This is a genomic window from Paenibacillus sp. FSL R5-0486 (assembly GCF_037975155.1).
Lineage (GTDB): Bacteria > Bacillota > Bacilli > Paenibacillales > Paenibacillaceae > Paenibacillus > Paenibacillus amylolyticus.
Window position 1 is genome coordinate 6,805,227 of record NZ_CP150237.1, and the last position, 57,671, is coordinate 6,862,897.

Genomic DNA, 57,671 nt, shown 5'->3' on the forward strand with positions numbered 1-57,671 from the left:
TAACCCTTTAGACAAGAACGTAGAGGGCAGAAATAACCTGAAGAAGCGGAGCTAAAAGCTTTCTGCAAGAAAGCTGCATCGTAAGCATACGCTATCACCAGAATTTCACCTTTTAAAAGTAAATCGAAAACTCGGGGGATAACAGCGATCGGAAGGTTGTTCTGTCATCGAAGTGGCAAGGATAAAAACTCTTTAGTTCAAATCTTATAGATCAAAGCATCACAATGATCATAATCGCAATTCCCATAAAGGAGGCTAACCAATGGACAAAAAGGCAGCAAAGATACTGCTGAGCACCTTCTGGGGAGGTGGTGGCTGGAAAACAACCTCTCCACCCTTCTCTGGAGATGAATTTGAATATGCCAAAAGCAAAGGTGTCATGTTCGATCCACTCACGATCACGCATGACGAGATTGTCCAGCGTCTGTACGACATGCATCAGGAGGACTCGTTTAAGGAACGGGTGATTTCGGCATTTCTACATAGTCTGTCCACCAAAAAAGCCTATCTACACAGCGCATTATCCAGCTGGGCTTTAACATCGAACATGCCTTTACACACCTATGCAGAGCGCCCTGCCCTTCACCCTAACACCAGTGCCTGTGGGGATTGTAATTTCCTGCGTTTGCAGTCAGACAAAGAATATACCAACGTCGACTTAAACGTCCTTAATTTTGAACGGATTAAGTGGGGCGGCGTTCGTCATGGCTGGCTTATCTATTGCCTAATGGATTTGGAATTACTGCTTCAGGACAACGATGCGAACTATGAAGTAACTCCTGAAGACCAAGCCATCCTGGTCAACCTGCTTGAAGCAGCTCAGACGGAAGACCCCAAAGACAGTGCTCGCTCACTTGAGAAGAAGTGGAAGGATCTCTTCCCTTCCAGCAAACAGGAGCGAGATGCCCTGCTGGAAATCTGGGCGGCAGCCGGCATACTGGCTCCTGGAGATAAACCGAGAAAACGCAAAGGTGGTTCCAGTGATTTTGTCTTTGCAGCAACCTGGCAAGGTGATGATGGATATCATACAGAAGCCGTAAAACATTATTTCGGCTCCTATCTTCCTCACATGCAATAAAACCTGAACTTTTGCTCACCTTTGCGTACGTCTGGTTACAATAATGACATCGACAGATTTCCTGTTTAACTCGTATAATAAGGGGAAATTGGTAGATGGGAGTGAAACAAGCGAGTTTATGGTATACATACTGGCTTTTATAGTGTCTTTTGCTGTCGTGGTTCTGCTTATTCCACCGCTTGGTCGATTGGCTCACCGGCTCGATTTTGTGGACAAGCCTCGGGAAGATGTGGAGCGTAAGCTACACAGGCAACCTATCCCGCTCACGGCGAGTTACGCGATATTTACTGGATTTTTCCTGACATACATTGCTCTGACGAAAGAAATCACATGGGAAACAGCGGCTCTGGTCGCTGGTGGTATGCTTCTGCTAACGATTGGTACCGTCGACGACTGGTACAAAACAAAAGGCAAAGATTTTCCTGCCCTGCCCAAAATGCTCGTACAAGTCTCTGCGGCAGTACTCGTATTTGCTTCTGGCATTGCGTTCACCGGATTTGTGAATCCCTTCAACGCGGAATATGTCATGCTTCCGATCTGGCTGCAATTCATTCTCACGATCCTGTGGATCTTCGGGGTGACAACAGTCATCAACTTCTCGGACGGCATGGACGGACTGGCTGGCGGGTTATCGGCCATCTCGGCAATTACCCTGTTCATCGTGGCGCTTGCCAAAGGTCAAAGTGATTCCGCACTCATGTCGATCATTCTAGTCGGTGTAACGATTGGTTATCTGAAGTACAACAAAGCTCCTGCCAAAGTGTTCATGGGTGATGCAGGCGCTACGTTCCTTGGCTTCATTCTGGCGGTTATCGCTCTGGATGGTGCATTCAAACAAGCAACCATGTTGTCCATCTTCATTCCGATTCTGGCGCTGGGTGTACCGATCTTCGACAACATCTTTGTCGTTATCAAACGTTTCATTCAAGGTAAAGCGATCTATCAGGCCGATGCAAGTCAAGCTCATTATCGGTTGCTGCGTGCCGGATTGAATCAAAATCAGGTGGTGGGTGTGCTGTATCTAGTCAGCACATGTCTGTGTCTATCCTCCATTATTCTGATGTTAGTGGAGTTATAAAACCAAAATAACAATGAAAATAATAGAAGCCACCTTCATTGCGTTGAGGGTGGCTTTCTTATGATGTTTTTTGGATCGCTTGCCTTTTTTTCTTTTCAGTTAAAGCGGAGTGATTCTAACTTACGATTTAACAGCCCCTGCCATAGCACCTCCAACAATGAAACGTTGCAAAGCAACGTACAGGACAACCAGTGGCAAGGTAACAATCAGAATGCCACACGCGAGCAGCGGCCAGTTGTTCATGTACTGTCCATAAAATGTAAAGAGCCCTTTGGTTACCGGCTGATAATTCGGATCAGATAAATAAATGGTCGGCCCGATAATATCGTTCCATACACCAATCGCGGTAAGAATAATACCTGTTGCCAGGATTGGTTTCATTAACGGAACAAGGATGGTGAACAGATACCTTGTATACCCGCACCCGTCCATGGCAGAGGCCTCATCCAGTTCACGCGATATTGATTTGATATAACCCACAAACATGAGAAAGGCAATGCCCGTACCTGTCGTCTTCAATAAGATGTAACCGATTTGGGTGTTGTAAAGACCCAGATTATTGATCAGGGAAAACTGCGGAATGAGCGGGTTGGGAAGGTACATGGAAATTAGAAAGAAAATATAAATGAGTGTGCTGAATTTAACATATCTGCGTGCGAGCGGGAATGCAGCAAATATAGATAAAATCAACGTCAGCAGGGTGGACATCCCTGTATAGAGCACACTGTTCCACATATACTGAGAGAAGTTCCCTTTGTTCCATGCTTCGGAAAAGTTCTCAAGCCGGATCCCTTCAGTAAGAGCTACAGGATCGAGCAGATACTCTGTCTGTGTCTTCATGGATACATTGAACAGATAGAATAGAGGGAAAACGTACAACGCAAGCATGAGCAGAACGATAACGTAGCTGACCATTCTGGACGTTTGGCTCTGTTTCATTACGCTTCCACCTCTCTTCTGCGAAGGTAAAATAAAGCGACCATCGATATGGTAAATACAAAGAGGAACTGAATCATCGCCACAGCAGAAGCCAAACCGTAATCAGCCGTTCCTGTGCCAAATGCCGTAGCATAAACATCAAACGCAAGCGTCGTTGTATTGAACTTGCCGCCTGTAAGTACATAGATAATATCAAAGGTTTGCAATGCCCCTATGATAGACAAGAGCATGTTAACCGTGAATGCAGGAGCAATCATGGGGAATGTAATGTTCGTAAATGCTTTCCATCCCGAAGCACCATCCATGTAACCCGCCTCATACAGATCGCTCGGAATAGACTGCAGACCTGCAAGAAAAATCGTCATGGAGTAACCCATGTACATCCAGATTTGAACAAAAATAATCAATTCGAAGGCAATATTATAATCGCCAAAAAAGTTGGAACTGGTACCCAAGAAATTCAGAAAGGACTGGGCTGGTCCGCCCAGCGGATTTGCAACGAGTTGCCAAATGAGTCCAGACACAGTAACCCCCAGCACCACTGGCAAAAAGAATACCGCACGATATAATTTATCGCCTCTAAGCTTTTTATTGATCAAAATCGCTATAAACAAACCCACTGCATTTTGTACGATCACAACAGCAAACGCAAAGTATAAGGATCGCCCAATAGCATCCATTCGGTCTCCAGCATTGGATGCACCAAAAAATGTTTTATAGTTTTCAAAGCCGATAAAGCTCCATTCCTGGCCCCGAACACCAGTAGCATCTGTAAACGAAAACAGTATCGTCACAAGTGATGGACCGAAGCCAAACACGACATAAAGTAACAACGGAATGCTCAAATACAGATAAGGAATAAGTCTTGCCTTACCTTTCCCAAACGGATACATCGTCCTCACACCTTTCATGGGGTAAAACTAAGACATAAGAAAACCGGAATAACAGCCTTGTCTGGCCTGAAGGCTCAGACCCGAGCGCTATTCCGGCGCATGCGGCCAACTTGTGCCATGAATATGAATGATTATGAATTACTTTGGAGCAGCAGCATCCCAGTCCGCTTGGGATTTACCTGCAAGCTCTTCCGGTGTTGCAATCGGTCCGGCTGGCTTGAGCATCTCTGCGTGAACGCTGGCCTCCGAAATGTACTGTCCTACATTCTGACGGTTAATGAACAACTGATCCCAAGATAGTTTAAAGTCCTCCAGGTAAGGCTGAATGCCTTGGATAAACTCACTTGTCATCTCCACATCAGGCTGTGTAGGCAGGAAGCCGGCTGCATTCACAAATTCCGTGTAGTTCTCTTTCTCCGATAACATATCAAGCCATTTCATTGCGTAATCCTTGTTCGGTGAGTTATCCACCACCATCCAGGTCATATCGTATTTACCCGCCAGATTTTTGTTCTTGGCTGCATCATTGCTACCTGGAATTGGGAAATATCCAAACTTCAGATCAGGGTTGGCCGTTTGAATTGTTGTTGCATCCCAAGTGCCGTCAGCAATCATAGCCACCTTGCCTGTAGCGAACAAACTGGGCAATGTTCCGTAGTCAATACCCATGAAACCAGGCATTGCATTGTTCATCAGATCCTGAGATTTCTGCAAGACTTCAAGTTGAACCGGATCAGTCAGCTTGGTTTCACCAGTCCATAGACCTTTGATATAAGCAAGCTGATCTTCATGAATAGAGGCCTGAAGCCCTTGCACCGCAAGACCTATTGGCCATACATCTTTACCCGCCAGACCCAGCGCTTCGACACCATTGTCTTTGAACACTTTGATAACATGTTGCAATTCATCCCAGGTTGTAGGGATTTCCAGATTATATTTTGCGAAGAGTTCCTTATTGTAGAACAGTCCTGTGAATGCCACCTTGCCCATGTTTACACCGTACACCTTATCGTTATACGTCATTGCGTTCTGTACATCCGCTTCATTGTAGTTTTTGATAAAAGATTGATCAGACAGATCACTGATTAACCCGGCATCGATCCATTGCTTCCACATCGGATCAGCAGCACCACTGGACCATTCCTGCGGAGCGCCTACAAAGCTTGATTTGAGTGGAATGATATCTACGTCCCCATTACTTCCGGCGTTCATCCGTGTTTGCATCAACTGATCGTATGTCGCGTCTGCCGGAACCGTAGTATATTCCACCTTTACGTCCGGATATTTCGCTTCAAATTTCGTATTAAACTCTTTGATGTAGTTGTTAATATTCTCTTGCTGCCAGTGAATGATCTTCAAGGTAACTTTTTTGCTGCTGTCTGTAGCCTGAGTTCCTTCTGATTCCGAAGAGCTGCTACTACAAGCGGCGAGCACACATAATAAAGCGGTTACAAGTACAATGGCTAAAGTCATTTTCTTCATTTTCGTTGTCCCCCATATTTTTGAATTAAATCTACGAAATCAGTTTCGTTAATTCCACCCTTATTATGACTTCAGATCTTTATTTTGTAAATAGTCATTTTGTTTTTTTGATTTCTATACTCCAACCCGCTTGATAAAAGCTTTATTTATTGCTGTATACGTTGAAATCAAGGTAACCTTTACGATAGTCACGAAAGTTACGAAACACAGCACATGACATAATTTCATTTACAGCCCCAGATAGCCCGGTATTCCTTTAAATGGACTAAAAATCTGTAAAACAATTAAGATTACGAGCTATAATTAGTCTTTATTTTCGCAACAAACCTCCTTGATCAATTCAAACCTATGGATGCATATCATTTCAAGTGTGAAACCCTCTCTCTGCTGTTGACTCTCCGGTCTATGTAGCATAGAATACTTGCAAGAAAGCGAAAAAACCGATACAGCCCCAGTTTACGAAACCAGTTTAGGAATCCGAGGGATGTTTATGAATATCAAAACGATAGCGAGTTTAGCCGGCGTATCTGTAGCCACGGTGTCCAAGATTATCAATAACTATCCAGATATTAGCGAGGAAACGCGCCAGCGTGTGCTTAAAATTATGGAAGAGACAGGCTATCGTCCATCTTCTTCAGCCAAAACACTGGCAACCAAAAAATCCAGCCTCGTTGGCGTTGTGTTTGCAGGGAAGCTGAACGTGGATTTCAGCCACCCTTTCTTCGTACAGGTTATCAATGCGTTTAAGAAACAAATTGGCTTGCTTGGATACGATCTACTCTTCTTCTCGAATGAGAAGTTTCTGGATCAAGGTGAGGACTACTTGGCGAGATCCAAGTATTTTCAAGTGGATGGCTGTATTATTATTGCGGGGGATGAGGTCGAGAGCAGCATATTCGACCTGGATGCCAGCCCGATTCCTTGTATCGGAATAGATATCGAGCTAACAGGACAAAGCTCCTGTTACATCATGTCCGATAACGATAAGATCTCAACCAAAGTTGTAGAACAATTTTATATGAACGGTTATCGAGATGTTGGTTTTATCGGGCTGGAGCGCGCCTCTCTTGTGATGCAACAGAGAGAGATGGCTTTCAAACGTTCACTAAATCAGTTTAGTCTTGATGAAAAGTCCGAGTGGGTTGTATACAGCAAAGATTATGCCGCAGCGGATGGATACGAAGCGGCCAAGAAAATGCTCGCCTGCAAGACTCTGCCACGTGCCGTGTTTGCAGCCACAGATCTACTTGCCTTTGGAGCTATTCGCGCCTTTAAGGAAGTGGGGTTACGCATTCCAGAAGATATAGCTGTGGCAGGTTGTGACGACATCGAAGCCTGCCGTTATACCGATCCACCGCTAACAACCGTCAAGCAGGATACCGACAAAATCGGACGCCTTGCCGCCATGATTCTGTTTGATCTGATGAACAAACAAATGGATAATCGTTGCATTAAAGTAGAGCCGGAACTGGTTGTGCGTCAATCCTGTGGCACAGCCATGCTGCTGGCACAGGAAATCTGAGCGTTAAGTCCTTGGGACTGGCTGCTGCAGATCAATTCACATCATAGACATAGCGATTTTTCATAAAACTCCACATCAAGAAACGAAAAGGGGATGTCCCATAAGTCATGAATATGACAGGGGACATCCCTTGTTTGTGTTATTTTGTTTTAATGAACCTGAGACACGCTATTCGCTTCCATTTGCCGAGAAAGTTCCTGCTATCTGGAAGCGGCAGTAGGTAGCTTGCCCTCTACTGTCTGCAAGTCAGACCACCCCGGCCGATCAAGTTCGATTAGACGGCGGTATCGCTCTTCCCCAGCCAGCAATTGTTCGTGAGAACCTTGCATGGCAATCTTTCCATTTTCCATAAAAATAAGTTCGTCCATCTGTTCCGCACCAATCAGGTGATGGGTGACCCAGATCATCGTTTTGCCTTGCAAGTTGTCCAGGATGGTGCGCATCAACTCTCGTTCCGTCACCGGATCAAGCCCTACGGTTGGTTCATCCAATATAATAACAGGTGTCTCCCGAAGCAGTACCCGGGCCAGAGCGATCCGTTGCCTTTCCCCACCGGAGAAACGCAGGCCCGTCTCCAGCATTGGCGTATCATATCCCTGCGGCAAAGATTCAATTAGACCGGATAACCCTACTTGGGCGGCCACCTGACGAATCTCCTCATCCGTTGCATGTGGACGACCAATCCGCAAATTATTGGCTACCGTGGTGTCGAACAGGTGAGGACTCTGATTCAGCACTGCGATGACATCAGTGACACTCTCACCCAAGGTCTGCACAGGCATATTATTGATCAGAACTTTCCCCGCAGACGGAAGTAATGCCCCCTGAATCAGCTTCAACAAGGTTGATTTGCCGCCGCCGCTTCGTCCAAGAATAGCTAATCGTTTGCCTTGTGGCAGATGAAGGGATACGTCCTGTACGGCGCAGGAATCATCCGCTGCATAACGATAACTTACGCGATTAATCTCGATGTCTGCTCTGAGTTTGGGTGGAATGCGAAGACGAATTCGTCTGTCCGGGATAACATTCGCAGCTGGCAAGGACTCCGATGTCTGTCCGGCCATCACGTTGCCGTTTTTTACTACAGAGATCGATTCGCCCGTTCCACCCGCATCACCAACTCCATTCTGCAACGGAAGATAATCTTTCCCTTCGAGCTGCTTCAAGCGATCCAGTGATTCTCGGTACTGTGGAAGATGCTCCACCGCATCCCCTACAGGCAGAAGTGTTTCCGTGAGCGGGAATAACACCAATACAAAAGCAGCAATCATCACGGCAGGCAATTGCCCGATAGAAGCGACATTTCCGGCCCATAACGTAACCGATACCACCAGCAGGCCAATGACAGACTGAGCCATCAGATCACGCCAGCGTGTCCAGCGCCGCAACTTGCGACGAATCGCGTCGACCTGTTCCTCCGCTTCTTCCTGCTGCTGAACAAATTCCGCCGCTCGTCCACTTGCAAGCCAATCTCCCAGTCCAAGTACACCGTCGGTCAGACGGGTATACAACCTGCTGTTTTCCTTTTTCAGCCGTACACGCCATTTCCACGTCACTTTCAGGGAGATCGCAGGTAACACGGCAACGAGAAATAACATATACAAGCCCATCCACACCGCAAATCCCAGATCAACACTGCCAAAGGCAATCACAGCCCCACCGTACATCACAAGCGCGGTAACGGCGGGGAAGACTGTACGCAGATAAATATCCTGCAGCCGCTCCACATCATCGGCGAGTGCTCCAAGCACATCTCCGGTCTGCATACGAGAGCGCAGGAACAGAGCCTGTGGCTCCAGAATGCGATATAATTTCACCCGTTGATCGGCCAACACCCGCAGTACGGCATCATGTCCTGCCAATCGCTCGATATATCGAAACACGGCGCGGAATATCCCAAATGCACGTACACCAACAATGGGTACATACACCATCAAAATATTTTCAGGACGCAGCGCAGACTTGGAGATCAGAAATCCGGAGGTGAACAGCAGCAGTACCGCACACAGTGCAGCGCATGTACCCAGCGCAATAACTGCGATGAATCTCCAGCGGTACTGTGCCACATACGGAGCAATCCAGCTATTTTTTTCTTTTCCGTTACGGACGGTCTCCATATGCTCATATCCGGACTTCATTTTATATCGCCTCCATCTGGGCCTGAATCATCTGATAATATACACCTTGTCTTGCCAGCAATTCCTGATGTGTTCCCGTCTCTGCCACTGTGCCGCCATCCATGACAATAATCCGATCCATATGCGGCATCCAATGCAGACGATGGGTAGCCAAAAATACAAGTTTCCCTTCAAATAGCGGCAGCATCGTCTGTTTCAGTTCATACTCTGTCTCTACATCCAGATGAGCTGTCGGTTCATCAAGCAGCAGGATGTTTCGTTTACTAAGCAAGGCCCTTGCCAGCGCCACGCGTTGCTCCTGCCCACCACTGAGCTGTCTGCCACCAGCCCCAATGAGCTCATGCAGCCCACCGGATAGTGAAGACAGTAGCTTAGTTAATCCAGCTGCGCTAATGGCCTTCGCCACTTCCACATCCGATGCCTCCGGCATATAGAAACGAACGTTATCGGCCAGGCTTCCACTAAAGATATACGGATGCTGCGGGATAGCTGCCGTCTGTCTTCGCCAGGATTCAAGCATATCCTGTGTCACAGGCTGTCCGTTGGCTAATACTTGGCCTGAAGTAGGAAGCTGAAATCCAGCCAATACGTCAATCAACGTGGACTTTCCTGCTCCGCTGGCACCAATAATACCGATTTTGCCAAGACCCGTGATCTGAAATGTGACATCCTTTAGCGAATAAGGACCTTCATCATCATGCCGTACCTGTACATCCGTTAGTGCCAATCTGCTATTCTCATTCCAAGAGAACACCGAGGAAGAGGAAGAAACAAGCTCAGGAGTAGTAGAAACAGAAACAGAAGCAGAAGCAGGATCAGGAGCGAAATGCCCCGCAGCCATTTTATCATTCAACACGACACGTATGGTCGAAGTGCCTGCTTTCCTTTTACCCGAAGATAACGATGATGCAGATCCCGTCCCATCCTCTACCATGTCCGCATGCGCAACAACGTTTGCATAAGCTTCTTTCTGTTTCCGTTCAGCAGCTTTCCCCCGTTCAATCACCTGATTAATGGCCGCTCCGGCTTCCTTACCGTCCAATGTGGCATGATAATCAGCGCCGAGCATACGTACAGGCAGGAAATATTCAGGTGCCAAGATCAGTACCGTCAGCGCAGGGCCAAGTAGCATATGCCCTTCCGTCAGACGTAATCCCAGACCAACTGCTACGGAAGCAACGGACAACATCGTAAAGAAATCGAGTGCAAACGAAGAAAGAAAAGCCATGCGCAGCGTAGACATCGTTGCTTTCCGATACCGCTGACTGACCCGCAAAATGGACCCTTCGTGTGTTTTGCTCTGTCCCAATGTTTTTAGCGTCTCCAACCCACGCATGGTATCAACAAAATGGTTAGCGAGTGCTTTGTAGGATCTGAATTGTCCGTCTATCTTACGCTGGGTTGCGAGGCCAATCAGAATCATGAACACGATCAGAATCGGTAGTGTCAGCATCAGAATAACCCCGGACATCAGATCCAGCTTGAATACATACAGCAAAATGACGATAGGTGTGAATCCTATGCCCAGCATGCGAGGAATGAATAGTTCGAGATACGTCTTGTATTGAGCTGTTCCCTCACGTGCCAGTGTGACCAGATGGCCTGTTCCCTCCGTCTTCGCATAACGCGGTCCAAGTCTGAACCACTGCTCCACCATCTGTCTGCGCAGATCAGTCCCTGTCTTCTCCGCATATCGTGAAGTCACGAGTTGTAACCAAAAGGATAGGGCGTAGCGGGCGGCAAAAGCAGCCAGGAACAGCAGCAGTACAGGATACTGCTCCGTTACGGATGAACCTTCAAACAATGCCGTGATGGCCTGTGCCAGCCATTTGGCTTGCATAATGGTCGTCATCGCCTGTAGCATCACCAGCGCTGATGCCAGCGCGAGTACAGGCCGGATGCCCGGCAGCTTCAGCAGCCCCCGTCCCATATCAGTACTCCAGGTGGTGCTGCTCGTTCAGACGTTTGCGGAAGATATAATAACTCCAGATCTGATAACCGAGAACAAACGGCAGCAATGTGCAAGCTACAATGGTCATTACTTTCAATGAATAAGCGCCGGATGCGGCGTTGTATACAGTCAGGTCATATGCCGCCCCAAAGGAACTCACCATCACTCTTGGGAAAAGTCCGATAAATACCGAGGCAAAGGCAATTGCAATCACTGCCCCTGTCATACCAAAAGCCCAGCCTTCACGCTTCTGACGAACAAAGTATGCCGCAAGTGCAAGCGAAACTGCGCCAAGTACAACCATGATCCAAAGAGCCCAGCCGCGTACGGCGAACACATCGGTCATGAAATACGTCATTAACGCGTAAACAGCGAGTAGTGCAGCCAGCGGCAGCATCAACTTTTGCGCTGTCTTCAAGGCACGCTCTCTGAGATCACCTACTGTCCGTAGTGAGGCAAACAGCAATCCATGCACCAGACATAACAGGGTTACGCTCAAGCCACCAATCACGGTGTACGGATTAACAATATCGAGGAATCCTGCACGCAATTGCATCTCCCCATCAATGGGCAGACCTTTCATCAACGTGGCAAAGACCACTCCGAACAGGAAAGGCAAGAGCGCGCTGGAGACCACAATGATGATGTCCCACGTTTTTCGCCAGCGCTGCTGTTTCATTTTACTGCGGAATTCGAAGGCAACACCGCGGCCAATCAAGGCGAGTAACACCACCACAAGTGGCAGGTAAAAACCACTGAACAACGTGGCATACCAGTGCGGGAAGGCAGCAAACATTGCTCCCCCCGCCGTAATCAGCCATACTTCATTACCATCCCAGAACGGACCGATTGAGTTAATCAGGGTCCGACGTTCACGATCTGTTTTGGCAATAATGCCTGTAGACATCCCCACACCAAAATCAAAACCTTCCAAAAAGAAGAAACCAACAAACAATACGGCAATCAGCAGAAACCACAACTCACTTAGTGACAACGGAATAACCTCCATCCACGCCGAACGGATCGGCCGATTCATCGTGATCTTCTGGCTTCTCGACCGCAAACGGTCCTGCTTTGATCTCACGTACGAACAGGTATACCATCACGATTCCGAGAACCGTATACGCAGCGGTAAAAGCGATGGTCGAGAACAGGATCATTCCTGCGGATACGTTCGGCGAGACCCCGGCTTCGGTTGTCATATAGCCAAATACTGTCCATGGCTGTCTTCCAACCTCGGTCATAATCCAACCTGACGTATTGGCGATAAACGGCAGGGAGATGGCGAACACCATCAGACGCATAAACCACTTTCCAGCGACCTCTAGCTTCTTACGCATGGCTAGGAATGTACCGTATAGCGCCAATGCAATCATTAAACCACCCGCTGCGATCATAATGCGGAAACTCCAGAATGTTGTCCGTACCGGCGGGATGTAGTCCCCCGGTCCATACGTCTGTTCATACTCAGCTTGAAGCTCCTTCATACCTTTGACACTACCGGAGAACTTGCTGTAGGACAGATAACTGAGCAATCCAGGGATTTTGATCTCACCCGTACTCTCCTGTTTATCCGGGTCAATAAAAGCGACCACCGTCCATGGCGCCGGATCTTCTGTCGTTGTCCATGTGCCCTCACTGGCTGCCATCTTCATCGGCTGTGTCTCCACCAGATATTGCGCCTGGAAGTGACCCGAGAATGCGACGCCGAATGAAGAAACAAGAGCGATAATGATCGCAATATTAAACGATTTGCGGAAGATCTCCACATCCTGCTTTTTCATCAATTTGTAGGCACTGATCCCGGTTACGACGAAGGCCCCTGTCATCAATGCCCCAAAGACTGTATGTGGGAACTCAACGAGAAGCTGACCATTTGTGATGAGTGCAAAAAAATCATTCATCTCGGCTCGGCCGTTGTTAATCTCAAACCCAACAGGATGTTGCATAAATGAATTGGCTGCCAGAATCCACAGCGCGGACAGGAATGTGCCGACAAACACCAGCCAGATGCAGGCCAGATGCACTTTTTTGGACAAACGATCCCATCCAAATATCCACAATCCAATAAATGTAGACTCCATAAAAAACGCCAGTAGCGCTTCAATAGCCAGTGGCGCACCGAATACGTCCCCGACAAATCGGGAGTACTCGGACCAGTTCATACCAAACTGGAACTCTTGCAAAATACCTGTGACTACCCCGACGGCAAAGTTAATCAGGAACAGCTTGCCCCAGAACTTGGCCATCGTTTTGTAGATCTCCTTACCCTTAACAACGTACAACGTCTCCATGATTGCAACCAACAGTACAAGACCGATGGATAGCGGGACAAAAAAGAAATGGAAAATCGTTGTAAGTGCATATTGGATACGCGATAACATAATCGGATCCATACCGTTACCCCTTCTTTCTGTTCACTTCGCAGTATGCGTATTTGGCATTGAAGCTGCACCTTCGCTGTCTGTCCGCCAAATACGTTGATGAACGTATTGTGCCAGATTACCTATTTTATACATGTGAGAATTATCACAATCTTCGTCTCTAAAGCAAAAAAAAGTGATCCTGGTCACACAAAAGATAAAATTCAGCCTATTATCACAGCTTGCCAACTGCATCTATTCATGGAAGATACTCATGTTTGGGACGGAATGCCCATATGTTAGTCTCAGGCATATCATGCGAAGTACCGTGAGGGCTTTACATATGAAGTGAAAGCATGAAGCACATGCAGAGCGAAGACGCTCCATATTACAGTTAAGGTGAGGTGAACTACTCATGGAAAAACCTGCACCACTACCAGGTGAAGACGCCGAAGCCAGCCTGGATAAGGCCAGTACAACACAGCCCCCTGTCCGGTATGTTCTCTTCCCTCGCAAAGGAGGCTGGTCATCCTTTCCCTATCCCGATATTGCTGCACTGCTGTCGATCGAGGGAGAGGTCTACTATGTCAGTAGCCTGACGCAAACAGAAGATGTACCTCCGGTCATTACCGTCATCTCCCTCCCTGAGGCTGAGCAGCTATTGCTGGAACCTCGCACCGTAGCCGTGGTCGCCCATCCCTACTGGCTAATAGCTACGGCTTCGCTGGAGCCTGAGCTATGTATTGCCCTGCTCCCTGAGCCTGCTGGAAACGAAGCAGAATCTCCGCTATGGGAGAGCAGTATTTCCAAACTGGTCGGCATCGCCGATCTGGTAGGCACATCCTCCGAAACACGTTATATGAAGCTGTTATTCCAAGGCGTACGTGTTATCTGGCTGGGCGGAGAAGACCCTGCACCTGCGGGTACGATGCAAAGGGATGATCTCGAAGTCCCTCTCCGGGACTACGAACTGCTCTTCTTGCATGCGCTGCGGCAGATCCTGTCAGGCACTCCAGATAGCGTCACCCTGCTTCAATGCAGTGTACGTGCCGACTTCTACCGTCAGCTCCGTGCCAAAGCAGGTGCACATGAGACGATATGCTTTTTGCTGGCAGCCTATGAGTACTTGCTTGAAGATCCGCGGGCCGTCCATTCGTTGCAAGAGGCCTTCACCCATGCGGTCATGAATGGTCGCAGTGATTGCGTGGTCTCCCATTATCGATTCCTGTCTGCCATCCATGCCCGGGCTGGACAGTTGGAGGACGCCCTGCGGGTGTATGGAATTAGTGCAGCAGATGAACAAGAACGGCATCATTATGAACAGTTATGTCGCTGGCTGGAGGCAGGAGAAGATCAACTTGTACGAGCGGAACTACTGCGTATGAATGATGATTACGGAAACGCCCTGCGTATCCTGGACGAACTTGGCGGAGAAACGGCGAGACATTGGAAATTCCGCATTTACCAGGAGACTGGACGTGTGGAAGAAGCACTGGCTCTGGTGCATGCAGTCGATATTCAGGATGATGCCAGTCGCCGGGATTACCAGCAATTATCCGGCAGTGCGCTGGCACTGCGAGGGGAACGACACGGGGCAGTCCGACATTTCCTTGAGACAGCACTGGAGGATGAAGATGCGCTGGTCCGGATTGTCGAGCTGGAGCTGTTGGATCATGCTATACAGCAATTGCTTGGGGAGGTGCCATGATGCTGGACCCAAAGAAGCGCAGACAACAGTTGAATGGACCAATGGTGCACAGGGATATCCGAACCGAAACCACTTACACGCCAACCGAAACAGTCGATCGAACACATACAGACGCATTGGAAAATGGAGATCACACCCCGGTTCATGCACAACCAACGCAGGACATCCGAAGCCAAGTGCATCACTGGAATGATTCACAAGGTCAGGCAGAACAGAATGCTGCTGTAACACATGAGGAAACAAGTATATTCAAAGAACCCTTCTCCATTCGTCGGGTTCGCAAAAACAAAGGCAACAAGCTGACCGCCATGCTCCAGGTTCGCAATGAACGCGGCCGATACCTTGAAGAAGTATTGCATGATCTGAGTGAGTTCGTGGATGAGATTGTCATTGTGGACGATGCCAGCACAGACGGAACACCGGACATATGCAAAGCCTATCCAAAGGTGGTCCGTCTGGAGGTATTGGAGAAACCACTGTTCGCCGAGGAATGGCGACTTCGCAACACCTTGTGGCAAGCGGCTGCGGGAACATGTCCCGACTGGTTGCTCTCAGTTGATGCGGATGAGCTGTACAGCTCAGAGGCCAAGAAAGCCATACGCACTCTGATTAATCAGGAGTACGCAGACTGGTTTGCATTCCGTTTCTACGACATGTGGGGTGGCCGGACCCACTACCGGGAAGATGATCTCTGGTGTCTGCATAAACGGCATACTGCTTCACTTGTACGATATATGCCTGGATATCCTTATTTTTATCCTCAACAGAATCATCATGTTCCCCGTCTTCCCTTGTCCTGCACGGTATTGCCTGGGGTCAGCACGGAATTGAAGGTTCAGCATCTCGGATGGGCAGGCAGTCTGGAGGACCGGGTTCGTAAATATTTGCGTTACAAGCGCATTGATCCTAGCGGTGAGTGGGGCAATCTTGCACACTACGAGTCGATTCTCGATCCGGAACCTCGGCTGATTCCCTGGAAGGAGGGACCGTGAGATGGGCGTGGTGAGTATTCTGACGCATAGTTTCACCGACGGGTACAACCGGGAATTCGGTCGTGTATTTGGTGGTGGACTGGAGCGATATATTCTGGATCTGTGCAGTGTCATCCGAGGACTCGGGCATATTCCCGAGGTTCATCAGCTCTCTTATTTTGAAGCATTCCAGACTCGGACGGAGCAGATTGACGTATTTGGTTATTCGTACGACATGGATAATGTACCGGAAGCCTTTGACCGGATGGCAGCAGCAGCGCGCGGCCCAGTGATCTATGCCAGCTGTCTGTGGCAACCCATCACCTACAAACCCGGCAGTCTTGGCATCTGTCACGGCATTAACTGGGATCGTCCCAGACTGCCACTGGAGACCAAACAACAAGTCGCGGAACATATTCAACTGGCTCTGGATGGACTCGTGCGCATTGTATCCGTGGATTCCCATTTCCAGACCTTTTGCCGGGCTGCGTGCACCTATACCGATCCAAGGCAGGTTGTCCTGATTCCCAATGCAGTGGATACATCCTATTTCACACCAGCCCCGCCAACGCGGACCTTCGAGCAGAAACAGGAAGACGAATGGCTTGTCGCATGGAAGAATGATCTGGCGAGTCATGAAGAAAGTGTTGGTGCAGTTATATCAGGAGTGCAAGCTGTAGAAGGCAAGGATGGAACGAGTGGTGATGGAGCGAACAGTGGTAAGGCTAACAGAGATGGAGGTGGAGATACAGATACAGATAGCGATCAAGAACAAGAGGGGAAAGAAACGGTAGATTTCCATTTACAGTTATCGAAACGGGAAGAAGTCAAGGCAGATGGCGTAACGTATAGGTTTGCTCATAATCACCGGAATTCAAAGGATTGGGCTACGGAGATTCTGGTAGAAGCAGATGCTGAGTATCAGGTTAATGGTCCGATTCAGGGACAGGTTGAAAAGAAAACTGTGGATGCCCGTATAACCTCTCCCCGCCCAATTCGCATTATCTATCCACGCCGCATCAGCATGGAACGGGGTATTATTCCAATGATGCTGGCAGCGGATAAACTACTTGGAGCCTTTCCAGATCTGGAGATTGAATTTGCCGGGGAACTGGTCGAAGGCAGCACGGTCGGGAGAGTCTTTCGTTACTGGCATCGTACTCATCCACATGCGGAGCGAATTAACCAGCGCACGTATGATTTCCGGGATATTCGGGAGGCCTACCATCAGGCAGATATCGCCGTAATTCCAACCGTGTTCTCGGAAGGCACCTCCTATGCCTGTCTGGAAGCGATGAGCTGTGGACTTCCGGTAATTGCCTCCAATGTTGGCGGATTGAATGATCTAATTCAGGATGGTTTTAATGGACTCCTGGTACCTCCTGGTGAGCAGGAACTAACCGCCGCACTGGTACGCCTTGTACAGGATCGGGCTGAGCGAGAACGACTGGGAATCTATGCGCGCGAGACTGCACTGTCCTATGATCTTGCCAGGTGGCGGAGCCGGTGGAGCACGGTGTTGGAATCTTTTTTGGCAGAGACAGGATTGAAGGAGGGAATTCGGGGATGATGGATACGCCCAAGGCAACGGAATTCATGGAATCAAGATACATTCGGCAAAGTGACCCTAAAACGGACACATTGGTCTTCCCGCTGCATCCGGCATGGTGGAGCCGTCCCTACGAATATGAATGGGCCCGGCGGTTTGCACGTCCAGATGATGTCGTCCTTGATGCAGCCTGCGGCATCTCCCATCCGTTCAAATTCTGGCTTGCAGAACACTGCCGTGAGGTTCACGCTTGTGACTGGGATGAACGTATTTTGTCTGAAGAGGCGATAAGACTGGATATTGTTTCTGATTTTGGCGAGCAAGCCGCCCAGGATCTGCCGGAATCAACTCTCGCCCGATTGCACCGTGCAAAGGCCAATCTGGCCCAGCTTCCGTACGAGTCGGGTAAGTTTGATCGGGTGTTCTGTATCTCTGTACTGGAACATCTGGATACAGGCACGATGCTGCGGGCGTTTCGGGAATTCGCCCGGGTACTGAAGCCAAATGGACAGTTAATCGCTACCTTCGATGTGCCCGAAATGCGGCCGGATCTGCTGGAAACGATTATGGCCGTCACCGGATTAACCATTGAAGATAAGCTGAATGTGAAAGAGCCAGACGATGCCATCTGGTCTGATATGTACGGCACGCCGATCCGCTGTTTTCGAGCGGTGATATGCAAAGGTTGAGACGAATTGGGTTACGTTGAGTTAAGTGCCGAGTGGAAGATTGAGGGCTTACGGGCTCGACCCATTAGCAACGGAACAATACACGGTTCGGGCAATGCTCCGATTATCGGTAGCTCCGTTGCTTTTGCAATTTCAATCGGATGGGCTAGTGCGGGAATATGTGGGGATGTAAAGGGGTTGGAGGTTCGGGACTAGGACTAGGACTAGGGATAAGAGATTAGTGATTAAAGATTAAAGATTAAAGATTAAAGATTAAAGATTAAAGGAAATTATAGGTGTACCAGTAGCATGTTGCACTGGTTGATGTATTCATCAGCAGAGGCTGCGCCGGGTGCTGTCAGGCGCAACAGGGTTTGCAGGCCCGGCGTGATTGTCGTCGCCGGGCGACCTGTGGCGGCAGGTTGCCGCGCAGAGAGTTGGGCCGATTCGGCCCATTCACGCGCCAGGTTCTGCCGCCCGGCGAGCAGCGCGAGCGTGCCCGCGAGGAGCGCGTGAGCGGTACGCTCCGAGGCGGGCACTTCGTCCGCGCGGGGCTGCTGCGCGCCGTCAGGCGTGCCGCATAGCGCAAGCAGCCCTTCGCGGACGCTCGCGGGTGCGCGCAGCAACCCGCAGCGTGCCGCAGGCGGAAGCGCTGCAAGCAACGCCAGCGCGCCGCGAGGCGGCAGGGCTTGCAGCAGGCGCAGCCATGCGGCCCAGGCGCCTACGCCGGCGAGCGCTTGCGCAGCCGCGAGCACGCCGCTAGGCGCGGGCGCGGCCGGGCCTGGCGTTGCGCCGCGGGACGGGCGCACGCTAGGCCGCCGCCGCCGGCCAAGGCCCCGCGCGGCGGCAACGCCTCAGCGGCGTGGGCCGCGGCGGGCAGCGCTGCCGCATGGCGAGCCGCCGCTCGGGCGTTGCGCCCGCCGGGCTGCTTGTGGCCCAGCGCCCACAGCGCTAGGGCCACCTCTGGCCCGTGCTGCACATGCGCCGCCCAGGGCTGCAAAGCCGCCCGAGCCAAGGCGTCCTGGCCCAGCTGGGCCAGCGCAAGCCCGGCGGCCAGCGGCTGTGCCCGCAGCGGGCCAGCAAGCGCCGCCGCATGGCGTAGCAGCCACTCCGGCCGATGCGCGGCAAGCGCGGCCGGGATCAACGCTTGCCATGCCGCAGACGGCAAGCTTACCCGGGCTGCGACGCTGGCGATGGCATGCGGCCGCCCTGTGGCTGCGGCCAACAACAACAGCCGTTGCCATGCAGCCATGCTGCCGGGTTGCAGGACCAACGCCGCCGTGTATGCGGCTTCTGCCTCTGCCCAGCGGCTAGCCCGCTCATATGCCATGCCTTCCAGTGTCAGGCTGCGGTAGGTTCCAGCACCAGAGACTGATGTATACCTGCTGGCTGTAGAAGCAGCTGATTTAGCCTGTTTTAACCAGTTCAAGGCCACATCCTCTCTCCCTTGATCCAGTTCTAGTACAGCACCAAGCTCCAACAAATCCGGGAAATCCTCATACACGGGCGCCCATGCTTCCACCACAGCAAGCGCCCGTTCTGGACTGCCAATCTCTCGCCAGGCGTAAGCCGTTTTCAGCACCAGATCCGAGTGATATCCACACTCCGGCGTAAGCTGTGCCAATAATGACTGCAACAACCGGAGTGCTTCGTCATACTTCGCTTGCTGAAACCATTCGGCGGCCAGAGCATATAACAACTCCGGTTGGTCGCCCTCCTGATTCAACGCGGAGCGAATCAATTGCATATTCCGTGCACCTTTATTTTTAGCGGTAATCACCTGCTCCAGATATCCGTAATGAATGACTTCAAGTCCAGAATGAAGCACACCTTGCGGAGCCAGTGCCATGATGGAAGAAGCAATCTCTTCATGAATTCTGCCCTGAAAAGCAATTCGGGGATCATTTCGGAACAAACGAACCACCGCATCCGTCACATGCTCTTCACCGGACACACCCAGCAGACTTGTGACCTGTATCCAGTATCCCCACACGTCATCCCTACTTGCCGCTAATAACCGCATGAGTTCTGTCTTCATCTGAGGGGTCTGTATCCATACCTCATCCGCATCAAGCACCAGAATCCACGGTTTCGTAGCAGCGGCCAGTGACAGATTACGGGCTTCACTGAAATCTCCGTTCCATTCCGTACGAATTACAACGGCACCATGGAGACGCGCAATTTCAGTTGTATCATCTATCGAACCTGTGTCTACAACGATGGTCTCATCCACAACATCCCTGACTGCTTTCAAACACCGCTGGAGTGACAACGCTTCATCCTTCACGATCATACACAAACTAATCCCTATACCCATATTCATCACCACCCCTCACCAACGGAGTTCAGCCCCACCCATTAGCCCGCTGAATTAAGTTGAACCCCCGTACCTGCCTGGATCCCCTCTCAGCTCTCAAACCCGTCCGCTCCCGGCAACTCCAGCCGAATATGCTGAACGACAGGCCAACAACGGTGCCGCTGTCCATCTACATGCTGAGCGAACACCTCCAGATGATGATCCGCAGCACTGACCAATCCTTTCACCAGCCAGCTTGTTCCCGTCAGGGTATCCGAAGCCCCAGGGAACGACTCAATGTCACTCACCCTCCCGTTTTCCTTTTTCCCTTCCATCTCTTTCTCCTTCTCTCCCATTCGAACGCTCTGTTCCACCGATAATCCTTCTCCAGCCAATTGCTGTCGACACATCTGAATTAGGCTATGCAGCTCTTTCCATCTCCCTGACTGTACACATCCTTCCATCATCAGTCCGAGCGCCTGCCAGCCATCATACTCTGCTCCTGCAACCGTTCCGTCCATACCGGAGTCCGTGTCCTTCTTCTTTGTCGCTCTCAGACCAGCAATTCGTCCTGTCTGCACAGCAGGTTCCTTATTCGTTACTGCCCCAGCCTGAGAACTACGCTTCAACCACAAGGTCAATGGATCATCTCCGTTGGCTTTCTTCCCCTCGATCCACTCCAAACGTTCGAGCCATCGTGCAGACGAGATCGCGAGCAGCCCTTTTTTCCGCTGCACAGGTTCCAATTTCAGACGCGCCTTGTTCCATCTTCCCTGTTGGATTTGGAGCATCGACTCCGCCACAGATAAACGCTTTTTCATCTCTGCGGAGGGTTGTGAGGATATACCCGATAACAATTGCAGAGCCGCATCATAACAACGAGATTGCTCCAGAATACCCAATACTTTGTGTGTAGCCTCTTCCGAACTGAGTGCAAAGCGCTCCCTCACCAGCTCTGGAATCTGATGTTCCTGCCCGGAGACTCGCATAATTCGGAATATCCGATAGAGCGGCGGTAACAGACTCGATTTGGCACGTACCGCTTCCACGTAAGCATCTACCGCACCCTCCAGATCTGCCCTTCCTTCCAGTAATCGTCCTAACGTATACCACGTCTGATAGGTGCCGATGCCTTCTTCCGTATGATATATGGGTGGGGGTGGTCCCATGCGGACAGCTTCACGCAGCGAATACTCTGCCCGATCTGCATCACCCAAGGCGTCTGCACATACCCCGCGATGGTGCATCAGATCCGTGTACTCTGGAAAGAGTTCAAGCGCAGCATCGATGCGATCTAATGCCTCCTGCCAGCGATTCAGGTGCTGGAGACAACGAATTTCATATTTGAACAGCAAATGCGCGTAACTGGTCACCGCAGGATCAATCCCCATCCGAGCCACACCAAACGTCTCCAATGCCCGCTCCGCTTCCCCCACACGCAGATACTCGACAGCCAGATTATAATGATGGAACGGTTGATCCGGTTCTTCCTCCACTGCCTGTTGCAGCAGGCGAACATTACGGTTCACCTTATCTTTGCGCTCCACAATCGCCGTCTGATACCCATAATGATGGATGACCATGTCCGTCACATGAAAAGCAGCCTCTGGGTTCCTACGGCAAATCGCCGCGGCAATCTGCTCATGAATCCGACCTTCGAACCGATGCTCCGGGGCATTACGGAAGAGACGCAAAACCGGATTCACGGTAACCCCCTGCTGACCCGTACCTGTATAGTTATGAATGTTTAAAAACAATCCGTCACATCCGCTGACCGCCGTCCAGCTCCTGATCTGCTCCCGCGCAGCTCTATCGAGTGCCTCGTCCGCATCAAGAAAGAGAATCCAGTCGCCGGAAGCGCGCTCCAGGCCAGCATTCCGTGCTGCGGCAAAATCTTCGCACCACTCAAATCGCACAACCAACGCGCCATATTGCTGCGCAATCTCCGCGCTGCGATCCGATGAACCGGTGTCCACTACAATAATTTCGTCCACCGCTCCCTGGACACTGGCAAGACAATGAGGCAGCAACTCTTCCTCATCCTTCACGATCATGCATAGGGAAATTCGTTCCGCTCGCAAGCTGATTCCTCCTTTCCTTTGCATGGAAAAGCGTACGCCACGGCATACCATCGGTCGTTCGCAGCCTTTGTTCCAGTGCATTATGTTGTGCAGTGAGTACACCTGAAGAAGGAGATCGAACCAATTCCTGCCGAATCGCCTCCATTGCCAATCGCATGTAACATACAGCTGCTCCAACTCGGGCCTGCCACATATCAGGCTCCCGCTCCAGAGCCTGCTCGAACAGAGACAGCGCTTGATCGTTGTGGCCTTTTGCATACAGCGTTTCACCCAGCCAGAATAACCCTTCGGCATCCAGCTCACTCTCGGTCATGCACTGAATCAGGATGTTCGCGGCTACCATGGTATACCCGTGACGATACAGCAGACTTGCAAACTTTCGCCTTCGAGTTAAAGTCGTTCCCCAATGATCACACATCATCATGGCCCGCAACTCATGCAGTTGCTCAGCAAGTGTGAGCTGTCCTGTCTTTACGGCTTGCTGCACAACCTTCTCTGCTACCATTTCTGCCTGCGGACCCCATTGAATAAGCTTCTGTTCTTGTGACGCAGGTTCCATGCTTCGCGGCTCTTTCGATAGCTGATCCAGCAGTCGATCCATGACCTTCCAAACGTTCTTTTCTTGTGGAAGCGTAGTTGCGAGGAACGCCTCGGATAATCTTAATCCGTTGGCCCAACAAGCCAGTGCCCAATCCATTCTGTGCTCAGCCAGCAGATTAACTTCATGCACACCCCCCACGCTCCAGTGTTCTTCTGCCAGTTGCAGTGCTTCGGGAACCCTATTCGCACACAACATCCAATGTATTTGATCCGCTACATGAATACGAGCAGTACACGAATCTGCATCCAGCATTTTCAATGCCTGTTCATATGCTCCACAGCCTGTTAGAACATGAATCATTTGCACCAGATGATCCTCATTTGTCACTGCATATGAATGGGGCATTTCACCACGAATCAAATCACCGTGATCTAACTCTCCGATTCCTCTGCTTCTGGTAAGTAATGTTTCTGCTATGTTCTCATCCGTTTCACCAGATTGTTGCAGCACGTCTGCCAACCCGGCCCATGCCGGAGCATATGTGAACATGCTGTCCAGAGCCAGCCCGTACAGATGTGCAGACTCTTTATAGAATCCCCGTTTCTGTGCAAGTCTTGCCATCGCAGTATAGGCTCTGTAACTGTTAGAACCCGCTTCCGTTACATATGACGCGTCTAACGTGCTACCGCCATCACTGTGTCCAACACGGTCTATTCCCTCCCGACAGTCCGTTGCTCGAGCATACGATTGATATGCACGCTCCTCCAAACCTTGCAGCTCCAACGTCTCCCCATACAACAGGTGCAGATCAGCATAAGATGGATAACGCTGTCTTTCCACAGCCAGAATTGCATGCGCCTCGTCGTAACGTTCCGATCCCACAAGAGTCTTTGCATAATCTCTAACCAGTGTAGGTCGATATGGTGCGAGCAACTCTGTCAGGTGTAATGATTCACTGAACGCTTCAATTGCCTTTTCGACCTCACCAAGCTGGCAATACGTTACTCCCAGATTGTACAGGTGAAAAGGCTGTGCAGGCTCATCTGCGAGTTCCCGCTCAATCAGTTTCAAATTACGTCTTGGCTTATGCTCTTGCGCAATCGTTGAAGCCAGATATCCATCATGAACCAGACATAGTGGAGCAAGCGGTTCAGTTTCGATCAATTGGCTTTGTTCTCCTGTACAGGTCTCGCTCTTATCCATATCACCAGCCACTTCTTGGACAAGCTCGCTTGGGCCACTACGAACCAATTGCTCATGAATACGCCCCTTGTATCGATATCCTTGATGAGCACGGAATAGTCTCACCGGCTGGGAGATTACCCTCTCTTCCACCCCTTCACCGTATCGATTCTCTATGGTAATACGTAATCTTGAAATGCTTTTATGGACTTTAGGTAAATAATTCAGCAGTTCTTCCAATCCCTGCGTAACGTACTCATCCGCATCCAAACACAGGACCCATTCCGTGCTCGCCAGAGGCAGACTGATATTTCGTGCATGGGCAAAGTCATCTTGCCAGCAGGCGTGCAACACCGTTGCTCCGTATAATCTAGCGATCTCGGGTGTACGGTCAGATGAGCCAGTATCGGTGATAAAACATTCCATGCTGATATGCTTCAAGCTGTCGAGACAGCGGGGCAGGTGATGTTCTTCATTTTGCACAATCATATGAATTCCAAGTAAACGGTTCTTCAAATGCAACCACCTCCAATACAAAAAAGTACATGAAGTCCACCAAAGGAACTCCATGTACCTATATGACAAATAAATGGGTTATGTGCCTTGTCCATTGAAGAACACATCAATCGTGCTTGGTGCACCGATTAGGCTGGAGCGGTAGGAAAGACGCGTGTATTTGAGAAAACGCTGCGGTACCAATACATCGACTGACCCGGACAAAATGCCCGTTACCGTCGTCACATCCGTGTACCAGTTCGTTCCATTGGCGCTGATCTCAACAAGAGCATCTACCCGGTTTACACCCGGCCCCCGGTTATATACAAAGAAAGAATACGTGCCAAATACACTGGTCGTAACCGCCGGGAGCGCTGTGAAGGTGTTGGCGGTCGGGGTGCTTATGAGTTGGGACTCCTGAAAACTCTTCTGTGAAATGGACGTCACACTGCTAAGTGTTCCCGCGGTAATTGTAGCACCGAGCACGCTGGTGATTGTACCATTTAGCAGGTTTGTCAACGTCCCCGCAGTTACCGTTGCGCCAAGTACGCTTGTAATGGTTCCGTTCAATAAGTTTGTCAGTGTTCCTGCGGTAATCGTTGCTCCCAATACACTCGTGATCGTACCATTCAGCAAGTTCGTCAACGTCCCCGCTGTTACCGTTGCACCAAGTACACTGGTAATGGTTCCGTTCAACAGGTTCGTCAGTGTTCCTGCGGTTATTGTCGCTCCCAATACACTTGTGATCGTACCATTCAGCAAGTTCGTCAATGTTCCCGCTGTCACCGTAGCCCCGAGCACACTCGTAATCGTTCCCGCGGTAATCGTTGCTCCCAGTACACTTGTGATCGTACCATTCAGCAAGTTCGTCAATGTTCCTGCGGTCACCGTGGCCCCAAGCACACTCGTGATTGTACCATTCAGCAAGTTCGTTAGTGTTCCTGCTGTTACAGTTGCCCCGAGTACACTGGTGATCGTTCCCGCCGTGATCGTTGCTCCCAATACACTTGTGATCGTACCATTTAGCAAGTTCGTTAATGTACCCGCTGTAACTGTGGCTCCAAGCACACTGTTGATCGTACCTGCCGTGATCGTCGCTCCAAGCACACTCGTGATGGTTCCGTTCAGAATGTTGGTAATGGTTCCGGCGTTAATTGTAACCGTGGTCAGACCTGAGATGTTACTGATCGTTCCGTCCAAAATAATACCAACCACGTTCCCGCTTGTATCCGTTCTGACAGGCTGGGCTGTGCCTGTACTATCCTGGCCAAAAATCAACGTTCTCAGATTATCCGGATTCGTATTAAACGTTGTAAAGTTAGGCATGTGCCTCGTCCTCCTCCCTGGTCAAATCTGTGAGATCATACTCCCTTACGGCATACGCTGCGCCTGAAAGTAAACATCGAGCCGGGTCGGCTGATCCGGTTCAACGGATCGAATTGCAAGCCGGGTATAGTGCAAAAATCGCAATGGTACCAGCGCTTTGGTCTGGCCTCCCGCGACCACCTCCTGGCTGTCCACAGCATAATCTACGGCATTTGGGCTGATCTGGATCTGTACAAGAGCCGGATGTTTGCCCCGATTCACAACGCCATAGGTATACATGCTGAGTGATGAGGTGTCTTGTGCCGGGAGTGAATCCATGCTGCTACTGGTTTCGGCTCCGACATACGTATGCTCTGTAAAACAATGAATAGCACCAGGGAGTTTCGTACGTGAGGAAGCACCCTGCTTGAACCGGGGACGAGTAATCCGGGAACAAGGGGGTTTCAGCAATTTAGCGCGGCAGGAATGACGGGAGCGACGGCGACTGACATATTTAGTTGGTTGCTTCGTTCTCTTCTTGCTTTGCTTTGCTGTTCGACTCATCTCGATTTCCCCTTAAAAAATGTGCTTACGCATCGTATGCCCGGATTGGATATACGGGCACGGCAACCGCCGTTATTTCCAGATATACGGCTCAGTCCCCAATCCATTTTGCTTCTTTTCACATACACTGCCAGTACAATGAAATACGAATCAATCGGAATGTTGCTCAAATGAACTGGTCTATGGGAGGTGGATGAGATGACCAACTATAATGTATTCAACCAATCTAATCGTCCCCTGTTTACTCAACTGACCAATACCTTCTCAGCCCCGGGCATTGAAGCGTCACCAGACAGCGGTGCAGCTGCTGCAGGCAGTTTTTTTGCCCTAACGACCAACAATACCTTAATTCCTTCCAACCAGAATCTTCTTCTACAGATCTTGAATGCGGCTGGCAGCGGCCGAACAATACGTATATCCAGCCTCACAGGAGGCACAACAGCGGCAGCTACTCTTGTTATCTATTCAGGAGGAACCGTGACTGTTGGTAGCACACCAGTGCCCGTCAATACGTTACTTGGAAATACCAACGCCAGTGTAGTTACCACAAGACAAAATACAGGTACTCTGGGGGGAACCTTCACGAGCATCGCAAGTATTCCGCTCACCGCAGGAATGTATTCACTGGATCTGAATGGCTCCATTATTGTTCCACCGGGACAAACATTATCCATTAGTTTAGGAATTGGGAGTCAGACGGCAGCCATTAATCTGTTCTGGTGGGAGTTCTGAGTTTGACCCTGATAAAAGGAGGTGCACACTATGCCGAATAATAATGTATTTAATCCGTTAAGCCAGCCCGTCTATACGTCCAACACCAACACGTATATTTCTCCCGGCATTGTTGCACCTCCGGAGAATAATGCTGGCAGTACAGGCAATCTGTACAATGCAGGTTCAACCAACTCCACAACACTGGGGTTGCTGGGAGGAACGGTTATCGCCACCGTACAATTGGCCAATCCCGCAGGGAGCGGGAAAACCCTATACGTATCACGGCTCTCTGGTGGAATTACGGTCTCACTCAATCTGTTATCTTCCTTCAGCGGTTCCATGAGTCTGAGCGCTAATGGAACACTGACATCGCCCACCGCACTCACATCGGTAAACAGCAATCTTTCCAGCAGCAATACCAGCGTAGCCACGGTACGGTTCTCTGCTGCTACACCTTCAGGAGCGACCCCATTGATGGCTATGCCCCTTCAAGCAGGGCCGTTTCTGTCCAATGAATTTGGCCGTTACGTGGTTCCTCCGGGTCAAGCCATTAACCTCTCTGTCAGCGGATCACTCTCGGTTGGTGGACTGATGGCCTCCACTGCTTATTTTGCTTGGTGGGAAGTGTGATTCGTTCAACGATGTATAACAAAGGCAACGTGCAAACAGCCGCCTTCGGATGAGTACCGAAAGCGGCTGTTCTTTATATTGTAGATGTAATGATGATAAAAAATGTTGTCCAGACGAGGCTGTCAGGCCGATTCCTGCGGAATGTTCTCTTTGGCTTCCGTTATGAGAGGCTGTTTCCTCTCCCATAAGATACGTTGTAGCAGTATGCCGGCAAGACCAATTACCAGCGTAGCGAGACCGATATATTGAAAGGTGGGGCTCGGCCCTGCAACTCGAATGAGCGCTCCACCTGCAAGTGGCGCTACAACCAGTACAACACTAGATAGTGAATTTTGAATGCCAAAGACGCGCCCTACATAGGCAGGAGGGGTCTCTTTTTGCAACAAATAATTCAGAGTTACCATAAATAGCCCATTACCCAGCCCAATACAGAGGCCCCAGATAATGACCCAAATTTCAGGTGTTTGTGGGCCGATCCACCCCAGCGCAGCGATTCCGGCACCCACGAACAGATATCCTCCACCCAGTCCCCACCCATACCCAATTCTCGGCAAGCGATTTAACAACAAAATGGTGACGACTGCCCCGGCTCCTGCCGAAGACCCCAACCATCCGAGCAGTGATTCATTACCTGGCTTGATCTCCCGAAACAGGGTCGTAAACTGATAATCAATCATCAGAATGGCCATGAGTCCAAAACAGCCGAACAAAATCGTACTCATCACGGTGCGACTGCTCTGTATAAAACGCCAGCCTTGCTTCCACTGGGAGAACAAAGATTCCGATCCATCCTTTTCACTTGCAGCACTTCCGTCTGATTCAACGAACTCCGACTTCTCCACCAAACGCCGCAAGGGCCATAATACCGCACCCGACAACAGGCGGGTACAGGCATTAATGACAATACAGATTTGTGGTGAAAAGAAGGCCAAAATGACTGCACCCAGAAGTGGTCCCGCCACTTTCGAACACTGGCTCACAAAACCGTTTAGGGATGATGCCTGAAACAGATGCTCCTCTGCCACCACCTGGCGGGTTAACGCCTGCTGAGCTGGAACGTGAAAAACTCCCATCGTGGCCCGCAGGGCAAGAAGTGGAAGCAACCATGCCGGGCTTGGCGCGAATAAAATAGCAATGGTTAATCCCACGGTGATCACGTCACACAAAATCATGATTTTCACTTTGTGCAGTCGATCAGCCAGAGCACCTGCAAAGGAGCCAAGCAGTATGCCTGGGACAGCCATACATACAGGAATAAGTGCAATGATCAGTGGGTCAGCACCCCAGCGGTAAGCCACCATCACCTGGATCGCAAGTGCATCGAACCAATCTCCAAACGTAGCCAGTGAGTATGCGATAAACATGCGGACAAACTGGAGGTTAGTCCATAAGCTTTTGGAAGATTCCGCAGATGAGGCGGGTGATTCGGTGGATGTGGGTTCATTTGAAATGACGGTCATACATATACTTCCTCCCTTGATTACAGCCGCTTGTGGCCTGTATGTTCCTTGGCTGTAATCATAAAGGAGTTATATCAGAGGAAGATCAGAGGATGGGGAGGTAGGAGATAAAAAGTTACGTATTTCATCTACAATTTGTTGTCCATATGCGGGTACACCGTAACTTTTGCCGATCTCTGTATACACTTGACGATACTTACTGCGAATTCTACCTTCAATTCGATGATGACCCAGGAATAGGAGAATCTGATATGCAGCATTCAGATATAGCGGTGCGTTCAGCGACATTTTCAATACATCCAGACCGTCATCCATTCTTAACTCTGCCTCACGAATCCGTCCCTGCCGAAGTAACCATAATCCTTCCATCATCTGAAAACGCCCAATCTCTCGCAGATACGGGGCATCCTTCAATCCTGATTGCAGGACTGCCATCTGAGCCTCAACAGCTTCACCGCTGCCACCCCACAGTTCCACATACAACGCTGCAAGTGCTACAGGCAGTCTGAAATTCTTGAGCTCGTCAGTCTCTATTACACGATATGTTTCTTCCAGCTGCTCTTTGGCACGTTGATATTGGCCCACCTCTACATAGACTTCAACGATGTTGAGAATGCGGAGTTCGCGAAGCTGATCGGCAGACAATGCAGCTGAATTCAGCGCCTGTTCATACAACTGAATACTATCCACTGGCTCGATCAGGGGGTGCACGAAAATCAGTAGCCAATATAGTCGCTCCTCAAAGGGAATTTCTTTCGTTGTAATCAGCCATTCCAGATCTCCCTGTATAAAACGGATATACAACTGATAATAAGGGGCAATCTGAATGCCAAGTGCCTCCTGTTGTTGAACCAGGGTCTGTATGGCGTTTCCCTGCCCAAACACATGATATTTACGAAGTAATCCGTGAATGGCATCCTGCATTTCTGGGTCCTGAGCAGAGGGGCTAGCGGGTAGAGCGGACTTGTTCTCATGTACAGCAAGCCGATATCCGTAGCCCCTTACTGTATCCAGACGGATCTCATCCCAGCGTTTCAATTTCTTGCGCAGGCGATAGATATGATCGTCCACGGTGCGTTCAACCGGATATTCCATAGGCCATACCCGATCCAGCAATTGACTGCGGGTGAAGGCTTTTTCCTTGTTTTCATACAGGAAATGCAGCAGTGCAAATTCCTTGGCGAGTAGACGAATGGATTCTGTTCGCCGTGTTACCGTATATGTCCCTTCATCCAATTGCAAAGACATGCCTGGTTCCTCCTACTATGTATAATTCGCTAATCCGAAATCGTATAGATTCATTCCATTTTTTCACGTGTTCAACATAACATAAAAACCCTTTGCGAGAACGCAAAAGGTTTTTATCGTCTATCTTATAGATGGCTTAGATTGTAGATCACGCTACGTATATCTGTTCTTCCAACAAGTGTTCCCTTGTCTTAACCCAGCACGACACGATCATCTGCCATTTTTTTGCCGCTAATCCGTTCGAATTCACCAAGCAACTCAGGGACAGTCAACGTACGCTTGCGCTCTTCGCTGACATCCAGAATAATTCGGCCTTTGTCCATCATGATCAGACGGTTACCCAGACGAATGGCCTGCTCCATATTGTGCGTCACCATCAATGTAGTCAGTCTCATCTCTCGCACAAGTGTCTCCGTCAGTTCCGTGATCAGTTCGGCACGTGATGGGTCAAGGGCTGCCGTATGCTCATCCAATAGCAAAATTTGCGGCTGGGTAAACGTAGCCATCAACAGGCTAAGTGCCTGCCGCTCCCCACCAGACAAGAGACCCACTTTTGCATTCGGACGCTTCTCCAGTCCAATTCCCAACTTCTCCAGTTGCGTGTTAAAAATCTCCCGTCTGGCACGGGTAACTCCGAAGCCCAGTCCGCGTCCTTTGCCACGTTTGTATGCCATCGCCATGTTTTCTTCAATGGACATATGTGGTGCTGTTCCTGCCATCGGGTCCTGAAATACCCGGCCAATCCAGCTGCTACGTTTATGCTCCGGCAGGTTTTTAATGGAGCGGTCATTGATCAGCACATCACCCATGTCCGGCTTCATCACACCCGAAATGATGTTCATCAGCGTGGATTTACCCGCTCCGTTACTGCCAATCACCGTCACAAAGTCTCCCGGATTCATTGTCAGATTCACACCGACCAGCGCGGTCTTCTCATCCGTTGTGCCTGGGTTGAACAGCTTGGTTACTTGCGTAATCTCCAGCATGATCACATACCTCCCTTCGCCTGATGACCCCCGGATCGCATCAACTCTTCCGTTCGTTTGCGAGCCAGACTACGCTGCTTCATGGAGCGTTGCATCGTTGGGAATACAAGAGCAATAATAACGATCACCGCGGTGATCAACTTCAGATCAGATGTATCAAACCATTCAACCTGTAGGGCAAGTGCAACCACAATCCGGTATATAATTGAACCAACGATCGCTGCAAGTGTAGCCCAGAATACCGTTCTTGCTCCAAGAATGGCCTCACCGATAATGACGGAAGCCAGTCCTATAACGATCATACCGATGCCCATCGTGATGTCTGCAAAACCTGATTGCTGTGCAATGAATGCACCGGACAGGGCAACCAATCCATTGGATAAGCTGACCCCTACAATGGTAGTCACATCCGTATTTGCACCAAAGCTGCGAATCATACGTTTGTTATCACCTGTCGCGCGGAGTGCCAGTCCAACATCTGTTTTCATGAACAGATCGAGCATAATTTTAAACACCAGCACGACGATGATAATTAACACCATGACATGCTCACCTGAGAATGGATTATCCATACCCATAATGGATTTATTCGGTGCGCCAAGAATACGCATATTAATGGAGTAGAGCGCGATCATCATCAAAATCCCGGATAATAATCCGTTGATTTTGCCTTTGGTATGAAGCAGACCTGTACAAGCCCCAGCCACCATGCCGCCAGCCATTGCCGCCAAACAGGCTAGCCAAGGAGAGAAGTCATTGGAGATCATAACCGCCGCGATTGCGCCTCCTGTTGTAAAACTTCCGTCTACGGTAAGGTCAGGAAAATCGAGTATGCGGAACGTAATATATACACCAAGTGCCATCAGTGCATATAAAAGCCCCAGCTCGATCGCCCCTTCAATTGAATTCCAGCTTATACTCACACTACTTCCTCCCTGTCTATCGAAAAGAATGAGGCGAACCCGTTGCATGTTCGCCTCGCATCCATACTGCCGGATTACACTCCGGTCAGATTATTGAATCAATCTCATAACTCATTAAATTTATGAATTGATTCTATTGAATAATGTTGTTTTCCTGGTCTTTTACTTCCGCTTTCATCTCATCCGTAACCGTGATACCTTGGGCTTCAGCCGCTTTCAGGTTCAGGATCAGATCCAGTTTGTCCGGAACGGTGACTTTCATATCACCAGGTTTTGTACCATTTTTCAGAATGTCCGCAGCCATCTCACCCACCTGATATCCATGGTCATAATATTTGAAGCCAACGGTTGCAAAAGCTCCTTTTTCAACAGTATCCCGATCACTGGAGAAGAACGGAATTTTATTTCTGTTTGCCGTTTGGATGATCGTATCAACCGCACTCACGACAGAGTTATCAAGCGTGATGTAGAAAGCGTCTACTTTGCCAACCAGAGAATCCGTAGCCTGTTTTACTTCTGATGTATTCGTAACTGGTGCTTTCACCAGCTTGATATTATGTGTTGCGAGCGCTTTTTCAGCGTTATCTGCCATAACCACCGCATTTGGTTCACCTTCGTTAATGACCAAGCCCACCGTTTTCACATCCGGCAGATTTTTGGCGATAAAGTCAGCCAATTGTACGATAGCCTCCGGATTCGTGTCGGATGCACCTGTAACATTGCCGCCCGGCTTATCCATATCGGTCACCAGTTTGGCACCCAGTGGGTCTGTCACTGCTGCAAACAACAATGGCTTGTCCTTCACTTGTTGAGCCAGCGCCAGCGCAGATGGTGTTGCGATGCCGAGTACGAGGTCATTTTTGGAATCACCCGAGATTTTCTGTGCAATGGACAGGTTGTTCGTCGAATCACCTTGCGCGTTATTGTAATCAATTTTGAGGTTCTTGTTCTCTTCAATGCCCGCTTCCTTCAGGGCTGCGATGAATCCTTCACGTGTAGCATCCAGAGATGGATGTTCAACAATCTGCGAGATGGCAATCTGATATGATTTTTCCTCGCTGCCTCCACCTGTTGTAGTCCCTGATCCTTCGGATTCCGAGCCTGTACCGCTGTTATTTCCGCAACCTGCTGCAACGATCATTGAAGCAACCATCATCAGTGACATCCAAAATTTCTTTTTCATGTGTGAGAACCCCTCTCCATCTTATAAAATGTGGTTACCCTTATCGAGATTCCATTGACACGATAGGGCGGGACAAAACAAACGCTTCAACGCATTGTTGCTTTGATCGACAAAAGCAGACAAATATAGACTTTTCTCATGCGACTGAAGTCCATGACCCGTGTTGGTGTTTTATTGTTCCCCTAATATTAAGGGGCGTCCCGATATCCGTCAATGGTTGAACCGCTTCCAATTTAGTTTCATCGTATGGTTGTGATAGAAAACATTACATAAAGAAAAAAAGCAACCCGCAAGTTATGCGAATGGCTCGTCAAGAAGCTGTAATGTGCTTAGCGCTTCACGTTGACCAGCTGTACCAAGCCAACGTGTTAGCGCCAAACAATAAAATTGCCCTTTCTCCAATGCTAACGAACCCGAGACATCTTATTGGGGGAATAATCACGATATGCAAATCCTAACGAACCTCACACTTGTTATTCATTCTAATATTAGAATTCGATACCGAGAATCGGCCAAATTAAGCAAAATAGCGCCTTTACGATTCGTTAAATTTTGAAAAGATCTTTGGAGAGGAAAATAGCGTCTACAGGGTTCGTTAGAGAAATTTCTTTCATACAGTTTCACGTAACGCAGGATATAAAAAAAGAGATGGCCTCGACGAAACTCGATACCATCTCTTCTTCTTTACACTTTGAATATCTTTTATTATCTTTTTTTTCAAACTCTCACCCAGTTAATTCCCCGACGCTTCGCGAATCTCATACTTGCACCTTTTGCCGCCATCGGCGTAACATTCAGTACGCTCCACCTCAGCTTGAAGTAGCGAGCGAAACAGTTCCAGTTCACAGCGGCAAGCCTGCTTGTAGACACTTGCGACTTGCACAATCGGGCAGTTCATTTCCGTAATGACGTAGGTTCCATCGTCTTCTCTGGACGCATCCGCCATATATCCGTTGGCATTCTGGATTCGCGCGAGTTCCTCCACCCGTCCAGCCAGATCCTGGCCCTCCATCTGTGGCAATCCGCTACGAAGCAACTTGTCCCGGCGACTCTCGAACAATGCATCTACCACACCGCTACCGGCTGAGTCAGACAATTCTTCAAGAAGTTCCAGCGTAAGGGACGAATATGATTTTGGAAAAAAGCTGTCCCCACGTACCGTCAATTGGTACACCGAGGACGGACGTCCGGCCGTAGCCCGGGCCTCCCGAACCTCAATCCAGCCGTCCTGCTCCAGTGCCGTCAGATGACGGCGAATGGCCATGCCGGTCAGACCCAGATCAGCTGTCATTTCCCTCGCGGTCAATGTACCTTGCTGCTTCAGCATGAACAAAATCCGTTCACGCGTCGTTCGTTCCTCTTCGCGCTTCACGATCAGCACCTGCTCTCCTGCTTATGCGTGTACCGGTGCTGCCTCCCGGCAGGCATCCGAGCAAAAGCGGTTATGCGTCTCTTCGCAATCCTCACAGCTTACATGCTGTAGGTTGCAGGTTGGACAATTAATATATCGGTCATGTGTCGTTCCACAGTGATAACAGCTGGCAATGACAATATCCTCTTCTGTCCGGTTAATCGGTACAGAGATGCGCTCGTCAAACACGTAACACTTGCCATCGAACAGATGGCCTTGTACTTCCGGATCTTTACCGTACGTGACAATACCGCCGTCCAATTGAGCCACATCCTGGAATCCTTCATTGATCATGAACCCGGTCAGCTTCTCGCAGCGAATGCCGCCAGTGCAGTAGGTAATAATCGTTTTGTCCTTCATGTCACCCAGGTTCTCGCGGATCCACTCCGGAAACTCACGGAACGACTCCACATCTGGACGGATGGCCCCGCGGAAATGACCAATTTCGTATTCATAATCATTGCGACCATCGATAACGATAACGTCATCACGTTGTAGATGTTCATGGAACTCTTTCGGCGAAAGGCGTTTGCCGCTAGTCACATTTGGGTCAAGTTCATCTTCCACACGGAAGGTTACCAGCTCTGCTTTGTGACGAACAAAGATCTTTTTGAACGCATGCTCCTCGACATCATCAATCTTGAACACCATGTCGCTGAACAGCGGATTAGCCAGCATATCTTTCATGTACTGTTCCGTCTGTTCGGGCGTACCGGATACGGTACCGTTGATGCCTTCGGATGCGATCAGAATACGGCCTTTCACACCCAGGTCCTTACAGTATTGCAGATGCTCTTGTGTAAACGTCTCGGGGTCTTCAATCTTCACGAACTTATAATATAAAAGCACGCGGTACGCGCTGTTACACATGTATATCACCTGTTCCTATTCCATGTTGTTATTAGCCGGATCATCCGGCAAGACGACTACGTTGCACCCTTACTGTTAAAAAGAAAATAAACAGCCGCCCGAAACATCGTCTCGAACTGCTGCCTGACATTCGACTTTTATTCCTGCATTCTAGTTTATCGGAAGCGGAACAGCTTAGTCAATATAAATGTATAGAAAGGCATGAAAGATATGGAACATATCTTTCTGCACCATTCACCCTATTCCGAGATCGTAATGACCGAGGTTACAAAGTGATACGATTCATTCTCCAATACCGCCTGCGATAACAGGATTTTATTTCCTTTCGGGCTCCAGGCGAGTGGGTCAGAGGCGTTGTCCATATCGGCCGAGATCTGGAACTGTTCTGCCGACTCCGTGTTGGAGACAAATAGCCCTTTCTCATTATCATTCTCAGAATTGATGGTATATGCAATCTTGGAATCATCACCCGACCAGCTTGTGCCGAAAATCTGTGTGCCTCTGGCAAGCGTGGCCTTCTCATTGCCTTCCAGATCGGTGAGCACCAGCGCCCGTTTGGTATCCGCTGTTCTTTTCACAATCGCAAGCCTTGTTCCATCATTAGAAGGGATGACCCACTCCACACTTTTCAGCACCTGTTTCACGTCACCCGTCTTCGCATCGTATGCATTCAACTGGCCGTCCTCGCCCGTAATATAATAGAGCATATCGCCTGACACCTTGATACTCCGTACATTGAAATCACCTGTTTCCACCAGTATCTTTGTTGTACCGTCCACACTTGCCGAAATCAGATCACCCTTCATATTGGGGAAAACGACATGTTCATTATCCAGCCATGCGCCTTCTTGGATAAATCCATCCTCCTTGCCAGCAGGGGTTGTCTCCCCGTTATGCAGGTTCAAGAAGTAGCCTTTACCCGTATTTTCCTCCGGCTCGCGGTAGAACAGGTACTGACCATCCGGTGATACCAGCGGTGCACCCAGACTGGCTTCACTTTCTTTGAGCGGCGTGTCTGTACCTTTCGTCAGATCATACATATATAAGTTATGCGGGTATCTTTCCTGACCTTCAACCGTGACGGGTTTCAAGGACTTGTTCTCTTTGTCGGATACAATCCAATCATCACTTAGCCATGCGATCCCGCGCATATTCGGCAATTTATCAATTTTCTCCAGCTTGAAGCTCTGGTACACGGACGTGTTGGTATTATCTTTTACCGTAATATCCGTGCCCGTTTTCCCGCCTTGTGCGTTGCCCCCCGGCTCCGTTGTTCCCCCGCATGCCGCTGTCGTTAACAGGGCAATGGCTCCGAACGTGCCCATAGCTGCTTGTTTCCAATTCATGATGGTCCCCCCTGGTTTCTCTTGCTATAGACCAAGCATATACATCGTATACTTCCAAAGTTATTCAGACTTGTTTCGAACTTGTAAACTTGAATCAGCCAAAGGGAACATGAGCTGGAACGTCACACCTTCCCCATCTTCTGGATCGCCCGGTAGCAGGGTGATTGTACCGCCCTGTTTTTCAACAAACTGCTTCACGAGAGATAGCCCCAGTCCGGTTCCGCCGGTTTTTCTGGCTCTGTCTTTGTTCACGGTGTAAAAGGGTTCGAAAATCTTCTCCTGCGCCTCTGCCGGAATCGGCATACCCGAGTTATAGATCCGAATGACCGCTTGACGCTCCTGCCTCCACAGTTCATTCTTCACCCGGATCACACCATCCGGAACGTTATATTTAATGGCATTATCCAGCATGTTGATGAAAATATGCATAAGACTCTCCCGATCGCTGCGGATCACCGCCGGTTCAAGATCCAGTTCCATTTTCAGCGCAAACTTCTCCGCTTTCCCACGCATCCGGCCACAGGCATCCCTCAGCAGAGCGCTGACCTCTACATCTTCGGCCTGGTTCTCAAAGTCATACTTCTCCAAGGCAGATAAATGTAAGACTTTCTCGACCATCTCGTACAGCCGCTCCGTTTCTTTACCAATGTTACTGGTGGCATCATCAAGCAGTTGCGGATCATCCTTATACATGTCGAGCAGCTCCACATAAGCTTTGATCGATGTCAGCGGTGTCTTGAATTCATGGCTGATGTTACCGATGTATTGTTTCTGCTGCTGTTCCAGCGCCTGAAGTTTCTCAATCGCCAGTTGCAGCTTCTGCTGCTCCGCATGCATGGCTGTGATATTTTGCTGAATGGATGTACTCATATAATAAATGCCCTGCCCCAGCTCCCCCAACTCATCCTTGCGCTTTAAAGGAGACTCCGTAATGTAGTGCCCTTCGCGAATGGAATCTGCGGACTTTTTCAGCCGGGTAATTGCAACAGCAAACCGATTGTAGAACAAATAACCTAATATGAAGCTCAGCGCAACAACAGTAATTCCTGCCCATATGAACAATTGAAGGATGCGAGTATAGAATTCATGATAGCTTTGGACCGGATATTGCATCCATACAGCACCCATCTGTCCATCCGGACCGTCCAGTGGTGCGGCGTAGAGCAAGGTATCCCCTTGTTCATGATAGGCAATTTTATTTTGCAGTGCATAGTTGAGCGTATCCTGAACAATCGCACTCTCCCCAGAGCTGATCGATGAGCCAACTTGCTGGCCTTTCATATCATAGAGAGCAATTGGCAATCCGGTAGAGTTGGCCAGTTCCTGTGCAAGCCTGCGGCCGTTTTGTTGTAAAAAAACGTCCTGTTCCAGATGAACGGACTCCGTGTAGTAGGACTGTCGCACATTCAGATTCACCAGCCGTGTCTGCTGTGATAAAATACCTTCAATCTGTGACTGCTGATTGCGTTCAATACCGCGCAGAACCAGTGAACTAAGCACAACCACCGTTAGGATAAGCAATGCTGCCAGAAAAACACTGAACTTCAGCTTGATGCTGACTCTCATATGGCCCCGCCTGTTTCAGGTGCAGATGCTTTGTAGCCAATCCCGTATACGGTCTGTAATTTTTGCTGATCCGTATCTCCAATTTTTTTACGCAAGCGCTGGATGTGAATGTCTACGGTTCGTGTACCACCCGCATACTCCATGCCCCAGACCCGGTCCAGCAGATCGTCTCGTGTGTACACACGCTCGGGATTGGACATGAGAATGGTCAGCAGGTCGAACTCTTTTGGTGTCAGATCCAGCTTCTCCTCATTCACGGTCACCGTGCGGTGAGCAACATGAATACGCAGTGTGCCATTCACGATGGCCTGATTCTTCGAATCGTCAGGTGGTGGACTGCTTTTCTCGACACGGCGCATGAGCGCTTTCACCCTTGCAAGCAGTTCACGGATCTCGAACGGTTTGGTCATGTAATCATCGGCGCCCATTTCCAGGCCAACGATTTTGTCCACGATATCATTTTTGACGGTCAGCAAAATAATGCCGATATCCTCGCGGTCCTCCAGCCTGCGGCATACGCCGTATCCATCAAGCCTTGGCATCATCACGTCCAGAATCATGACCTGTGGGTGAAACGATGCGACCTTAACCAAGGCCTCTTCGCCGTCACTCGCAGTATCTACTTCATATCCTTCGCGCCGCAGCGCGTAAGCAATGGCACTGACAATACTTGATTCGTCATCTACCACGAGCACTTTTTTATTCATAGGGTTCATCCTCTTTATCTATGTCATGAGTTAGTTTATGGGTCTATGTTAGCAAGGTCCGTGCGATTTAGCTATGGATGAGTTAAGGGTTAAAAAAAGCTTGCATCCTCTCAGCTTGGACTTGGCTCTACTTTCTTTATACCCTAAAGGTAACAAAAAGAGCCAACCCGTGATTGGATCAGCCCTTGATCTATAGATTCCCGTTTCATGTTACTTTTTAGGCAATAACTTCTTAATTTCATCTTCAGAGAGTCCAGATGCTTTAAACTATAGCAGAGAGATCTACACCAAGTGTGAGTAACTCACGAGCCATTTCTCTCTTGCCTTCCAACTTACCCTTGGCTGCACCTTCGGCTCGTGCGCCTTCAATCCTTGATTTTTCGTCACTCAATGCTTTCATCCGGGCATCGTAGGCCATTCTGGTGGACGCATTCTGACTCAGAAATTCCAGCGTATCTGATATCCATGCAACTAAAAAGAGAATAAAAAGCCGACTGTTATTGGATGGGCGATAAAAAATATAGACTTCTGCTTAGATAATAAAAAAAAGATTAAATCATTCACTTTTATTTTTGGAAGAATGTAGATAGTTCAATATAAGAACCCATAAAATACAGCCAAGTAAAATATGAATACCACTTTCACTTATATCCACTCCACCTCCACTTAATAAAACACCTGTAAAAAAGCCCAAAACAACAGCAAGTAATATCTCTAACAATCTTGTTTTCATAGATTTCATCTCCACTCACATTTTTTTAAAATAAAAAGGATTGTTTCAAATTATTACCACCAAGTGTAAGTATTATCAAGTAATTTAACAATAGTAGATTGGGAGGGTTTTCATGAAAAAAATCTTATTGATACCTACTCTGTTGGTCACATTAGTTTTTAATGGCGCAACGACTACAACAGCTAGTGCAGATCCAGTAATTGATGAACAAAGTCATTCTTCGCCTTCATGGAGTCCTAATGCTTCTGCGCAAACACCAACTTGGTTTAAAGAAATCAATTTAAACAACAGTAACAGTTCATTTAAAGATAATACACTAAATAATGAAGGCTCTTCTATACAGTATAACTTCGTTCATAAAGAAGGTGATCAATTATCAGAAAAAGAGTTACTCCCATTTATAACTGGAGAAATAGAAGTCTTAGAAGATGAAAATAATCATAAGTCTCACTTAGTAGCCATAGGCACCTCCAATTCAAATGGCCAAACCCAAACGGACTTCTACTTCTCAAATATTAAAGATGCTCCTATTAGCGATATTAAAGAATACGCCACCGAAGTAGCACAGAAAAATTATAATGCTAACGAAAATTTCAAACAAGATTATACGTCCATAAATTCATATTCTAACAATGCTATTGTTGCAGCCGTGCCCTCTGGAACAAATTACATTGATACATTCCATTGGATTATTTATAGCGATCAAGAAAAGCTAACAAATGGAAATTTTGTAGTAGCAGGCTTCATTGATAGTACGGTTACTTATACCAAACAAGGTACTGCTACGATAAATTCAAAGAATGTATCTGTCTGGGATATGAAGGCTTCTACCCAAACAAGACCAGTGAACAGCTATCAAACGCGTCAAATTGCATCAAGACATACTATAGAACCTTATGTACCAGACCAAAGATTGCTTTCATACGGACCAACTACAACAAAAACAGGCTCTAATTTTAGCGTATCTCTCACAGGCGGCTTTCCATCAATATCTTGGAATTTTTCTAGGGATTCTGTTGATGTAACTGACACAGGTTCTCTTTCTACAGGTTATGGGAAATGGACTTTCGATTTCCCACTCGGCAAAACTGTTGCCAAAGGTAGTTTCTTAATGGAACCTGGTATCAGAATAACTAATGAAACAGGCATGGTTAAATTTCAACACAGCCACTCCGGATATTATTACAAAAATTTAAGTTATCAAGGAAATGGTGTTTCGGGTCTTGTAAGTCGGAGCTTCAACGACCTGTAATATTATAATCTACTAAGAAATTAGAAGTTCCGTTTCAACTTGTTTTTCTTCATAAAAAAAGCGTTCGACACACTCGATTCATGGGCATGTTGAACGCTTTCTTATGAAATAATGGTTTACAACTTTACTCCTCAAATGACAGATTGAGCGGCTCGTCCGACATCTGGTACTCTGTCTCCATATGTGACAGCGGTGTGTTCGGATCAACCTCCTCGAAGTGGAAGCTGTCGACCCACACTTTTCCTTTACCGTTCAAAATAACCCCGAATGAAATGACCGCGCTACCCTCCGGTACATCAAGCACAATACTATACTGATTCCATGGCTGCGTACCCGTAATTGGCCGATCATGCATGTTATCAAATTGAAGTACATCATGAACGTTATTATCCACACGCATCCATAATCCGCAGAACGCATCCACACGCTCGGTCTTCACGAATCCCGATAATTTCATCCGCTTACCCACATACTTGTCCGCTCTAAACTGTTGCATCATTGTTGCGAACTCGTTAGGCTCCATCGGCGTAACGGCCTTCAAATATCCTGATGCTTTTCCCTGATGCACTTCGGCCGGATCAATGCCCATCTCATAATTCTGCGGATGACCTCCGGTTAACATCCAACCTGTAATTGTTGACGTCTGATTCATCTGTAATTCTCCTCCTCTGGTTCTTCCTTCGAATAATTTCAGATCAAATAATTTGCGAAAACGTCATGGTGGCATGCCATATAATTTTCGGAATGCGCGGGTGAAGGCTTCCTGACTCTCAAAACCACATGCCAGAGCGATGTCCAAAATGCCCGCATCCGTCGATCGGAGGGTCGTGGACGCCAGACTCATCCGGCGATTGCGGATATAATCCACGATGGTCATGCCCACCTCATTACGGAAAATTCGATGGTAGTGATATGGCGACAACAACGCCTCGGATGCCACTTCTTCCAGTCCAATCTGCTCATGCAGATGAGTCTCAATATAGAACAAACTTTGCTGAATCATTGCACGGTAACGGCTCAACTGAGGTAAAGCCCCCTTCCATATCCTTACTATACGTGAAGAATGTCATCGCCGTTTTGATCATTTTTGCTATCTTTATTTCTGTTGTCCTCTATCAATAACGCAAAAAAGAGCCAATCACGGATGGAATCCTTTCCGTAATTGACTCTTCTGGGAAACCGCCGTCCTGTGGCTACTCTAGAGCCACTTCATTGATCTACAGCAGGTTCATTTATATCTTTGCACAACATTCTTCGTCAGACAGCCGGTACCGGCTGTGCACCAACCTCTTCGTCATCATGCTCCACCAATTCATGTTTCTCCCAAGCTCTGCTCTTCCAGCGGAAGAACATAATGACCGCGCGGGTCCACTCATCTGCCGCAATGGCAAGCCACACACCCGCGAGCCCCAGATGAAGCTTGAATATGAGCAGGTACCCCAGTGGCAGACTCATGCAGACCATGGAGATCAGCCCCATGTATACCGGGAATTTTGCATCCCCTGCCGCACGCAGGGAACCAATGATCACAATATTGCAGGTACGCCCGGTTTCGAGCAAAAGACTGAGTAGAATCACTTGAGCCCCCAGCTTGATAATTTCCGGATTATCCGTAAATATGCTCATCAGCGGCACACGGAAAAAAATGATGATTACATCAATGATAACCGTGGCAAGAAGGGCCCATTTTACACTGTCAAAAACACGTTTGTACGCATCGTCTTTGCGCCGCGCACCCACAAGCCGACCTACAATGATCGATGTCCCCATACCAATCGCCATGCTGAACAAGTAGATATAGCTGGAGATGTTACCCGCATACTGCTTGGTTGCCATAGCTTCTGCGCCCAGATAGGTCACATACAGCGTGAACACGAGCTGGCAGGAATGATATACCATGGATTCCATCGCAGACGGAATGCCAATCCGCAGAATTTTGCCAATGAATTTCTTGGACAACTTAATGTAGTATTCAAAATCCACCCGTACCTCGCTCACACGATACAACAACCAGAAGAAGATCAGAAGGCAGATAAAACGGCTTCCCACCGTGGAGATCGCTGCCCCTTCCACCCCAAGCTTTGGCAGGCCGAAGTGGCCAAAGATCAATGCATAGTTACCAACAACGTGAATCACGTTCATGAATACAGCAACATACATCGTTTCTTTGGTGTAACCATGTGTACGAATCGTCGCAGCCAGCGCATTAATGAGCGCCTGAAGGAAGATACCGCCACCGACTATATTTATATACGAACGGGCAAAATCATAAATTTCGCCTTGAATGTTCAGGAGTGATAACAAATGTCCTCCGAACAGAAGGAAGATTCCGCTCAGGACCAGACCTACGATAAGATTCAGTGTGATCGCATTACCCGTAACTTGTGCTGCTTCACTTAACTTTTTGGATCCGATATATTGTGCGACTACAATCGCAGCACCATGTCCAATGACTTCCAATACAAGGATAGCGATAGAAATAATCTGATTGGCTGCTCCAACGCCGGAGACCGCATTATCGGATACCGAGCTGAGCATGAGCGTATCCACGCTCCCCATCAACATAAATAAGAAGAGTTCCAAGAAAATAGGCCATGTAAGTCGAATCAGATTCAGATCCTTGGCATCAGAACGAAGGGACTCTTTGGTTGAGGATATTGCTGTCATTTTCTCACCTTTCCCATGTGGGCTTTAATTCTTAGGGTATGTTAGCACAGGTGGTTTGAAAATGCAGTAGTTTTGCGAAAATAGTTGAAAGTTTTTTGTAATTCCATAAATAGGTATTTTCACTGCTTTCATAAAGCCCCATTTCCGTAAGCTTATCAGAGGTTTCAGAAGACAAAAAAGGCCCCTCCCAACTCGCTTTTAAGCAAGTAATGGAAGGACCTTGGACCCTCAACCTTTTAACCTTTAACAGAACCCGCAGCAATGCCCTCCACAATTCGATTACTCAAGATGAGAAAAGCAATCAGGATTGGCATAATGCTAATCATCAGCGTTGCACCAATGGCTCCCCAATCCGTTGTATATTGACCGATAAAGTTCTGTACACCAACAGTCAGGGTTTTGTACGAATCTGTACTGATGAACGTATTAACAAAGATGAATTCATTCCAGTTATAGATCATGTTGATGATCGCCGTTGTGGAAATGACCGAAGACGTCATCGGAAGCACAATCCGAAAGAAAATCCGATGCACGGAGCAACCATCCATCACTGCGGCTTCTTCCACTTCCCGGGGGAGAGAGTAGTAGAATCCAAGTAGAATCATAATGGTAATTGGCATATTAAAGGCAATATAAGACAGGATGACTGACAAAGGATGATCTGTGAGATGAAGCTTCAGGAACAAGCTGAACAGCGGGATCAACGTGGAGTGTACAGGGATCATCAGACCCACCATGAACAACCCCAGCACCAGCGAACGACCCTTCCAGCGCATACGTGTAATGGCAAAGGTCACCAGACTGGCGAACAGCACGGTGATCACCACCGAGACCACCGTAATCCATACACTGTTGAAGAAGTACAAGCTGATATTTCCCTCTGTCCATACCTTGACATAGTTTTCCCAACGCGGAGTCGCAGGAAGGGAAAAAGGCGCCATGTCGAATACTTCCTGATTATTTTTAAGCGAGAACAACAGTAGCCATACCAAAGGTAAAATTTGCAACAAAGCTACCAGGGACAAGAGGAAATACAGCAGAATATAGCCAAATCTCCTTAACCATGCCGAACCTCGGCTTGTCCCCGGGTAAGTTGGCAATCTAACGGCCGTATCCGTCTTCACCGGGATGGACCTCCTTTCATTTCACTTACGTCAGGAATACTGGATCGTATCTTTGGATGCTGTCGCTTTTCGAAGCAGCCAGGTAACAAGCAGACAGATCAAGAGCAGGAAGAACCCTACAGCACTGCCGTAACCAAAGTCGAAGCTACGGAACGCCTGACGATACATATAGGAGGCCATCACTTCGCTGGAGCCATTTGGTCCGCCATCGGTCATCACGTAGATGAGATCAAAATACTTGAGTGAGCCTACCACAGCCAGTACCACAGTCACCTTGATGACTTCTGTAATAAGGGGCAGCTTGATTCGAAAAGCGATCTGCCAAGGGCTTGCTCCATCAATCCGGGCTGCTTCCACCAGAGATTCCGGAATATTTTTGAGGGCCGCATAATAGATCAAAATATAGAAGCCTGCATACTGCCATAGAATCGGCACGAACAGTGCATACAACACCAGGGATGGCTCCGCCAGCCAGGCTGGCGGATTGCTGAAGCCGATCGCTTCCAGAAAGGTGTTTAGCACACCATTGCTGGGATGATAGATCTTCAGCCATAACTGGGCGATCGCGACCGAAGACAGCAGCATCGGGATCAAATATATTTTACGGAACAGATTGGCCCCCTTGATCTTGCCTGACAGCACCAAAGCGATCATCAGATAACCGATCAGACTCAGCGCAGAGAACAAAGCAAGTAAAAAGGTATGATTCGCACTCTGCCAGAATGTTCCGTCTTGAAGAAGTCTGGCGTAATTATCCAATCCAATAAAGGTCATTGCACCGATCCCGTCCCATTGCATCAACCCATAATACCCGGTGAGCACGATCGGGATGTAAACCAAGACCAGCAGCAGAAGCAGTGCAGGAAGCACGTACAACGCAGCAACGAGACGGTTGGACATGACTTTGTCCATCACATTATCCTCCCTTCAAGCGTTCAAACGTGTGTACGTCAATTGCCTTTATCAATTGCAGCCTGATGATTCTTCACAAAGTCCTCCGGTGTTACCGCTTTGCCAAACAATGCCTGAATCATGTCAAGATGGGCCTGAGCGGCTGCTGGTTTCATCTGTACGTCTGCAAAGAGCGTAAGGCTGCTGGCCTGATTCAATTCGTTCAGCAGGTCAATATAGAGCTGTGGCAACTGTACTGCCGCCGTATCCACTTTGGTAGCCGGGATGACGCCTGCTTCAGTTACCGAACTTTCACCCCATTTTTCCACAAAGTATTGCACAAACTTCTGCGCTTCTTCCTTCACTTTGGAGTTCTGGGCCACGAACAACCCTACACCTGGACCACCTACCCAGCTGTTAATGTCGCTCTTGCCATCTTCCATTGTTGGGAATTTGAAAAATCCGATCTTGTCTTTGAATTCCTGCGGGATGTCCGGGTTGGTCGTAAAGTTTGGCAGTTCCCAGGTACCCATCAGATACATAGCAGCTTTTTCGTTCATGAATTCGGATTTGCCCTCATCGTTAGACAACCCGTTAAAGCCTTTGTTGAAAGCATTCATATCCACCAGTTTTTGTACCTCGGCAGCAGCTTGAGTCAGCGCAGGGTCGTCAAACTTGCCAGAGCCATTGATGGCCTTTTCCAGTGCATCTCCACCTAACCGATTCGCCAGATACATATACCAGAGTGAGCCGGTCCAGCGGTCTTTATTGCCCAGTGCGATCGGAACCTCACCGTTCTCTGTCAGTGTCTTCAGCACACTCAGGAATTCATCGTACGTTGCTGGCGGCTGCAAGTTATATTTTGCAAAAATGGCTTTGTTATAATAAATGGGGGAGATATTCAACTCGATTGGTAACGCATATGTTTTACCGTCTATCGCATAAGCTTCTGTTGTTCCGGCTATGAATTTCTCGCCCAGCGAGTCACTCAGCAGATCATCGACCGGTGCGAACAGGTTCCCCTTCACATAAGGCTCCAGAAATCCAGCAGCCCAAGTTACACCAACATCGGGAAGTTCATTGGATGCCGACAGGATTTTCAATTTGTTCTTATATTGTTCATTCTCCAGCACTTCCTGCTTAATGGTTACATTCGGATGATCCGTCTGATACTGCTTGATGATATCGTTGACCAGTTTGTTTTGCTGTGCGGAACTGCCTGCTGGCCAGAGGTGCATAAATTTGAGGGTTACTTTCCTATCTGTGCCGTTGCTGCCTGTTTCACCCTCTTCATCCGAACTTGAACTGTTACATCCGGATAAAATTACGGCGAGAACCAGCGTCCATGACAGAAGAATGGCCATCGTCTTTTTGCTCATTATTCCAACCCCCTTGGTTTTATCGGTTAATGTAACCGCTTTAACCAAATTGTAGCACGCGCCTATCACACCTATAAGACCAGAACAATTTGGAAAAACTCCACTTTTTTGAGGTTATTTGTTATTTCGTTCAGATAGGGAATGCCGATATTTGCTTGGACTTAGCCCCTCAAGGCTTTTAAATACTGTGATAAAATACTTATCCGTCTGATAACCCACCTGTTCCGCAATCTCCGAGATTGGCATCGTTGTCTGCACAAGCAACTCCTTCGCGCGCTGAATGCGTTTGCGGGTAAGGTATTCACTAAAATTGATGCCGATCTGTTCCTTAAACAATACGCTGAAGTAACTGGAGTTGAGATGGAGTAGATCAGCGATTTCACGCATGGTCACATGTTCACCCAGATGAGCATCCACATAGGTCAAAGCTTCACTGATCTGGCTATTGAGCCTCTGTTCTCCGCGCTCCTTAACATCCAGCAGCTTCGGGTCAACCATTTCTTGCATCGTTTGAATACGTCGCTGTTGTTCGCTGAACTTTAGGGCTTTTTCGACGGTCTGCAGCAATTGTTCCTTATCAATCGGTTTCAACATATACTCCACAACACCCAGCTTAATGGCCTGCTGGGCGTATTGAAAATCGGCATGCCCCGACATAATCAGGACAACAGGCTTGTTCGAAAAATGTTGAATGGCTTCAATCAGAGACAAGCCAGAGAATTCCGGCATGCGAACATCCGTTATTAACAGATCTGCCGGCTTTTTCTTGAGCCATTCCACAGCCTCGACGCCACTTTCTGCAGTCTGAATGTGATTTCGTCCTGCCGACCATCCCTCCAGTGTTTTGCGAATACCCTCTCTTGTACGCGGCTCATCATCCACGATAAGAATTGTTTTGTCATGAATCATATGCACCCTCCGTTCCCATGGGAATCTCAAAGCAAATGACAGTCCCTTCCCCAACCTTACTTGTTATAGAAAGCTTGCAACGTTCGCCAAGTTGGCTGCCAAAGTAAAGCTTCAGTCGCCGATGTACGTTGATTAGACCTACACCTGTACCCTTGTTAGATACAGGGGGGCCACCATGTAAAGCTTGAATGACAGCTTGAAGCCGTGATTCATCCATACCGGGACCATCATCCCGAACCTTAATGCAAACCAGATTTTTCTCGGTCAAAGCATCCACATGGATGCTTATCTTTCCCGGTCCCAGTTTACTTTCAATCCCATGGAGAATCGCATTTTCCACCAAGGGCTGTATGAGCAGTTTCGGTATTGCGACCTTACGCACCGTATCACTCAGCTGAATCTCCCATTGCATTCTCTCTCCCAACCGCATCTGCATAATTTGAAGATAACGCTCGGCGTGTTCCAGCTCGTCGGCAATCGTAACCCATTCATCCTGCTGCGAACTGGAGATGATATAACGAAATAATCGGGACATCGCCACAACCATACGTGCCATCTCCTCGTCTCCCTTCTCCTCAAGGGACCAATAGAATGCCTCCAGTGTGTTGAATAGAAAATGGGGATTAATCTGAGACTGCAACGCCTTCAGCTCAGCCCGGGACTGCATGACTTCCTTCTCATGAACCACACGGGTCAATTCATTCTGCCTGTAGACCATCTGGTTATATACGTTGTTAAGTTCATTGATCTCCATCGTAGAGCTAACCATTAGATTAGGTCTCATTGCTCCCGGCTCTGCACTGCGCATGGCCCGCATCAGCCGTATGAGTGGACGTGTAATCATTGTGGACAGGAAGAAAGACATGATAAGGAACAGAACAACACCAATCATTCCCGAGACGAGCAACGCTGTTCTCAGGATGGATACACCTTCCGTTGTCTCCCGCAACGGGGTCAGGACAGCAAGTGTCCATCCCGTTAACTCCGATTTTTGCCTGACGACGATATAGGATTCCTCCCCGTTCTGCACGACTGATCCGCTGTCCAATATGGCCTTTGGATCGAGATTAATTTCCAGATCGGAACTCACCACTTCGCCTGCACCATCCAAGAGCATGATAGAGTCCTGCGAACCATCTGCCCCATTCGAATCATTGAGTTGAAAAAAACTCCGCTGCATCCGCACCACCACATAACCTCCATGTTCGAAAGAATGATCCAGCAGGTTAATCCGCCGAATAGCCAGGAGCACACCCGGATCTTCAGGGTCAGCGCCTGCCCATACCAGTCTGCCTTTTCCTTCATCCGCCAGGTTGATCCAGTTGCGCTCCACTCTGAGATCGAGGGATCGGTCATCCATCGGAAAGATGCGGTTATAACCCGTAGTGTATATCTCCATACTTTGTGCGCCATTGATGAAAGACTGATAACTGCCTGCAATCTGCAAGAGAGCTTGGCGCTGATTAAAGGTTGCCGGGTTGCCTTGTTTCTCATCGCTGAGCAGACGCTGCACGTATGAATCATCCGCCACCTGGGCGGTCAGCGAATTCACTTGTGCAATGAGTGCATCCAATCTGCCACTGGCTTGGACGGCGGTTTGGTGAATATGTTTCTCCGCATTGCTTTTCAGCAGGGCAGCTACCCGATCATAAGCCGATATGCCTGCGAGCAGCAGAACAACAAGCATCACCATAACAAAACCAATGAAGATCTGATTCCGAAGTGAGTTAAAATGTCCTTTTTTCCCGTGCAACTTCCCCATTCTCCTCTCTTTTTGGCATGAAAAAGAACCCACCACCTACGCCCGTGCTCTTGAAGACTGGGTACAAACGATGCCGGATTTATCTACGTATTCAGTTCTTCTATATAAAATGAACAAAAGAATATTTACACTAGCCACTACGATGACAGAATAACCTTCCAATCGCTGTTATCCCCAGATTTTTTGATTCCCTTTTTAAAGGGGAAAATCCGGTGATAAAGGCGAAGCATATGCTTCCGATGCAGCTTTCTTTCAGAAAGCTTTTAGCTCCGCTTTTTCAGGTTATTTCTGCCCTCTCCGTTCTCGTGTAAATGTTTAGTTCATTTATATAGTTAAAGCGCTTGCAGAAATGAACCTTACTCTTCTTCTCTCTTAGTCTTTGTTTATCGATTAAACTAACGACTAAAAAATAGCATAGTTTTACAGGTTAATCAATCCTCCCGAATAGTTCCCAAACGTTAAATGACAAGGATCAAAAAAAGAGAGGGGACTTTTAAAGTCCACCTCTCTTTTTTCATATCCCTTCACACATATCCTTCTCTGTGACACATCTTCAGTTATTTCACGGACCCTTGGGTAACCCCGTTGATGATCCACTTCTGTGCAAACAGGTAGATGATAATCATCGGCAGCAATGCGAGCAGGTAGGATGCAAACGCAAGGTTAAACTCGGTATTGAACTGTCCTTGGAATACATACTGTACCAGCGGCAGCGTGTACTGTCCCGGATCACTGATAATAATGAGTGGCAGCAAGAAGTCGTTGTACGTGGACAGGCAAGTCAGAATACCAACCGTGGCACTGATTGGCGCCATGAGCGGGAAAATGATTTTCCAGAACGTGCCCCAAGTTGTCGCCCCATCCACAAACGCCGCTTCCTCCAGCGCTACCGGAATGGACCGGATGTATCCAACGTACACAAATACGTTAAATGCCAAACCATATACCGTGTGCAGCAGGATCAGACCTACCAGATTTGTCATCTCCAGCGATGCGGTCAGTTTAACAATCGGCAGCATGATGATTGGGAACGGAATGAACATCGCGCTAACGAAGTAATAATAGAGTCCTTTGAAAAACTTGCGTTTCTCCATATTCCGTGCAATCGCATAGGCTACCATCGAGTTACTGAGCAACGTCAAAAGCACGGTGGATGCGGTAACGATTGCACTGTTACGGAACGATTGGAAGAAGTTTGTCATGTCGATGGCCCTCGCAAAATTCTCCCAATGAAGTGTGGTCGGAATGGCAAAGACCGATTGGGCCATCTGTTCCGGATTTTTCAAAGCAATCGTAACGGTCATATACAATGGGAACAGGATAAACAAGGTACCCAACACAACAAGCAACATAACGGGCCAATTGATTCGTGTACGGCTTCTCATTACAGATCCATCTCCCTTCTTTGCAGGAACCGGATTTGCAGGATTGAAATCACCGCAATAACGATGAAGTAAATAACCGAGTTCGCAGATTGATATGCATATTCGCCGCCTTCAAATCCACCGGTATAGATCAAGTGGGAGATGGACTGCGTCGCCCGTCCGGGACCACCGTTGGTCAAGGCTACGATTTGGTCGAAGACCATAAGTGAATTTTTCATCGCCAGCACCATATTAATGGTGAAGAATGGAGCAATGAGCGGGAATGTAATACTCCAGAATTCACGCCATTTGCCTGCGCCGTCGAGGTTGGAAGCCTCGTACAGTGTCGTTGGTATCGTTTGCAGACCAGCCAAATACAGAATTGTATTCAGGGCCACCGATTGCCATACTGCAACAATGACGATACCGATCCAAGCCAGACTCTCGCTGCCGAGAATGTTGGTGGATAGCGCGTTGATGCCCAGATTTTGTCCCCAGATCGGGAATACGTTGGAGAACAGGTAGTTAAATATGTAACCTACGATCAGTACACTCAGAATATTGGGCAGGAAGTAGATGCCGCGGAAAAAGTTACGGAACTTGATCTTGGCATTCAGCCCGAGTGCAATGAGTAGACTCAGAATATTGGTCAGGATCGTCACAACGATCGCGAACTTGAACGTAAACCAGTAGGCGTTGCCTACATTGTCATCCTGGAACAAGTTGAAATAGTTTTTGAAGCCAACAAAATCATACTCTTTCCCGAATCCGTTATAATTCGTAAATGAATAATAGATGCCCTGGAGGGCCGGCAGCGTCATAAATACAAAGAACAATACTACCGCCGGAACCGTCATCCAGTAATAGGGTGCGATACGCTTGTTCATACTCCATCCTCCTTCTGACAAGGCTTAGCGCCGATTAGCAACCTTGTCCCATTCTTTGTCGAGTGTATCTAGATAGTTGTCGATGTTTTGGTTCTGCAAAAAGGACTGTACGATGGAATTCAGCTGCACCGCAGCCGGAATATAGTGATCGGGAAAGTCAATAACTTTGCCCTGCTCGATATATGGCATCAATTCCTGTACGGCAGGATCATCCTGCTTCACGCCTTCTACCGCAGAGAACAGCGTCTGTTCGTCAATATATCTTCCGATATTTTCAGGCTCTAATAGAAACGCAATAAACGTCTCTGCCTGTTCGCGATTAGGCGTGTCCGCCGCAATGGTAAACAGGGAGTCGATCCCGTTCACCAGCTTGATCTCGCTTGCATCGTTGCCCGTAGGGAATGGGAAGAAACCGATGTCAACATTTGGGTTCGCTTTGCGAATCTCCGAGATGGCCCAGGTTCCCTGGATGTACATGAAAGCTTCACCGTTAGCAAAGGTACGGTTACCGTCCGAATAAGCTTTACCAAAGTTATCGCCGTGACCGTATTTCATGAGTTCCAGTTGTTTCTCAGCTACCTCGCGGTACTTCTCCTTGAACGTCACTTTGTTATCGCGTCGCTCTTGGTAGAAATCAATACCGACCAGATTGGAGGCCAGTGCATTGAACGGCAGGCTCGTCTGCCAGTCATCCTTGTATGTGAAATAAAATGGAATCTCACCTGCATCCTTAATCTTTTGGGCGGTCGCAATGAGTTCATCCCACGTCTTGGGCACGTCCAATCCCATTTTCTTAAACAGCGTTTTGTTGTACATGATGCCGTTTGCATTAGTCGCGTAAGGAATACCAGTCACTTCGTCCATGCCTGTGAGATCCTTCAGCATTTGTATGTAGTTCGGATCAATCGTCTGGAGTAATGAGCTGTCCGTCAGATCGGTGAAAATATCACTCTGAGCCAGAATGGAATAGGTGTCGGTTGCACCCATGGCCATAATATCCGGTATATCATTTTTGACTACACGCGTTTTTAAGACCGTCTCCGCATCTGGCGGATTCACCTGGGTCACCTGAATATCGTTATGCTCCGCGTTGAACGTCTTGATCAATTCATCAAAGGTTGTTTTGGCTTCAGGCTTGTTCTGGAAAAATTCAATCTGCACTTTGCCATTCGCGCTATCTCCACTGGTACAGGAAGATAAAAGTACAGCCATCATTCCACACAGCAACATTGTCCCGAGAGCCTTGGTAAGCGTTGTTCTCATGTTGTACCTCCCTCAGCTTAATAAATTGAACTAATGTGATTTACACAGTGTCACTCCGATTGCAGTACCATCTTCCGATCGTTGTTATCCCCAGATTTTTTTGATTCCCTTCCTCAAAGGGAAAATCCGGTTTTTAGCGTATGCTTTCGAAGTAGCTTTCTTTCAGAAAGCTTTTAGCTACGCTTCTTCAGATTGGTTCTGCACTCTCCGTGTTCGTGTATATCTTAGTTTCACTTTATATACGTAAAGATTTACCCATCCAAATGGTGAAATAACCATTTGGTTAATCCTTCCAAACCGACTTCAATCTGAATGGATAATATACGTCTTTATTATTTCTAAAACGGTTTCGGTAAAAATGAATCACGGCAGTTCTTCCCATGACCTGAATCAGGCATAACAAAAAGGACACTGGATGATATCCAATGTCCCTCATTTAATAAGCTTATATTCAGCCACTGTAACGCTTTTATCCAACCTATTACGAACGTTCTGCTTTCGGCAAAGCATTACGTAAACGCTTGGCCCGATAACTCTGATATGCACGAATCAACATGCCAATGATAATCATGACCACACCGATGTTAATTGCGACATCAGCGAGATTCAAAATCCCGCGTCCTGACGGAAATACGAGAAAATCCGTTACCCGGGCATAGATAAATCGATCGATCGCATTCCCTAAAGCCCCACCGACCATAAAACCCGCGCCAGCTTGCATCCAGAAACCGCGAATCTCACCTTTACTCCGGTAATACAGCATGCCCGCTATGAACAGAACAGCTATTACACCGAACAGACGCGCATTTCCCTGAAACATGCTTCCAGCCATTCCACTGTTCTCGTAATGCTGTAACTGCATGCCCGAGTTACCCAGTCTCATGACGTCGCCAACTTCCATATACATCCTCACTGCAATCTTGGTTCCCTGGTCCACCAAAGTCACCAGCAGTGCTACAAAATAAAACAGCATCGTGCTTCTCCTCCTGCCTACGTAGCAATAACTTATTTTAACTTTAAGAGTTATGTATATTAGGTTCCCTTCACTTTAACACAGCCGATGTACGGTCTCCAAATGAACGGTCTTTAACCACGCAAATAACGTCCACTAACATCGTTCAGACTGCATCCAGAAGGGACTACACCAATCCATGTCGAATGTAGACATCAATCATATACGTAAAGGGGATGTCTGTAATTTGAACCTGACCATGACAGAGAAATTAAAGGAAATGCAACAGGAAGAAAAGGACTTGGTATTTGGCACATTTAATTCTGAAATGGCACTTAACCTTGGCCTGCATCTGGTTGAAGAAGCGAAGCGTCGTTCCCAAGCCGTGACCATCGACATAACCCTGAAGGGACATCGTCTCTTTTTGCATGCGATGGAAGGCACTCATCCCGACAACGAAGACTGGATTCGACGCAAGAACAACGTGGTGAATCATTTCTCCTCCAGCTCTTGGCACACGGCTCTGCGGTTGAGAAGCGAAAATCAAACACTTGAGCAAGACTTCAATCTGCCTTCATCGGACTATGTCCTGGCTGGTGGCGCTTTCCCGCTTATTCTGGAAAATGAGGGACAAGTCGGCACCATTACAGTATCGGGTTTGCCTGATGAAGAAGACCATGATCTGGTCACGACAGGAATCCGCTCTTTTTTGTTGCAGCAGAGTTAGATTAAAATGGGCAATAAAAAATCCGTACCTGGGATAGGCACGGATTTTCTTCTTTTTCCTGTAGTTAAATTCCTGCGTTTATTGGATCGCTGAGAGAACGTCCAGCAGCATGGATTTGAATTTGGGCCGATCAATGGCTTCACAGACACGTACATTCGGCTCTTTGCCAAAACGTCCGTTGATATCAACCACACTGTATCCACGTGTCAGTTCTCCTGCCGCTTCCACATCCACATAATATTGACCCGACTTGGTCATGATGGATTCATCTGCCGCTACAGCCATCAACAATGTATCCGGATGAGTGGTGCCATTGAGTTTATGTACCGACTTGTTGAACTCCATAACCACTTTGTTGATTGCAGTAAAGAAATCGGCACCCGATGTACCTAGAGCCGCAATCTCTGCATGATCGTCATCGTCCATCACTGAATATTGCGTGCACATCTCCCAGCCAACCATCGTAATCGGAATACCTGCATGCAGTACAATTTTCGCTGCTTCTGGGTCTACGTAGAAGTTATACTCCGCCGCCGGTGTGATATTGCCCAGTGCATTATTCGTTCCGCCCATGATGTACAGGTGAGCAATCTCCGGAATAATCGTAGGGTCTTTCTGGATCGCCATCGCAATATTGGTCAGCGGGGCAATCGCCAGAAGTTCAATTTCACCTGGATGTGCATGCACCTTCTCAATGATAAAATCAACCGCATGCCCGCTCTCGGGACGCTGATCTGCCTTCGGGAAATGTGCGCCGCCCATGCCATCATCGCCATGCACATCTTCCACTGTGCGGTGCTGAGCTTTACCGTAGGCCATTAGCGGACGCTCGCAACCTTTATACACAGGCACCTTGCCGCCATGTCCAGCAACCTGTACCGTGTACAGAGCATTTTCAACCTCCTGATCGAATTGTACGTTACCACCCGTAATGGTGATGCCTTCCACCTGAAAGTGATGCAATGCCGTCAGGATCGCAATCGTATCGTCTCCTGCTGTATCTGTATCGATGATGACTCTTCTCATGATGCCGCGCTCCTTCTTCCGTTCATATAGTACATTCTATAAAACACTATGTCTTATTTTACATCAAAAACGTACCAATGACGATGGAAACGCCGATGATAATCGAACGCAGCAGTTGTGCTACCGCCATATTGCCTCGTGCGATTTCGTCACACACCCGCATTTTTGGAATCAGGAAATCAAATATAATATAGACCAGGCACAGCACAATAATTCCAAACGCCGACCACAGCAGCATATCCAACCACGAATGCGTCGAGAAAGATACCATGCCCACAATAATACACAGTCCCAGCAATTTGCTGCCCATGTACATGCCTGCCGCCTCGTTACCTTTGGCGATTTCCTCACTATCGTTATACCGGGTCAATTTGCTAAAAGCAAAATATCCACATACCAATACCACCAGCAGAATGCCTACACCCACCGCCACATTCACGAGGTTTAATCCCAAGTTTTCCATTCCTTCTTCTCCTCCTCATCATTCATCCGTTCATGAACCGTAGCCGCGCAATAATAGGCCATATCTCCGGTTACTTTCTCCCCGACCCGTGGTAGCATCCCAGCCAAACGCCCACCGATAACAAACACCCCTGTAAGCAGATAACCGCTGTATGCTCCAGCTTCCGTCTCGATCACAACCTGTTCCATCGGAACCAGCTGCTGATAGATTTTGGGCTGATTTTCGTAATAAGCTGTGATCTCTTCATCCTCGTCTGTTGCCGCAGTTGCAAGATTGGATTCCAGCGCCTCGTTAAGAGGATGCTCCATATCCTGCTTTTCAAAGGCATTGTCCGTTCCTCCATCCAGCAAAAGAGTTCCTCTGCCTTCGCGTCCCCAGTAGCTTTTGGCTACATATGATATGGCGTTCAGCTCGAAGGGCTCAG

The 57,671-nt window shown here is 48.4% G+C and carries 49 protein-coding genes and 1 pseudogene (1 of these 50 only partly in view); 11 read left to right on the forward strand and 39 right to left on the reverse strand.

Going from position 1 to position 57,671, the window contains the following annotated elements:
- The first annotated feature begins 262 nt into the window (after nucleotides 1-262).
- Together MKY01_RS30080 and MKY01_RS30085 are read left to right on the forward strand one after the other, a co-directional pair.
- Nucleotides 263-1,078, forward strand: a complete 816-nt coding sequence (locus MKY01_RS30080; protein ID WP_339284650.1) for a hypothetical protein — start codon at nucleotides 263-265, stop codon at nucleotides 1,076-1,078.
- Between the two features lie 118 nt (nucleotides 1,079-1,196).
- Complete coding sequence (locus tag MKY01_RS30085) at nucleotides 1,197-2,156, forward strand: MraY family glycosyltransferase (protein WP_036613004.1); 960 nt, start codon at nucleotides 1,197-1,199, stop codon at nucleotides 2,154-2,156.
- Nucleotides 2,157-2,276: 120 nt separating this feature from the next.
- On the opposite strand, the gene MKY01_RS30090 is transcribed toward MKY01_RS30085, so the two are convergent.
- From MKY01_RS30090 to MKY01_RS30100, 3 genes are all read right to left on the reverse strand, one after another.
- Entirely contained in the window at nucleotides 2,277-3,095 is an 819-nt protein-coding gene (locus MKY01_RS30090; protein ID WP_074092669.1) for a carbohydrate ABC transporter permease, read from the reverse strand.
- Nucleotides 3,095-3,988: a sugar ABC transporter permease gene (locus MKY01_RS30095; protein WP_127551445.1), complete on the reverse strand. Its 894-nt coding sequence runs from the start codon at nucleotides 3,986-3,988 to the stop codon at nucleotides 3,095-3,097. The genes MKY01_RS30090 and MKY01_RS30095 overlap by 1 nt, the downstream gene beginning before the upstream one ends.
- 138 nt (nucleotides 3,989-4,126) lie before the next feature.
- Complete coding sequence (locus MKY01_RS30100) at nucleotides 4,127-5,470, reverse strand: extracellular solute-binding protein (protein ID WP_036667929.1); 1,344 nt, start codon at nucleotides 5,468-5,470, stop codon at nucleotides 4,127-4,129.
- 490 nt (nucleotides 5,471-5,960) lie between these two features.
- On the opposite strand from MKY01_RS30100, the gene MKY01_RS30105 reads away from it, so the two are divergent.
- Nucleotides 5,961-6,992 (forward strand): LacI family DNA-binding transcriptional regulator, encoded by a 1,032-nt coding sequence (locus MKY01_RS30105; protein ID WP_076320341.1) that lies wholly within the window; start codon nucleotides 5,961-5,963, stop codon nucleotides 6,990-6,992.
- Nucleotides 6,993-7,192: 200 nt separating this feature from the next.
- On the opposite strand, the gene cydC is transcribed toward MKY01_RS30105, so the two are convergent.
- Genes cydC through MKY01_RS30125 form a run of 4 tightly spaced genes read right to left on the reverse strand, consistent with a single transcriptional unit; the run spans nucleotide 7,193 to nucleotide 13,477 of the window.
- Nucleotides 7,193-9,130, reverse strand: coding sequence for a thiol reductant ABC exporter subunit CydC (gene cydC, locus MKY01_RS30110; RefSeq protein WP_339284654.1), 1,938 nt, complete (start codon nucleotides 9,128-9,130; stop codon nucleotides 7,193-7,195).
- Between the two features lies 1 nt (nucleotide 9,131).
- On the reverse strand, nucleotides 9,132-11,060 hold the full coding sequence (locus tag MKY01_RS30115) for an ABC transporter ATP-binding protein/permease (protein WP_339284656.1): 1,929 nt from the start codon (nucleotides 11,058-11,060) through the stop codon (nucleotides 9,132-9,134).
- Between the two features lies 1 nt (nucleotide 11,061).
- Complete coding sequence (gene cydB, locus MKY01_RS30120) at nucleotides 11,062-12,117, reverse strand: cytochrome d ubiquinol oxidase subunit II (RefSeq protein WP_244898245.1); 1,056 nt, start codon at nucleotides 12,115-12,117, stop codon at nucleotides 11,062-11,064.
- Nucleotides 12,062-13,477 (reverse strand): cytochrome ubiquinol oxidase subunit I, encoded by a 1,416-nt coding sequence (locus tag MKY01_RS30125; protein WP_253503991.1) that lies wholly within the window; start codon nucleotides 13,475-13,477, stop codon nucleotides 12,062-12,064. Before MKY01_RS30125 ends, cydB begins: the two co-directional genes overlap by 56 nt.
- Before the next feature lie 382 nt (nucleotides 13,478-13,859).
- Here MKY01_RS30125 and MKY01_RS30130 point away from each other — a divergent pair, with 382 nt between their 5' ends.
- Genes MKY01_RS30130 through MKY01_RS30145 form a run of 4 tightly spaced genes read left to right on the forward strand, consistent with a single transcriptional unit; the run spans nucleotide 13,860 to nucleotide 18,361 of the window.
- Nucleotides 13,860-15,152 carry a hypothetical protein gene (locus MKY01_RS30130; RefSeq protein WP_339284657.1) on the forward strand — a complete coding sequence of 431 codons (1,293 nt, stop codon included), beginning with the start codon at nucleotides 13,860-13,862 and terminating at the stop codon, nucleotides 15,150-15,152.
- A complete protein-coding gene (locus tag MKY01_RS30135) occupies nucleotides 15,149-16,144 on the forward strand; it encodes a glycosyltransferase (protein WP_315371315.1) in 996 nt (331 codons plus the stop codon). The genes MKY01_RS30130 and MKY01_RS30135 overlap by 4 nt, the downstream gene beginning before the upstream one ends.
- Nucleotide 16,145: 1 nt before the next feature.
- Nucleotides 16,146-17,693, forward strand: coding sequence for a glycosyltransferase (locus MKY01_RS30140; protein ID WP_339284659.1), 1,548 nt, complete (start codon nucleotides 16,146-16,148; stop codon nucleotides 17,691-17,693).
- Nucleotides 17,690-18,361 carry a class I SAM-dependent methyltransferase gene (locus MKY01_RS30145; RefSeq protein WP_076251798.1) on the forward strand — a complete coding sequence of 224 codons (672 nt, stop codon included), beginning with the start codon at nucleotides 17,690-17,692 and terminating at the stop codon, nucleotides 18,359-18,361. The genes MKY01_RS30140 and MKY01_RS30145 overlap by 4 nt, the downstream gene beginning before the upstream one ends.
- A gap of 269 nt (nucleotides 18,362-18,630) precedes the next feature.
- Here the strand turns inward: MKY01_RS30145 and MKY01_RS30150 are convergent, their stop codons facing one another.
- The 6 genes from MKY01_RS30150 to MKY01_RS30175 all read right to left on the reverse strand — a co-directional run bounded on the left by MKY01_RS30150 (nucleotide 18,631) and on the right by MKY01_RS30175 (nucleotide 26,804).
- Complete coding sequence (locus MKY01_RS30150) at nucleotides 18,631-18,966, reverse strand: hypothetical protein (RefSeq protein WP_339284662.1); 336 nt, start codon at nucleotides 18,964-18,966, stop codon at nucleotides 18,631-18,633.
- A 95-nt stretch (nucleotides 18,967-19,061) separates the two neighbouring features.
- The gene (locus MKY01_RS30155; protein WP_339284664.1) at nucleotides 19,062-20,663 is read right to left on the reverse strand and encodes a glycosyltransferase family 2 protein; all 1,602 of its coding nucleotides are present in this window, start codon (nucleotides 20,661-20,663) and stop codon (nucleotides 19,062-19,064) included.
- Nucleotides 20,664-20,746: 83 nt separating this feature from the next.
- Nucleotides 20,747-22,717 (reverse strand): glycosyltransferase, encoded by a 1,971-nt coding sequence (locus MKY01_RS30160; RefSeq protein WP_282319965.1) that lies wholly within the window; start codon nucleotides 22,715-22,717, stop codon nucleotides 20,747-20,749.
- Nucleotides 22,674-24,956 carry a glycosyltransferase gene (locus MKY01_RS30165; RefSeq protein WP_282319964.1) on the reverse strand — a complete coding sequence of 761 codons (2,283 nt, stop codon included), beginning with the start codon at nucleotides 24,954-24,956 and terminating at the stop codon, nucleotides 22,674-22,676. The genes MKY01_RS30160 and MKY01_RS30165 overlap by 44 nt, the downstream gene beginning before the upstream one ends.
- A gap of 78 nt (nucleotides 24,957-25,034) precedes the next feature.
- Nucleotides 25,035-26,261, reverse strand: a complete 1,227-nt coding sequence (locus MKY01_RS30170; protein ID WP_282319962.1) for a DUF6385 domain-containing protein — start codon at nucleotides 26,259-26,261, stop codon at nucleotides 25,035-25,037.
- Between the two features lie 45 nt (nucleotides 26,262-26,306).
- Complete coding sequence (locus MKY01_RS30175) at nucleotides 26,307-26,804, reverse strand: DUF6385 domain-containing protein (RefSeq protein WP_091012617.1); 498 nt, start codon at nucleotides 26,802-26,804, stop codon at nucleotides 26,307-26,309.
- Between the two features lie 198 nt (nucleotides 26,805-27,002).
- Between MKY01_RS30175 and MKY01_RS30180 the strand changes: the two genes are divergently transcribed.
- Nucleotides 27,003-27,536 (forward strand): hypothetical protein, encoded by a 534-nt coding sequence (locus tag MKY01_RS30180; protein WP_282319961.1) that lies wholly within the window; start codon nucleotides 27,003-27,005, stop codon nucleotides 27,534-27,536.
- 30 nt (nucleotides 27,537-27,566) lie between these two features.
- A complete protein-coding gene (locus MKY01_RS30185) occupies nucleotides 27,567-28,148 on the forward strand; it encodes a hypothetical protein (protein ID WP_076320338.1) in 582 nt (193 codons plus the stop codon).
- A gap of 122 nt (nucleotides 28,149-28,270) precedes the next feature.
- Here MKY01_RS30185 and MKY01_RS30190 read toward each other — a convergent pair whose 3' ends face one another.
- The 12 genes from MKY01_RS30190 to MKY01_RS30245 form a co-directional block, all read right to left on the reverse strand.
- The gene (locus MKY01_RS30190; RefSeq protein WP_282319960.1) at nucleotides 28,271-29,608 is read right to left on the reverse strand and encodes an MFS transporter; all 1,338 of its coding nucleotides are present in this window, start codon (nucleotides 29,606-29,608) and stop codon (nucleotides 28,271-28,273) included.
- Nucleotides 29,609-29,677: 69 nt separating this feature from the next.
- A complete protein-coding gene (locus tag MKY01_RS30195; protein WP_282319959.1) occupies nucleotides 29,678-30,856 on the reverse strand; it encodes a winged helix-turn-helix domain-containing protein in 1,179 nt (392 codons plus the stop codon).
- Nucleotides 30,857-31,047: 191 nt separating this feature from the next.
- The gene (locus tag MKY01_RS30200) at nucleotides 31,048-31,842 is read right to left on the reverse strand and encodes an ATP-binding cassette domain-containing protein (protein WP_036606660.1); all 795 of its coding nucleotides are present in this window, start codon (nucleotides 31,840-31,842) and stop codon (nucleotides 31,048-31,050) included.
- Between the two features lie 2 nt (nucleotides 31,843-31,844).
- Nucleotides 31,845-32,765 (reverse strand): ABC transporter permease, encoded by a 921-nt coding sequence (locus MKY01_RS30205; protein WP_017691724.1) that lies wholly within the window; start codon nucleotides 32,763-32,765, stop codon nucleotides 31,845-31,847.
- A gap of 133 nt (nucleotides 32,766-32,898) precedes the next feature.
- Nucleotides 32,899-33,948, reverse strand: coding sequence for an ABC transporter substrate-binding protein (locus tag MKY01_RS30210; RefSeq protein WP_282319958.1), 1,050 nt, complete (start codon nucleotides 33,946-33,948; stop codon nucleotides 32,899-32,901).
- Between the two features lie 733 nt (nucleotides 33,949-34,681).
- Nucleotides 34,682-35,329: a winged helix-turn-helix transcriptional regulator gene (locus MKY01_RS30215; protein ID WP_081745846.1), complete on the reverse strand. Its 648-nt coding sequence runs from the start codon at nucleotides 35,327-35,329 to the stop codon at nucleotides 34,682-34,684.
- A gap of 12 nt (nucleotides 35,330-35,341) precedes the next feature.
- Nucleotides 35,342-36,229, reverse strand: coding sequence for a rhodanese-related sulfurtransferase (locus MKY01_RS30220; protein WP_036606654.1), 888 nt, complete (start codon nucleotides 36,227-36,229; stop codon nucleotides 35,342-35,344).
- Between the two features lie 239 nt (nucleotides 36,230-36,468).
- Complete coding sequence (locus MKY01_RS30225) at nucleotides 36,469-37,575, reverse strand: hypothetical protein (RefSeq protein ID WP_339284670.1); 1,107 nt, start codon at nucleotides 37,573-37,575, stop codon at nucleotides 36,469-36,471.
- A 60-nt stretch (nucleotides 37,576-37,635) separates the two neighbouring features.
- The gene (locus MKY01_RS30230) at nucleotides 37,636-39,141 is read right to left on the reverse strand and encodes a HAMP domain-containing sensor histidine kinase (RefSeq protein ID WP_339284672.1); all 1,506 of its coding nucleotides are present in this window, start codon (nucleotides 39,139-39,141) and stop codon (nucleotides 37,636-37,638) included.
- On the reverse strand, nucleotides 39,138-39,848 hold the full coding sequence (locus tag MKY01_RS30235) for a response regulator transcription factor (protein WP_036671592.1): 711 nt from the start codon (nucleotides 39,846-39,848) through the stop codon (nucleotides 39,138-39,140). The genes MKY01_RS30230 and MKY01_RS30235 overlap by 4 nt, the downstream gene beginning before the upstream one ends.
- Nucleotides 39,849-40,110: 262 nt before the next feature.
- Nucleotides 40,111-40,239: a hypothetical protein gene (locus tag MKY01_RS30240; protein ID WP_339284674.1), complete on the reverse strand. Its 129-nt coding sequence runs from the start codon at nucleotides 40,237-40,239 to the stop codon at nucleotides 40,111-40,113.
- Nucleotides 40,240-40,404: 165 nt separating this feature from the next.
- Complete coding sequence (locus tag MKY01_RS30245) at nucleotides 40,405-40,581, reverse strand: hypothetical protein (RefSeq protein ID WP_282319954.1); 177 nt, start codon at nucleotides 40,579-40,581, stop codon at nucleotides 40,405-40,407.
- A 112-nt stretch (nucleotides 40,582-40,693) separates the two neighbouring features.
- Between MKY01_RS30245 and MKY01_RS30250 the strand changes: the two genes are divergently transcribed.
- Nucleotides 40,694-41,833, forward strand: a complete 1,140-nt coding sequence (locus tag MKY01_RS30250) for a hypothetical protein (RefSeq protein ID WP_282319953.1) — start codon at nucleotides 40,694-40,696, stop codon at nucleotides 41,831-41,833.
- A 124-nt stretch (nucleotides 41,834-41,957) separates the two neighbouring features.
- Here MKY01_RS30250 and MKY01_RS30255 read toward each other — a convergent pair.
- From MKY01_RS30255 to lspA, 11 genes and pseudogenes are all read right to left on the reverse strand, one after another.
- A pseudogene (locus MKY01_RS30255) lies at nucleotides 41,958-42,836 on the reverse strand (AraC family transcriptional regulator).
- A 254-nt stretch (nucleotides 42,837-43,090) separates the two neighbouring features.
- Nucleotides 43,091-44,500, reverse strand: coding sequence for an MATE family efflux transporter (locus tag MKY01_RS30260; RefSeq protein ID WP_036606645.1), 1,410 nt, complete (start codon nucleotides 44,498-44,500; stop codon nucleotides 43,091-43,093).
- Nucleotides 44,501-44,736: 236 nt separating this feature from the next.
- Nucleotides 44,737-45,600: a carbohydrate ABC transporter permease gene (locus tag MKY01_RS30265; protein ID WP_282322258.1), complete on the reverse strand. Its 864-nt coding sequence runs from the start codon at nucleotides 45,598-45,600 to the stop codon at nucleotides 44,737-44,739.
- A gap of 54 nt (nucleotides 45,601-45,654) precedes the next feature.
- Nucleotides 45,655-46,536: a sugar ABC transporter permease gene (locus tag MKY01_RS30270; RefSeq protein WP_036606643.1), complete on the reverse strand. Its 882-nt coding sequence runs from the start codon at nucleotides 46,534-46,536 to the stop codon at nucleotides 45,655-45,657.
- Nucleotides 46,537-46,574: 38 nt separating this feature from the next.
- A complete protein-coding gene (locus MKY01_RS30275) occupies nucleotides 46,575-47,894 on the reverse strand; it encodes an extracellular solute-binding protein (protein WP_282319952.1) in 1,320 nt (439 codons plus the stop codon).
- A gap of 114 nt (nucleotides 47,895-48,008) precedes the next feature.
- Nucleotides 48,009-48,803 (reverse strand): response regulator, encoded by a 795-nt coding sequence (locus tag MKY01_RS30280; RefSeq protein ID WP_036671597.1) that lies wholly within the window; start codon nucleotides 48,801-48,803, stop codon nucleotides 48,009-48,011.
- The gene (locus MKY01_RS30285; RefSeq protein WP_339284678.1) at nucleotides 48,793-50,556 is read right to left on the reverse strand and encodes a sensor histidine kinase; all 1,764 of its coding nucleotides are present in this window, start codon (nucleotides 50,554-50,556) and stop codon (nucleotides 48,793-48,795) included. Before MKY01_RS30285 ends, MKY01_RS30280 begins: the two co-directional genes overlap by 11 nt.
- A 566-nt stretch (nucleotides 50,557-51,122) precedes the next feature.
- Nucleotides 51,123-51,950 (reverse strand): carbohydrate ABC transporter permease, encoded by an 828-nt coding sequence (locus MKY01_RS30290; RefSeq protein ID WP_076251848.1) that lies wholly within the window; start codon nucleotides 51,948-51,950, stop codon nucleotides 51,123-51,125.
- The gene (locus MKY01_RS30295) at nucleotides 51,950-52,816 is read right to left on the reverse strand and encodes a sugar ABC transporter permease (RefSeq protein ID WP_036606633.1); all 867 of its coding nucleotides are present in this window, start codon (nucleotides 52,814-52,816) and stop codon (nucleotides 51,950-51,952) included. Before MKY01_RS30295 ends, MKY01_RS30290 begins: the two co-directional genes overlap by 1 nt.
- A gap of 24 nt (nucleotides 52,817-52,840) precedes the next feature.
- Nucleotides 52,841-54,079, reverse strand: a complete 1,239-nt coding sequence (locus MKY01_RS30300; RefSeq protein WP_339284680.1) for an extracellular solute-binding protein — start codon at nucleotides 54,077-54,079, stop codon at nucleotides 52,841-52,843.
- A gap of 481 nt (nucleotides 54,080-54,560) precedes the next feature.
- The gene (lspA, locus tag MKY01_RS30305) at nucleotides 54,561-55,052 is read right to left on the reverse strand and encodes a signal peptidase II (RefSeq protein WP_036606631.1); all 492 of its coding nucleotides are present in this window, start codon (nucleotides 55,050-55,052) and stop codon (nucleotides 54,561-54,563) included.
- Nucleotides 55,053-55,278: 226 nt separating this feature from the next.
- On the opposite strand from lspA, the gene MKY01_RS30310 reads away from it, so the two are divergent.
- Complete coding sequence (locus tag MKY01_RS30310) at nucleotides 55,279-55,758, forward strand: heme-degrading domain-containing protein (protein ID WP_339284681.1); 480 nt, start codon at nucleotides 55,279-55,281, stop codon at nucleotides 55,756-55,758.
- Between the two features lie 78 nt (nucleotides 55,759-55,836).
- On the opposite strand, the gene MKY01_RS30315 is transcribed toward MKY01_RS30310, so the two are convergent.
- The 3 genes in view from MKY01_RS30315 to MKY01_RS30325 are tightly spaced (at most 58 nt apart) and all read right to left on the reverse strand, a layout consistent with a single transcriptional unit that may run on beyond the window.
- A complete protein-coding gene (locus MKY01_RS30315) occupies nucleotides 55,837-56,784 on the reverse strand; it encodes a nucleoside hydrolase (RefSeq protein WP_127551555.1) in 948 nt (315 codons plus the stop codon).
- A gap of 58 nt (nucleotides 56,785-56,842) precedes the next feature.
- Nucleotides 56,843-57,247, reverse strand: coding sequence for a DUF350 domain-containing protein (locus tag MKY01_RS30320; protein WP_017691702.1), 405 nt, complete (start codon nucleotides 57,245-57,247; stop codon nucleotides 56,843-56,845).
- Nucleotides 57,229-57,671, reverse strand: the 3' end of a protein-coding gene (locus MKY01_RS30325) for a glutathionylspermidine synthase family protein (protein WP_339284683.1). It continues 961 nt past the right edge of the window; only the last 443 of its 1,404 coding nucleotides appear in the window; its start codon lies off the right edge, out of view; the stop codon is at nucleotides 57,229-57,231. The genes MKY01_RS30320 and MKY01_RS30325 overlap by 19 nt, the downstream gene beginning before the upstream one ends.

Bases quoted from the DNA above. Each gene is read 5' to 3' on its own strand.
- MKY01_RS30080 (WP_339284650.1), top strand. From the start codon at position 263: ATGGACAAAAAGGCAGCAAAGATACTGCTGAGCACCTTCTGGGGAGGT.
- MKY01_RS30085 (WP_036613004.1), top strand. From the start codon at position 1,197: ATGGTATACATACTGGCTTTTATAGTGTCTTTTGCTGTCGTGGTTCTG.
- MKY01_RS30090 (WP_074092669.1), bottom strand. From the start codon at position 3,095: ATGAAACAGAGCCAAACGTCCAGAATGGTCAGCTACGTTATCGTTCTG.
- MKY01_RS30095 (WP_127551445.1), bottom strand. From the start codon at position 3,988: ATGTATCCGTTTGGGAAAGGTAAGGCAAGACTTATTCCTTATCTGTAT.
- MKY01_RS30100 (WP_036667929.1), bottom strand. From the start codon at position 5,470: ATGAAGAAAATGACTTTAGCCATTGTACTTGTAACCGCTTTATTATGT.
- MKY01_RS30105 (WP_076320341.1), top strand. From the start codon at position 5,961: ATGAATATCAAAACGATAGCGAGTTTAGCCGGCGTATCTGTAGCCACG.
- cydC (WP_339284654.1), bottom strand. From the start codon at position 9,130: ATGAAGTCCGGATATGAGCATATGGAGACCGTCCGTAACGGAAAAGAA.
- MKY01_RS30115 (WP_339284656.1), bottom strand. From the start codon at position 11,060: ATGGGACGGGGGCTGCTGAAGCTGCCGGGCATCCGGCCTGTACTCGCG.
- cydB (WP_244898245.1), bottom strand. From the start codon at position 12,117: ATGAATCGGCCGATCCGTTCGGCGTGGATGGAGGTTATTCCGTTGTCA.
- MKY01_RS30125 (WP_253503991.1), bottom strand. From the start codon at position 13,477: ATGGATCCGATTATGTTATCGCGTATCCAATATGCACTTACAACGATT.
- MKY01_RS30130 (WP_339284657.1), top strand. From the start codon at position 13,860: ATGGAAAAACCTGCACCACTACCAGGTGAAGACGCCGAAGCCAGCCTG.
- MKY01_RS30135 (WP_315371315.1), top strand. From the start codon at position 15,149: ATGATGCTGGACCCAAAGAAGCGCAGACAACAGTTGAATGGACCAATG.
- MKY01_RS30140 (WP_339284659.1), top strand. From the start codon at position 16,146: ATGGGCGTGGTGAGTATTCTGACGCATAGTTTCACCGACGGGTACAAC.
- MKY01_RS30145 (WP_076251798.1), top strand. From the start codon at position 17,690: ATGATGGATACGCCCAAGGCAACGGAATTCATGGAATCAAGATACATT.
- MKY01_RS30155 (WP_339284664.1), bottom strand. From the start codon at position 20,663: ATGAATATGGGTATAGGGATTAGTTTGTGTATGATCGTGAAGGATGAA.
- MKY01_RS30170 (WP_282319962.1), bottom strand. From the start codon at position 26,261: ATGCCTAACTTTACAACGTTTAATACGAATCCGGATAATCTGAGAACG.
- MKY01_RS30175 (WP_091012617.1), bottom strand. From the start codon at position 26,804: ATGAGTCGAACAGCAAAGCAAAGCAAGAAGAGAACGAAGCAACCAACT.
- MKY01_RS30180 (WP_282319961.1), top strand. From the start codon at position 27,003: ATGACCAACTATAATGTATTCAACCAATCTAATCGTCCCCTGTTTACT.
- MKY01_RS30185 (WP_076320338.1), top strand. From the start codon at position 27,567: ATGCCGAATAATAATGTATTTAATCCGTTAAGCCAGCCCGTCTATACG.
- MKY01_RS30190 (WP_282319960.1), bottom strand. From the start codon at position 29,608: ATGACCGTCATTTCAAATGAACCCACATCCACCGAATCACCCGCCTCA.
- MKY01_RS30195 (WP_282319959.1), bottom strand. From the start codon at position 30,856: ATGTCTTTGCAATTGGATGAAGGGACATATACGGTAACACGGCGAACA.
- MKY01_RS30200 (WP_036606660.1), bottom strand. From the start codon at position 31,842: ATGCTGGAGATTACGCAAGTAACCAAGCTGTTCAACCCAGGCACAACG.
- MKY01_RS30210 (WP_282319958.1), bottom strand. From the start codon at position 33,948: ATGAAAAAGAAATTTTGGATGTCACTGATGATGGTTGCTTCAATGATC.
- MKY01_RS30220 (WP_036606654.1), bottom strand. From the start codon at position 36,229: ATGTGTAACAGCGCGTACCGCGTGCTTTTATATTATAAGTTCGTGAAG.
- MKY01_RS30225 (WP_339284670.1), bottom strand. From the start codon at position 37,575: ATGAATTGGAAACAAGCAGCTATGGGCACGTTCGGAGCCATTGCCCTG.
- MKY01_RS30230 (WP_339284672.1), bottom strand. From the start codon at position 39,141: ATGAGAGTCAGCATCAAGCTGAAGTTCAGTGTTTTTCTGGCAGCATTG.
- MKY01_RS30235 (WP_036671592.1), bottom strand. From the start codon at position 39,848: ATGAATAAAAAAGTGCTCGTGGTAGATGACGAATCAAGTATTGTCAGT.
- MKY01_RS30245 (WP_282319954.1), bottom strand. From the start codon at position 40,581: ATGAAAACAAGATTGTTAGAGATATTACTTGCTGTTGTTTTGGGCTTT.
- MKY01_RS30250 (WP_282319953.1), top strand. From the start codon at position 40,694: ATGAAAAAAATCTTATTGATACCTACTCTGTTGGTCACATTAGTTTTT.
- MKY01_RS30260 (WP_036606645.1), bottom strand. From the start codon at position 44,500: ATGACAGCAATATCCTCAACCAAAGAGTCCCTTCGTTCTGATGCCAAG.
- MKY01_RS30270 (WP_036606643.1), bottom strand. From the start codon at position 46,536: ATGGACAAAGTCATGTCCAACCGTCTCGTTGCTGCGTTGTACGTGCTT.
- MKY01_RS30275 (WP_282319952.1), bottom strand. From the start codon at position 47,894: ATGAGCAAAAAGACGATGGCCATTCTTCTGTCATGGACGCTGGTTCTC.
- MKY01_RS30280 (WP_036671597.1), bottom strand. From the start codon at position 48,803: ATGATTCATGACAAAACAATTCTTATCGTGGATGATGAGCCGCGTACA.
- MKY01_RS30290 (WP_076251848.1), bottom strand. From the start codon at position 51,950: ATGAGAAGCCGTACACGAATCAATTGGCCCGTTATGTTGCTTGTTGTG.
- MKY01_RS30295 (WP_036606633.1), bottom strand. From the start codon at position 52,816: ATGAACAAGCGTATCGCACCCTATTACTGGATGACGGTTCCGGCGGTA.
- MKY01_RS30300 (WP_339284680.1), bottom strand. From the start codon at position 54,079: ATGAGAACAACGCTTACCAAGGCTCTCGGGACAATGTTGCTGTGTGGA.
- lspA (WP_036606631.1), bottom strand. From the start codon at position 55,052: ATGCTGTTTTATTTTGTAGCACTGCTGGTGACTTTGGTGGACCAGGGA.
- MKY01_RS30315 (WP_127551555.1), bottom strand. From the start codon at position 56,784: ATGAGAAGAGTCATCATCGATACAGATACAGCAGGAGACGATACGATT.
- MKY01_RS30320 (WP_017691702.1), bottom strand. From the start codon at position 57,247: ATGGAAAACTTGGGATTAAACCTCGTGAATGTGGCGGTGGGTGTAGGC.